The sequence below is a fragment of the Acidovorax sp. WCS2018Noco2-16 genome, assembly GCF_031843945.1.
Taxonomy (GTDB): domain Bacteria; phylum Pseudomonadota; class Gammaproteobacteria; order Burkholderiales; family Burkholderiaceae_C; genus Paracidovorax.
Genome location: NZ_JAVTJJ010000001.1, coordinates 113,940 through 170,447, shown reverse-complemented (window position 1 = coordinate 170,447; position 56,508 = coordinate 113,940). Strand labels below are relative to the sequence as shown.

Sequence of the window (56,508 nt, the reverse complement as noted above, 5' to 3'; positions counted from 1 at the left end):
CGCCAGCGCCATCGGCAACCTGCAGCTGGGCGAGCTGGCCAACAACGTCGCCAACGGCGTGGACACGTACACGCTGATGCAGCCGCTGGGCGTGTGCGCGGGCATCACGCCGTTCAACTTCCCGGCCATGATTCCGCTGTGGATGTTCCCCATGGCCATCGCCACGGGCAACACCTTCGTGCTGAAGCCGTCCGAGCAGGATCCCATGGTGACCATGCGCCTTTGCGAACTGGCGCTGGAAGCCGGTGTGCCCCCGGGCGTGCTGAACGTGGTGCACGGCGGCGAAGACGCGGTGAACGCCATCTGCGACCACCCGGACATCAAGGCGATCAGCTTCGTCGGCTCCACCAAGGTGGGCACGCACGTGTACAACCGCGCCAGCCTGAACGGCAAGCGCGTGCAATGCATGATGGGCGCGAAGAACCACGCCATCGTCATGCCCGACGCGAATAAAGAGCAGACGCTCAACGCCCTGGCCGGAGCCGCCTTCGGCGCTGCGGGCCAGCGCTGCATGGCGCTGTCGGTGGTGGTGCTGGTGGGCGAAGCGCAGCAATGGATTCCCGATCTGGTCGCCAAGGCCAAGACGCTCAAGGTGAGCGGCGGTGCGGAAAAAGGCACCGACGTGGGCCCGCTGGTGTCGTGCGCTGCCAAGGACCGGGTGGAGAGTCTGATCGAGCGTGGCATTGCCGACGGCGCCAAGCTGGAACTGGACGGCCGCAAGCCGCAAGTGGCCGGCTATGAGACCGGCAACTTCGTCGGACCCACGGTGTTCAGCGGCGTCAAGCCCGGCATGACGATCTATGACCAGGAAGTCTTCGGCCCCGTGCTGTGCCTGGGTGCTGCGGCGGACATCGACGAAGCGATTGCCTTCATCAACGACAACCCGAACGGCAACGGCACCGCCATCTTCACGCAGTCGGGCGCAGCGGCACGCAAGTTCCAGGAAGAGATCGACGTGGGCCAGGTGGGCATCAACGTGCCGATTCCAGTGCCCGTGCCGCTGTTCTCGTTCTCGGGCTCGCGCGCTTCCAAGCTGGGCGACCTGGGGCCGTACGGCAAGCAGGTCGTGCTGTTCTACACGCAGACCAAGACGGTCACTGCGCGGTGGTTCGATGACAGCACGATTTCGCACGGCGTCAATACCACCATTAGTTTGAAGTAAGGCTGGGGCGCTGTGCCCAGGCTTCGACAAGCTCAGCCCGAACGGGTGTGTGGGTGCGAACCTGGGGTTGAGACGCCAGCTGCGCGCGCATCTGCACTGCTCCACCATGCGCCTGCGCGCGCGTCTGCACTGTTTGACCATGGCACGCACCCTCACCGTTCGGCCTGAGCCTGTCGAAGGCCCTCCAAGCCGCTGGCTGGCGGTGTTAAAACAAGCCATGCAATGCAATCGAACATGGATGGAAGTGGCAGGTTGGAATGCAGCAGCCGTGCTGGCGGGCACGGTAATGCTCCTCTGCCCCCCAGCCCACGCCCAGGCCGGCGCTGCCTGCCACGCGGGCGGCACGGTGGCTGAGACCAACGCCTGCGCAGTGCAGGACTTTCAGGCGGCCGACACCGACATCAGCGTGCTTTATGGCGACATGATGCGCGCGCTGTCGGCCCACGAGCGCCCGCAGCTGCGCCAGGAGCAGTCGGCCTGGCAGCGCGAGCGCATCACGCGCTGCAAGCAGGCGCAACGTGCAGCAGAAGCCGCACCCGAATGGCCCCGCCTGTACCACGCCTGCCTGCTGGCCGAAACCCAGGCGCGACGCGCGGGCCTGATGCGCTGGCTGCGGGTGGACGGCAACCCGGCCGACAAGCCCTGATCCGCACCGACGAGCTGCACAAGAACAACGAACGACGCAGGAGACACCATGGACTTTGAGCTGACCGAGGAGCAACGCGCCTTTGCCGACACCGCCCGCGAATTCGCCCGCGCCGAGCTGGCGCCGCACGCCGCCGAGTGGGACGCGCAGAGCACCTTCCCGCGCGATGCCATCGGCAAGGCGGGCGAGCTGGGTTTCTGCGGCCTCTACGCGCCCGAGAACGCGGGCGGCCTCGCCCTGCCCCGGCTCGACGCCACGCTGGTGTTTGAAGAAATGGCGGCCATCGACCCTTCCACCACCGCTTTCATCACCATCCACAACATGGCGACCTGGATGCTGGGCACCTGGGCCACCGATGCGGTGCGGGGCCACTGGGGCCCGCTGCTGACCAGCGGCGATAAGCTGGCGAGCTACTGCCTGACCGAGCCCGGCGCGGGCTCCGACGCCGCATCGCTCAAGACCCGCGCAGAGCTCGTGGGTGGCGAATACGTCATCAACGGCGCCAAGGCCTTCATCAGCGGCGCGGGCGCCACCGACGTGCTGGTGCTGATGGCGCGCACCGGCGACGCGCAATCGGGCGCTGCCGGCATCAGCGCCTTCGCCGTGCCTGCCGATGCGCCGGGCATCCAGTACGGCAAGAAGGAAGAAAAGATGGGCTGGAACAGCCAGCCCACGCGCACCATCAGCTTTGACAACGTGCGCATTCCGGCCGACCACCTGCTGGGCCGCGAGGGCGAAGGTTTCAAGATCGCGATGAAGGGCCTGGACGGCGGGCGCATCAACATCGCCACCTGCTCGGTGGGCGCGGCGCAGGGCGCGCTGAACGCGGCGCAGCAATACATGCAGGACCGCAAGCAGTTCGGCAAACCCATCGCCAGCTTTCAGGCGCTGCAGTTCAAGCTGGCCGACATGGCGACCGAGCTGGTCGCCGCGCGGCAGATGGTGCGGCTGGCTGCCAGCAAGCTGGACGCCGGTGCGCGCGATGCCTCCACTTATTGCGCCATGGCCAAGCGCTTTGCCACCGATGCGGGCTTTACCGTCATCAACGAGGCGCTGCAGCTGCACGGCGGCTACGGATACATCCGCGAATACCCGCTGGAGCGCCTGCTGCGCGACGCGCGCGTGCACCAGATTCTGGAAGGCACGAACGAGATCATGCGGGTCATCATTGCGCGGCGCATGCTGGAAGGCGACGCGCCTGAGGCCATCCGCTGATGCTGCTCACTATTCTTTTGATAGCTGCTAACGCTTGATGATCAAGCGCTAGCGGCAAATTTGACCTAAAAATCATGAACGCTCCGCTGCACACCACCGTTCTGGCCGTCCACCGCGACAGCGAGCACCGGTTTTCCAAAGAGCCCGTGCCATCGATCGTGCTGGAAGCGGGCCTGGGTGTTGTCGGCGACGCGCATTACGGCCGCACCGTGCAGCACCGCTCGCGCATCAAAGCCAACCCGGACCAGCCCAATCTGCGGCAGGTGCACCTCATCTCCGCTTCGCTGCTGGACCATCTGCTGGACTTGGGCTTCGTCGTCGCAGCTGGCGAACTGGGCGAGAACATCACCCTGCAATCCGCGCCCCGACTGCATTGGGATGACCTGTTCGCGCTGCCACTGGGCACGCAACTGCACTTTGCGCAGGGCGCCGTGGTGGAACTCACCGGCCTGCGCAATCCGTGCAGCCAGATCGACCGGTTTCAGCGCGGCCTGCTGGCCGCGACGCTGGACAAGGACGCGGCCGGCAAGCTGGTGCGCAAGACTGGCGTGATGGCCATCGTGGTGGCCGGCGGCCCCATCGGTGGCGGCGATGCCGTGCAGGTGCGCCTGCCCGCGCTGCCGCACCGCGCCATGGAGTGCGTGTAGAGATGCCCGCACGCCCGATGGCCGACGAAACGCTGCGCCTGATCGGCGCCGTGGGTGACGCGCTGGCGCACCGCAACGACGTGGAGGAACGCACCATGTTCGGCTACCACTGCTTTTTTGTGGGCGGCAAGCTGTGCATCGGCGTCAAGGGCGACGAACTCCTGGTGCGCCTGCCGCCCGAGCGCCACGCGGAGTTTCAAGAAATGCAGAGCACGCGAGAGCTGTCGCCGGGCGGCCGCATGCTGGGCTACTTCTGTGTGGAACCGGATGGCTATGCCACGCGTGCGCAATGGGCTTTCTGGATCGATGAAGCCCTGGCCTACAACCCGCGCGCCAAGGCGTCACCGCGCCGCAAGCGGGCCAAGGCGTCTGCAACCACGCCATCGCCAGGCAGCGGCAGGTCGACAGCCAAGAAGGCCGCTGAACCCAAGCGCCACAGCATTTTCGAAGCGGACGAATGAATCAGCCAAAAATAGCAGTCTTATTGGCCTCCAGCGCTTGACCATCAAGCGCCAGCAGCTATCAAAACAATATCAATTCATCAACAACCAACGGAGACAAACCATGAAAATCGCATTCATCGGCCTGGGCAACATGGGCGGCCCCATGGCGCTGAATCTGCACAAGGCCGGCCACGACGTGGGCGCGTTCGACCTGTCCCAACCCGCGCGCGACAAGCTGGCGGCAGATGGCGTGCGCATTGCGGCAGACGCCGCCAGTTGCGTGACCGGCGCCGAAGTCGTCGTCAGCATGCTGCCGGCCAGCCAGCATGTCGAGGCGCTCTTTCTGGGCAATGACAAGCAACCCGGACTGCTGCCGTTGCTGGCCGCTGGCACGCTGGTGATCGACTGCTCCACCATTGCTGCGGCCACGTCGCGCAAGGTGGCAGATGCCGCCAAGGCCCGGGGCATCGCCTTCATCGATGCGCCGGTGTCGGGCGGCACCGGCGGCGCCATCGCCGGCACGCTGACCTTCATGGTGGGTGCCGATGCGGCCGACCTGGAGCGGGCCCGCCCGCTGCTGGAAAAGATGGGCGCCAACATCTTCCACGCCGGCGACGTGGGCGCGGGCCAGACGGCCAAGATCTGCAACAACATGCTGCTGGGCATCCTCATGGCAGGCACCAGCGAGGCGATTGCGCTGGGCGTGGCCAACGGGCTCGACCCCAAGGTGCTCAGCGAGATCATGCGGCGGAGTTCGGGCGGCAACTGGGCGCTGGAAAAGTACAACCCGTGGCCCGGCGTGATGGAAACCGCGCCCGCCAGCAAGGGCTACGCGGGCGGCTTCGGCACCGACCTGATGCTCAAGGACTTGGGCCTGGCGCAGGAAAACGCCACGGCCGTGAAAGCCGCCACGCCGCTGGGCGGGCTGGCGCGATCGATCTACGCGGCGCACAGCATCGCGGGGCATGGGGCGGAGGACTTCTCCAGCGTGGTGAAGATGCTGCAGAAAAAGGGCTGACCTTGTGACGCCTGCGGGCGCAGAGCCAGGAAGCGCTGTTGTGCCTGCTCCTTCAGCGGCGGACCTTGTGCAAGGCCGCTATCGAAACCAGAGCTGGTAGCGCTTGATTTACTTGGCTTTCAATACGAATTGCATAGAAATCGCCCGTTAGTCAAGCGCTAGCAGCTACTAATTTCATAGTGCATGCGCCCCCGTTCTGATCAACGTGGGTGCAGCAACATGCGGTCTTTCTTTATTTCCACGTCGAAGTGGCGCAAAAAATTCTGGCCCAGCAGCGCGTCCCCCTCGTCCTCGCCCGTGTAGCCCGTGCCCACGCGCAGGCCTGACACGGCCAGCGAACGCACTGTCACCGAATCGGCCGTCCTCACCCAACCCTCGCGCGTGCCGTTGGCCGTCCGAAAGGTGGTGCGCTCGCCGCCGGAGAGGCCCGCCTTGCGGGCCAGCGCATCGGTCACGCTGACCAGGCTGGCGCCGGTGTCCACCAAAAACATGACTGGCTGGCCGTTGATGCTACCGGCCACCCGAAAGTGGCCGTCGCGATGACGAGGAATGACCAGCGACCCGTCGGACTGCACCTTGGCCGCGCTCGGCCGCTGCACCTGCTGCATCGCCAGGTACAGCAGGCCCATCACCACCAGCCAGAACGCCAAAATGCCCAGCGTGCCCGTGCGCGCAAATCGGCGCGTGCGCTGGGCGCCGGCTTCTTGTGCGTCTTCGATATCGGCATGGGACGTTGCAGGTTTGCTCCAGCGTTCGGGGAGTTTGCTCATGGTGCGCAGATGGCCTCGTGTTCGGATGGCGAGCGCCAAGTATGGCCGAGCCGCCGCGCGGAGCCGGTACGCCCCTGGCTTGGTTTCGGCCGCATATCCGCAAATGCCCAATTACCATCCACGCAATGCCCTCGCCTTCACTGATCCCACCCTCACTGCCGCTGGCCGCGCCGAAATCGCTGGCCGATCTGTTCTGGTCCTTCACCTGGCTGGCGCTGCAGGGCTTCGGCGGCGTGCTGGCCGTGGTGCAGCGCGAGCTGGTGGACAAAAAGCGCTGGATGACCAACGACGAGTTCATCGAGGACTGGGCCGTCGCGCAGATCCTGCCCGGCCCGAACGTGGTCAACCTGGCCATCATGGTCGGCGACCGGCACTTTGGGCTGCGCGGCGCGCTGGTGGCCGTTGCCGGCATGCTGGCGCTGCCGCTTGTACTGGTGTTGGCGCTGGCCATGGTGTATGCCAGCTTCTCGTCGCTGCCGGCTGTCGCCGGCGCGCTGCGCGGCATGGGCGCGGTGGCGGCCGGGTTGGTAGCGGCCGTGGGCTGCAAGCTGGCGGCGCCGCTGGTGCGCCATCCGCTGGGGCCGTGGCTGTGCGGCGCGCTGGCGCTGGCCACCTTCATCGCCATGGTGATGCTGCGCGTGCCGCTTCTGTGGATCTTGCTGGTGATCGGCGGCACGGCCTGCTTGCTGACCTGGCGCCGGCTGGAGGGCGCCCGGCCATGACGCCCCTCGTGCTTGACCTGCAGGCGGCCGACTGGCTGCATCTCTTTGGCTACTACCTGTCGCTGTCGCTGCTGGCGGTGGGCGGCGCCATTGCCGCCGCGCCCGAGATGCACCGCTACCTCATCGGCCAGCAGGGTTGGCTGACCGACGCGCAGTTCAGCGCATCCGTCGCACTCGCGCAATCGGCGCCGGGCCCCAACGTGCTGTTCGTCGCCTTGCTGGGCTGGAACATCGGCCTGAACGCCGGCGGCAGCGGCGCGGCCGGCTGGGCGATGGGCGCCTTGGGCGTGCTGCTGTGCATGGTCGGCATCATGCTGCCCAGCAGCCTGCTGGCCTGGGTGGCCACCCGCTGGGCGCACCGCAACCGCGAGCGCCGCTCGGTGCGCGCCTTCAAGCAGGGCATGGCGCCGGTGGTCATCGGCCTGCTGCTGGCCACCGCCTGGGTGCTGGGCAGCGCGCACGGCACCCCTGCGACCGACTGGCGGCTGTGGTGCGTGACGGCGCTGACGACGGTGCTGGTGTGGCGCACCAAGGTGCATTTGCTGTGGCTGCTGGGCGCCGGCGCGGTGCTGGGCGCGCTGGGCTGGGTGTGAAGAATCATCCCAGGCACGCTGCAGCATTGCCGCAGCGCACCATGGGGCCATCGGGGCGCGGGCAAGAATGGGCGTGCCGCAGTAGCAAGCTGGTTTGCTCGCCCCGCCACGCGCACCGTTTCGTTCGTCCACTTTTCAAGGAACTGATCCGATGACCACCCCTACCCTTCGCTCACTCGGCCGGTCCGGCCTGCAGGTGTCGCCGCTGTGCTTTGGCGGCAACGTGTTCGGCTGGACGGTGGACGAGGCCACCTCGTTCTCGTTGCTGGACGCCTGGGTCCATGCCGGCTTCAACTTCGTCGACACGGCCGACGTGTATTCGCGCTGGGTGCCGGGCCACACCGGCGGTGAATCGGAAACGGTGATCGGTAAATGGCTCAAGGCCACCGGCAAACGCGACCGCATCGTGCTGGCCACCAAGGTCGGCAAAGACATGGGCAATGGCAAGGTCGGCTTGAAGCCCGCGTACATCCGCCAAGCGGTGGAAGACTCGCTGCGGCGCCTGCAGACCGACGTGATCGACCTGTACCAGTCGCATGACGACGACACCGGCACGCCGCTGGAAGACACGCTGGGCGCCTATGCCGACCTGATCCAGGCCGGCAAGGTGCGCGCCATCGGTGCGTCCAACTACAGCGCGGCGCGCCTGGCCGAAGCGCTGGACACCAGCGCCCGCATGGGCCTGCCGCGCTATGAAAGCCTGCAGCCGCTGTACAACCTGATCGACCGTGCGGTGTTTGAAGAGTCGCTGCGGCCGCTGTGCGTGGAACACGGCGTGGGCGTCATCAACTTCTATGCACTGGCCGCCGGGTTCTTGACCGGGAAATACCGCAGCCAGGAAGACGCGAGCAAGAGCACGCGCGGGCCGAACACCGTCGGCAAATATTTGAATGACCGCGGCCTGCGCATCCTGGCGGAACTCGACGAAGTGGCCGAGCGCTACGAGGCCACGCCCGGCCAGGTGGCCCTGGCCTGGCAGATCGCGCAGCCGGGCATCACGGCGCCCATCGCCAGTGCCACGTCGCTGGAGCAGCTGGAGCAATTGGTGCGCGGGGCGCAGCTCAAGCTGGATGCGGACGCGCTGGAATCACTGAGCCAGGCCAGCGCCGAAGACCAGGCCGTCGACGCCTGAAGCGGAAACGAACTGCGTCAGCCGCGCTGGCGCAGCGCTTCGTACAGGCACACGCCGCTGGCGACTGACACGTTCAGGCTTTCCACGGCACCCTTCATGGGGATGGATACCAGCTCGTCGCAGTTCTTGCGAGTGAGTTGGCGCATGCCGTCGCCCTCGGCGCCCAGCACCAGCGCCACGGGGCCTTTCAAGTCCACCTGATAGATCGTCTTGGGCGCGTCGTCGCTGGTGCCGATGCACCAGATGTTGCGCTCCTTCAATTCGCCCAGCGTGCGCGACAGGTTGGTGACCATGAAGTACGGCATGGTCTCCGCCGCGCCGCTGGCCACTTTGGCCACCGTGGCGTTGATGCCGACGGCATGGTCCTTCGGCGCGATGACCGCATGCGCGCCCGCACCATCGGCCACGCGCAGGCAGGCGCCCAGGTTGTGCGGGTCGGTCACGCCGTCCAGCACCAGCAGCAGCGGCTTTTCAATGCCGGCGGCTTCCAGGTCTTCCAGCAGTTCGTCGAGCGAGGTGGCCTGCTTGAGCGTTTCGACGCGCGCAGCCACGCCCTGGTGGCCGTGGCTGCCGGCCAGCTTGGCGATGCGGTCGCTGTCGGCTTCGATCAGGCGGGCGCCGGCCTCGCGGGCACGGTCGAGAAACTGGCGCATGCGCGCGTCGCGGCGCGTGGCTTCGTAGTAGATCTCGATGATGGATTGGGGCGCGGTCTTCAGGCGCACGCCGACGGCGTGAAAGCCGAAGAGAACTTTGGGGCTGGACATGCGGGGATTATCCGCGCGCTGGCTTCCCCCTCGTTTCGCTATATTTTCAATAGCTATCAGCGCTTACGTATCAAGCGCTAGAGGCCAAAAACACTTGAACTCAACCTTCTGCCAGCCGACCCGCATCGATGGTGATGCGCCGCTCGCACTGATCGGCGATGGCCCGGTCGTGCGTGACCAGCACCAGCGTCGTGCCCAGCTCGCGGTTCAGCTCGAACATCAGCCGCATGATGGTGTCGCCGGTGGCGAAGTCCAGGCTGCCGGTGGGCTCGTCGGCCAGCAGCACGGCGGGCTGCACGACGAAGGCGCGGGCCAGCGCCACACGCTGCTGCTCGCCGCCCGACAACACGCGCGGGTAGTGCGACAGGCGCTGGCCCAGGCCGACCCGGGCGAGCATCTCGGCCGCCAGCTTGCGCGCGTCGCGCCGGTCCGCCAGCTCCAGCGGCAGCATCACGTTCTCCAGCGCGGTCAGGTTGCCCATCAGCTGAAAGCTCTGGAACACGAAGCCGACCTTGCGGGCGCGCAGCGCGGCACGCTCGTCCTCGTCCATGGCGAACAGGTCTTGCCCATCGAGCCGCACGGTGCCGCTGGTGGGTGTATCGAGGCCCGCGATGATGGACAGCAGCGTGCTTTTGCCTGAACCCGACGCGCCGACGATGGCGGCGGTTTCCCTGGGCGCCAGGCGGAAATCGATATCCCGCAGAATGTCGAGCGTACCCGTCGAATCCGTCACGGACTTGACCACGTGCTCGACCGCGATGATGGGCGTGCCGGGCACGGACGGAGCGACGGGCGTGGAAGAAGGTTCGGACATGAAAGGGTTTCGGCAGTGATTCGAAAGAAAAGTCGGCGCAACTTTATCGCGGCAGCAACACTGATCGCGGCGGGGGGGCTTTGCGCCCTGCCCGCCTGGGCGCAGACGGCTAACGCGGGTGCGCCTGTGATCCTGGTCGTGGGCGATTCGCTCAGCGCCGAATACGGCCTGGCGCGGGGTGCCGGCTGGGTTGCGCTGCTGGAAAAGAAACTGGCGGAAGAAAAGATCGCGGCGCGGGTGGTGAACGCCAGCGTCAGCGGCGACACGACCTCGGGCGGCCGCTCGCGCCTGCCGGCGCTGCTGGCGCAGCACAAGCCGACACACGTCGTGATCGAGTTGGGCGGCAACGACGCGCTGCGCGGTCTGCCATTGAAGGGAACGGAAGACAACCTGGCCTGGATGGCGCAGGCGGCGCAAAAGGCCGGTGCGAAGGTGCTGCTGGTGGGAATGCAGGTGCCGCCCAATTACGGCGGTGACTATGGTCGCAAATTCAGCGGGGTGTTCCCGGCGGTGGCCAAGGCGCAGAAGACGGCGCTGGTGCCGTTTCTGCTGAGCGGCGTGGCCGATGCGAAGGACCCCACATCGCTCTTTCAGGCGGACCGCATCCACCCACGGGCAGAAGCACACCCGATCATGCTGGCCAATGTGTGGCCGGAGCTGAAAAAGCTGCTGCGTTGAGGGCAGCAGCCACAGGCCCAGCGGCCTGTGAAAAGAGCTTACTGGCCAGCGGCCGGCGTATTGCCAGCATCGGCACCAGCCGCGTCGCCTGGTTGGGCGCTGCCTTGCTGGTGAGGGTCGCTGGAGTACGGCTCGTCAGGCTTGCGGTGTGTTTTGGCCTGCTGCTTTTCCTCTTTTTTCTTCTTTTTGGCGAGTTCACGCTGGCGTTTTTCGTATCCGTAGTTGGGTGTGGCCAAGATGGCTCCTCTTTCTATAAGTGATGGACCAATGTACCAGTTTGGGGCATGGGCCCATCAAAGAGGCCCAAACGCCCGTTGCAGGGCTTGTGCCAGATCGCCGCGCAGGTCTTCCACGGCTTCCAGCCCGATGGAAAAGCGAACCACGGTGCCTGGTTTCAAATGTGGGGCCGGCCGCTCGCGCATGGTGCGCAACTCGTAAGGCACCACCAGGCTCATCGGTCCGCCCCAGCTGTAGCCGAGCTTAAAGAACCGCAAGCTATCGCAGAAGACGTCCACCGCGTCCTGGGAATGACGCTCGTCGATCACCACGCTGAAGAGGCCCGCAGCCAGACCATCGCCGTCCCTTCCACCTTGCTTCAGACCGCACACCGCCTGCCAGTGTGCGTGGCCGGGCGAATCGGCCAGCGCAGGGTGCAGCACCTGCGCCACGGCAGGCTGCTCGCCCATCCAGCGGGCCAGCGTGCGTGCGGCCTGGTCGTGCGCCGCATAGCGCAGCGCCATGCTGGGCAGTGAGCGCAGCACCGATTCAACATCGTTGGCGCCCACGCCCAGGCCCAGCCGCATGTGGGCGAGCTTGATGCGCAGGTGCAGCGCCTGGTCGCAGGTGGTAATGCTGCCCATGAGCACGTCGCCGCCACCGCTGGGGTATTTGGTCAATGCGTGCACGGAGATGTCCACGCCGAGCGTGCCGTCGCCGAGCAGGTCGAAGGGCGCGAAGGCCAGGCCGGCGCCCCAAGTGTTGTCGAGCGCTGAGGTCACACCCCGCGTGCGGCAGATGCGGACCTGCTCGGCCAGGTCGGGAAATTCCATCGTGACCGAGCCTGGAGCCTCCAGCCAAACCAGCCGCGTGGCGGGAGTAATGCGCGCGGCCAGGTCGGCGGGGTCGAGCGGGTCGTAGATGACATGGCGAATGCCGTACTGGCGCAGCTCTGCTTCGGCCAGCGCCTTGCTGGGGCCATAGGCGTTGTCGGGAATCAACACCTCATCGCCTGAGCGCAGCAGGGCCAGCGACACGTTGGCGATGGCTGCCAGCCCGCTGGGCACCAGAAGGCACTGCCCTGCGCCCTCCAGCGTGGCCAGTCGCTCTTCCAGCTGGTACGTGGTGGGCGTGCCGTGCAGGCCGTAGGTATAGCTGGTCTTGTCCTTCCATTCGCGCGCGCGCATGGCGGCTACGTTAGGGAATATGACGGTGGAAGCCTTGTACACAGGCGGCTGCGGAGCAACAAAGCCTGCAGGCGCTTGGTAGGCGTGGTGCACCAGGCGGGTGGTCAAAGCGTCTGCCACTTCCGTAGCGGCCGATGACGTATCAGACGAATAAGCGTTCATGCAGCGATGGTAATCGCCGCATGAACGCTCTAAACCCAATGGGTTGACTGCCCTCTATTAACGGGCAGCCGGAAAAGGTGTCAACCCGTAGTGATGGTCAGCTGGTTGACCACAGCATTCACACCTTGCACGTCGCGAGCGATCTTCTCAGCGCGATCACGTGCTGGGGCCGTTTTGACGGGTCCATTCAACGTGACGATGCCGTTGCGAGTGTCGACGTCGATCTTCACTGCGCTCAACTCTTCGTCCTTGGCCAGCCCTGCCGACACCTTGGCGGTAATGCCTGCGTCGTCCATGACTGCCGCCGCATTGGCTGCGGCCGTGCGTGTGGCGGCGCCCGCGTCGTTGGCCGCGATTTCCATTTTCTTTTGCGCATCGGCTGCCACTTGTTCCGTCTTGGCGACTGCGGCGTCCAGCTTTTGGCCGGCGGTCTGGTCGCCGCTGTTGCGGTCGCAGGCAACCAAGCCTAACGTCATCGCCACGGCGCAAGCCAAGCCCCCCATGCGCAGCGTGGGACGGATCGAATTTTGGTTTGTGTTCATAAGGGTCTCCTTGCACATCGAGATGGTGTTGCCTGAATTTAGATGGGAGCGCTCCTGCGACAGGTGGGAGCGCGCCGAAGCTGCCGTAGGACAAGGTTGTGGGTCGTTTGGCCCGCCGCACAGCCGAATTCACGGCGAGGTGCGAGACTGCGCGCGCGGAACGACAATCGCTGCATGACTTCTTTTCGCGCAATGGTGCTGCACCGATGGTTTCCGTTTCTTGCCTGGCCCAGACCTGACCGTAACCTGCTGCGCGGCGACTTTTGGGCCGGCATGACGGTAGGCCTGATGCTGGTGCCGCAGGGCGTGGCCTACGCAGCTCTGGCCGGCATGCCACTGGTGACAGGCATCTACGCGTCACTGTTGCCCGCGCTCGTCGCGGTGCTGTGGAGCTCGTCCACGCGTTTGGGCGTGGGCCCGACCGCACTGACCAGCCTGCTGATCGGCGCTTCGCTCACCGGCATGGCGGAGCCTGGCAGTGCGCATTGGGTGGCGCTGGCAGCGTGGATGGCCATGCTGTCCGGCCTGGTGCAGGTGGTGCTAGGGGCAGCCCGGTTCGGCTGGCTGCTGAATCTGGTCACTTCGCCTGTGCTCAACGGGTTCACCCAGGCTGCGGCGTTGTTGATCCTCGCATCGCAGCTGCCCGCCCTGCTGGGCTTGCGCACCAGCTGGCATGCGGTGGCGGTGAACCCGTCGGTACACCATTTCGATCCGGCCGCACTCGCGTTCGGGCTGGGCAGCCTGGCGCTGCTGATTGCCGCTCGGCGCTGGCGGTCGAGCTTTCCGGCAGCCATCGTGGTTGTGGCAGCAGCGGCAGCTGCCAGTTGGGCCATGGGATATGCGGATGCACATGGCGCCGTGGTCGGCCACCTGCCAGCCGGTTTGCCATCGCCCTACTGGCCCGAATGGCTGTCGTGGGACGAGTTCGGTGGCCTGCTGCTGCCGGTGCTGGTCGTCACGCTGGTGAGCTTTCTGGAAACGGCCTCCAGCGCCAAGGTGGAACACAGCAAGGGCGGCACGCGCTGGAACGAGAACCAGGATCTGATCGCCCACGGCATGGCCAAGATCAGCTCGGGCCTGTGCGGCAGCTTTGCCACCAGCGCGTCGTTTTCCCGCTCGGCCATCAACCTGTATGCGGGCGCCAAAAGCGGCTGGGCCACGCTGTTCGCGTTGCTGCTGGTGCTGGCCGTTTTGCTGTGGCTCACGCCCGGCCTCTACCACGTGCCGCAGTCGGTCCTGGCGGCGGTTGTCGTCACCGCGGTGACCGGACTCATCAAACCGGTGGGCATGTGGCGGCTGGCGCGTGTATCAAAGGTGGAGGCCGCCATCGGCGGCATCACCTTCGCACTGACGCTGGCGACCGCGCCGCGCATGTACTGGGGTGTGCTGGCAGGCATGTTCATGAGCCTGGCGTACTTTCTATATCAGCGGCTGCATCCGCGCATCATCGAAGTCGGCATGCACCCCGACGGCAGCCTGCGCGACAGGCACCTGTGGCAGCTGCCCGCACTGGCGCCGAATCTGCTGGCGCTGCGCATGGATGCGGAACTGGACTTCGCCTCCGCGGCCGCCCTGGAGCGCCGCGTGGCTGAGCACCTGGCGCAGCATTCCGACGTGCGGCATGTCTGTCTTTTTGCGCTGCCGATCAACCGGGTAGACGTGACAGGCGCTGAAACCTTCGCCCGGCTCAAGCTGCTGGTCGAGGCGCGAGGCGGCATGCTGCACGTGAGCGGCCTGAAACTGCCGGCCGAACAGGTCTTGCGCCGCGCTGGCCTGCTGGATCCGGCCCCGCATCTGGCCATGTACCGCACCGACGCCGAAGCCATGGCGGCGTTGCAACGATCGGCCCTCGCCTGAGCATTGGAAAGCGCCCAGCCGCAGGCAGCACTGCTACACTCGAATAAGACTTGTTTGTTGCATTTTGTGACTGAATCTGCGCCTCCCCACACCATTCATCTGCGTGACCTGCGCCTCTCGACAGCACACGCTCTGGTGGCGCAGTCGATGGGCTCGGAAGCCGCGCTGCATTCGGACTCACCCCTGCGGTATCTGCAGACGCTCATCGACGGGCTGTGCGAGCTGTCGCTGAAGGATCCGCTGACCGGGTTGGCCAATCGCCGTCACTTTCGCGCCGTGCTGGAGCGCGAGATCGACCGCGTCACCCGTTCGGGCGAGGCTGCGCTTTTGCTGATGCTGGACATCGACAACTTCAAGCGCGTGAACGACACCTACGGCCACTTGGCAGGCGACATCGTTTTGCAGTCGGTCGCCCGCACGCTCGATGCGTCAGTGCGGCCCATGGACACCCTTGCGCGATATGGCGGTGAAGAATTTGCGGTGGTGCTGCCCGCCTGCCAGGCCGGCTTCGGCCGTGTGGTGGCCGAACGAATCCGCCGAGCGGTCGAGTCGACGCCCATTCGCATTTCACCGACCGTGGAGCTGCGTGTGACGATCAGCATCGGCGGCGCTTTCGCGCTGCAGTGGATTCGCAGCACCACACTGCTGTGGACAGAGCGCGCAGACAGCCAACTCTACAAGGCCAAAATGGCCGGACGCAACCGCGTCAGTATCGAAGACCAACCCGATAGCACCGTGACCGCCGAAGAAAAGAGCCTGTTGTTCGGGCCGCTATACACTGCCTCTGGCTGGGGCGACCTGCCCCCACCACTGGATTCCTCCAATGGCAGCGCCTACTGAAAGCCCTGAGATGACCGACGCGCTGTCCCCCCCCAACAATGCCCCAGCGGGCGTTCCCCCCGCGCCCACGCCCACGCCCGGCAAGCCTTCTGGCGCACGCATCATTGCCATCACCAGTGGCAAGGGCGGCGTGGGGAAAACCTTTGTGTCCGCCAATCTGGCTGCTGCCCTCACCCGCCGGGGCCAGCGCGTGCTGGTGCTCGATGCCGACCTGGGGCTGGCCAATCTGGACGTGGTGCTGAACCTGCACCCCAAGATCACGCTGCACGACGTATTCACCGGCAAGGCGCATCTGGAAGACGCCGTGATCGAGGCGCCGGGCGGTTTCTCCGTCGTGCTGGCAGGCTCCGGCATGGTCGAGTATTCACGCCTGACGCCTGAAGTGCGCAACCAGTTCATGAGCGTGATCCAGACGCTGGCACCGCGCTACGACGTGATCCTGCTGGACACCGGTGCGGGCATTTCCGACGTGGTGCTGTTTTCGATCTCGCTGGCCTCAGAGGTGCTGATCGTCGCTACCCCCGAGCCCACGTCGCTGACCGATGCCTACGCCGCCATCAAGGTGATGGCCACGCAGCAAAAGCGCCAGCACGTGCGCATCGTGGTCAACCAGGCCGCGCGCCCTGGTGACGGCCGTGCCATCACCACGCAATTGCAACAGGTGCTGGACCGCTTCGTCAGCACCGAATCGGGCCGACCGATGCGGCTGATGCACATGGGCGACATTCCTGCAGACACCTCGGTGCGGGACGCCGTGATGCGCCGCCAGTTGCTTTTGATGCAAATGCCTGGCTGCCCTGCGGCACTGGCCATTGCGCAATTGGCCAACAAGATCGAATCCACGCTGCTGGTGCCCGCCGCCTGATCGGCGCTGGCGCCTGCATTGCCTGCCCATGCGCCGGCCAGGCAATGTGCTGATGTACCCGAGGGCCACGCGCCCCTTTCTTTTTGTCTCGCCGTGACCCACGTTCTCAATATCTCCAGCTATCTGTTCGTGCCCCTGCCCGATGCCGAGGCACTGCGGGTCACGCTGCACGAACGAGCGGTGGCGCTGGATCTGAAGGGCACGATCTTGCTGGCGGAAGAAGGCATCAACCTTTTTCTGGCGGGCTCTGCCAACGGCGTGCGCAGCTTCGTTGCCGCGTTGAAGCAGGACGAACGCTTCGCCGCGCTGGAGCCCAAGGAAAGCTGGTCTGAGACGCAGCCGTTTCGCAAAATGCTGGTCAAGGTCAAGCGAGAGATCATCCGCATGGACCACCCTGCCATCCGCCCCGCCGGCGGACGGGCGCCTGCCGTGGACGCAGCCACGCTACGCCGCTGGCTGACCGATGGCCATGACGACGAAGGCCGCCCGGTGGTGACGCTGGACACGCGCAACGCCTTTGAGGTGGACCACGGCACGTTCGAGCACGCCGTCGACTGGCGCATCGACAAGTTCACCGAATTCCCGCCCGCGCTGCGTGCCCACAAGAACGAGTTGGCCGGCAAGACCGTGGTGAGCTTCTGCACCGGCGGTATCCGCTGCGAAAAGGCAGCAATCCTCATGCGGGAGGAAGGCCTGGAGCACGTGTATCAGCTCGAAGGCGGCATTCTCAAATACTTCGAGCTGACGGACGGTGCGCACTACCAGGGCGGCTGCTTCGTGTTCGATGAGCGCCGGGTGCTGGCGCCCGACCTGTCTGCGCACCCAGAGCGCGATGCTATAAAAAAATGAGCTACTTGCGCTTTATACATAAGCGCTAGCGGCCATTTTGACTTGAAATCTCCACGGCATCGCTTCTGTTGGCTCAACGGCTCTTCAAGGTTTGAACCGCCGCTCTGGCAGCGGAATCCATTCGGTTTCACCCGGCACGCGGCCCATGACCTGCTGCTCCCAATCCTGCGCCGCCTGCACGATGCGGTCCTTGCGGCTGGACACGAAGTTCCACCACAGATGGCGCGGCCCGTCGAGCGCGTCGCCGCCGATCACCATGCAGCGCACCGGCTGGTCGGTGGCGCTCAGCACCGTGGCCCTGTTCACGTCCAGCGTCGCGAGCGTCTGCCGGATCAGACGCTCTTCGCCCAGCAGCACGTCCGCGTCCACGGGGTATATCGCCATCTGCTGTGCGAGTGGCGGCAGCTCCAGAACCGCGCCGGGCTGCAGTTGCACATCGAGGTACAGAGCGGGCGCCAGCGTGGCGACAGGAGACCGCACGCCAAAGGCCTCGCCCACGAGCACGCGCACGGTGCAGCCACCCTCTGACCAGTGCGGAATCTCCGATGCGGGCGTGTGCACGAAAGACGGTTCTGTCTCTTCATGCTCTACCGGCAAAGCGGCCCACAGCTGAATGCCATGGTTGACGTAGCTGCTGTCCGTCAATGCCTCGGGCCGACGCTCGGAATGCACGATGCCTCGGCCCGCCGACATCCAGTTGATGGCGCCGGGCTCGATGGTCTGTTGAAAACCCAGGCTGTCGCGGTGCTCGATGGCACCGTCGAACAGATAGGTCACCGTTGCCAAGCCGATATGCGGGTGCGCACGCACGTCGTACTCATCGCCTGGTTCCACCGTGACCGGGCCGAAGTGGTCGAAGAACACGAACGGCCCGACCGAGCGCAGTTGCAGCGCGGGCAGCAGCCGGCGCACGGTGAATCCGCCCCCTAGGTCCTTTTCGTGGCCGGTCAGGCGCAAGCGGTTGTCGGGGAAGGGGAGCGTGCTCATAAGTGTTGCCTCAACCGCCGAAGCGAGCCGCGATCGCCGCCACGCGCTGCCCGAACAGGCGGGCCGTATCCAGGTCGCCCTGCGGAATCTCGGCCGCGCTGGCGTCCGACGGTGATTGCACCAGCAAGCCCACCGAGCCGCCCAGATTGTTTGCGTCGTTGCGGGTGGCGGCCTTGCTGTTGGCAGGCAGCTGGCCCAGGCTGATCCAGAGGCCGCCGTGCTGCGATGCCAGCGTCTGCAGGTAGGCCAGCGTCAGCACCTTGTCCCCGCTGAAGCTGGCGCTGTTGCTGAATCCGGCGAACAGCTTGTCTTGCCAGCCACGGCTGAACCACACCTTCGATGACGCGTCGGCGAACTTCTTGAACTGCCAGCTGGGGCCGCCCATGTAGGTCGGCGTGCCCAGAATGATCGCGTCTGCCACGGCCAGCTCCTCCCAGCCGCCTTCGGGCAGATTGCCCTCCGCATCGATGGCCAACAACGTGGCACCGGCACCTTCGGCCACATGCTGTGCCACGCGCTGGGTATGGCCGTAGCCGGAGTGGAAGACGACGACGATCTGTGCCATGAGGTGCTCTTTCAGCGGAAAAGGGATTATCAAGAGGTGGCAGGAAATGGGTGCCAATACGGCACCCACTGTAGCGCCGCACCGTGCGGCGCGTGCTGCGCAGCGTATCCCGGGTGCGACCGTCCAGGCGCTCAGCCCGCTTGAATGCAACATTCAAACAGTTTGAACTAGCATTGTCTGAACATGCAAAAAGCCCGTGATGTTCTAACGCCTGACCACCTGGCAATGCTTCAGGTGATTGCCGACACAGGCAGCTTTGCCGCCGCTGCGCGGCACCTGGGCTTGGTGCCCAGCGCCCTCACCTACCGCGTGCGGCAGATAGAAGACGCGCTGGATGTCCTGCTGTTTGATCGCAGCGCCCGGCAAGCCCGCCCCACCGAGGCCGGCGCGGAGCTGCTGCGCGAAGGCGCGCGGCTGTTGAGGGACGTAGATGCTGTCGCCCACCGCGTACGCCGCGTGGGCACGGGCTGGGAGCCTCAGCTCACGCTGTCGGTCGATGGGGTCATTTCATCGAACACCATGATGGATCTGGCAGAGGCGTTCTATGCCCAGTCACCCCCCACCCGGCTGAAGCTGCACGATGGCATTTTGGCGGGCACGCTGGAGGCGCTCGTTTCAGGCCGCGCCGACCTGGCCGTGGGCGTGGCGGTGAACCCGGGCACCGTGCCGGGGCTGCAGCAGGAATTGCTGGGCGAGATGCTTTTTCAGTTCGTTGTGGCGCCGCACCACCCGCTCGCGAAGGCCGAAGAGCCGATCAGCGACATGGTGCTGCGCGCTCACCGGGTCGTCGCGGTGGCTGATTCCGCCAGACAAGACGGCGTGACCATGGGCATTCTGGGCGGGCAGGAAGTCATGACGGTCGACACCATCGACGCCAAGATCAAGGCGCAGTTGCGGGGCCTGGGCGGGGGCTTTCTGCCCGAGCCGATAGCCCGACCATATGTTGCCGCCGGGCGGCTGGTCGTGCGAGCCGTTGCACGTCCGGCACGTACGGTGTCGATGCACTACGCCTGGCGCGGCCCAGGCCATTCGGCGGCCGGCCGCGCGCTGCAATGGTGGCTGGATCAGCTGCGCAAACCCGCCACGCGCAAGGCTCTCATGGAAAACCATCACCACCCGTAACGAACACTGCCAGCGCGTTGGCGGCGTGTAGAGTGGCACGCATGTCATGCCGGGCGAACGCGCTTGCGGCATGCGGCGTCATCGCCTGAGAGCGTATTTAGTTTTTTCGTTGAAAGGGCCTGCCATGCGTTCTACCGTTCCCCGATCCCAGCGTCGCCTTCGAAGCGACAACACACCCGGCGCCGCCAGCACGGCGTCCGCAGCGGCGTCGCCCACATCCGCCAGGAAGCGGTTCGCCGTCATCGGCGCTGGCATGGCTGGCGTGGCCTGCGCGCGCACGCTGGTGCAGGCCGGTCACGACGTGGTGGTGTTTGAAAAGTCTTCTCGCGCGGGTGGCCGCACCACGACGCTCGATTCGGCCTATGGCGGCTTTGACTCCGGCGCGCAGTATTTCACCGTGCGCGATGCACGCTTTCGCCTGGCGCTGGACACCGTGCCCGGCCTGTGCCGGCCTTGGAGCGCCAACACCGTGCGCGTGCTGGACGCCGCTGGCCGCATTGCAGCCGCCGCGTTGCCGCCCGGCGAAGCACACTGGGTGGCGGCACCGGCGATGGAATCGCTGGTCAGCACCTGGGCCAAGCCCTTGCAGCAAGATGGCAGGCTGCTGACCGGCACGCAGGTCATGCGCGTCGAGGCCGACCCGCTGCTGCCGGGCGGCTGGCAACTGCGCACTGGCGCGCTGGACGGGTCCGTGCATGTGCACGCCGGCTTCGACGCAGTGTTGCTGAGCCAACCCTCCGTACCCGCCCAGACCCTGCTGCAACATTCTGGGATTGATCTGCCGCTGGTGGACGCGTTGACGCCCGTCACCATCGCCCCGTGCTGGACCTTGATGCTGGCCTTCGCCCAGGCGGTGCGGCCCGGGCTGACCACCCTCGGCCCGCAGTGGAACGCCGCGCGCAGTACACACCACCGCATCTCTTGGCTGGCGCGCGAATCGTCCAAGCCCGGCCGTTCGCAAATTGAGCGCTGGACGGTGCAGGCCAGCCCTGAATGGTCCACCGAGCACCTGGAAGACGACGCCGCCCGGGTACTGGCCAAGCTGCTCAAGGGCTTTGCCGAGGTGACCGGCATTCGGGCCGAACCGACCTTTGCCGAGGTGCGCCGTTGGCGCTATGCGCAGACCATCAAGCCGCTGGGCAAGAGCCATCTCTGGAATGCCCAGGCCGGCATTGGCGTGTGCGGCGACTGGTGCCTGGGCCATCGTCTGGAAGACGCTTTCGTCTCCGGGCTGGAACTGGCGCTGCAAGCGGCCTGATGTAAGCGCGTTCTCCGAAGTCGCACCTTCCGTTTTGCGCGGGCCCTTTCCGTTGCCACCCTCTTCGCAGCCCTACGTAGGCCGCTTTGCGCCCTCGCCCACGGGCCCGCTGCACGCGGGCTCGCTGGTCGCTGCGCTGGCCAGTTGGCTGGACGCTCGCGCCGCACCACGCGGGCGATGGCTGGTGCGCATCGAAGACGTGGACACGCCGCGCTGCGTCGACGGCGCCGCGCAGACCATCCTGTCCCAACTGGCCGCCTGCGGCTTGCTGCCCGATGAGCCACCCACGTGGCAATCGGCGCGTTCAGGGCTTTATCAGTCGGCGCTGGACAGGCTGGTCGGGCAGCAACACGCCTATCCCTGCGCATGTTCCCGCCGCGACATCGAAACCGCGCTGCAAGCCGCCGGCCCCGCACGTGCGCGGCACAGCGAATTGCCCTACCCCGGCACCTGCCGCCACGGGCTGGGCGGACGAGCGGCGCGCTCCTGGCGGTTTGCCGCGACCAAATATCAGCAAAAACAGCCTCTAGCGCTTATCCATCAAGCGCATCCAGCTATATATTTAATAGCAAACAGCGGTGTCCACTGGACGGATCGGCGGCTGGGCGCGCAATCGCAAGACGTGGCAGGCCATGTCGGCGACTTCGTATTGAAGCGGGCCGATGGCCTGTGGGCCTATCAATTGGCCGTGGTGGTGGACGATGCGGATCAGGGCGTCACGCACGTGGTGCGCGGTGAGGATTTAGCTGACAACACGCCGCGCCAGATGCTGCTGCAGGCTGCGCTGGGTTTGACGGCCCCCAGCTACCTGCATACACCGCTGGTGCGCCGGGCCGATGGAGAGAAGTTGTCCAAGCAGCATGGCGCGCCGCCCATCGACACGGATCAGCCCCTGCAGGCGCTGGCCGCCGCCGCCCAGGCGCTGGGCTTGCCGCGCGTGCAAACAACAGACCCTGGCGCCAACGTCGAACATGCCCTTGCACTGTGGGTATCGGCGTGGCGGCGAATCTACAATCTCGCACCGTGACAGAAACCCCCCAATCCCCTTCCGCAGCCGCTTCTGCGCCCGAGTCGCCAGAGCCGATCACCCCATCGCCCGTTGCATCGCCCGACAAGGGCGAGAGTGCCGTTGCCAACGGTGGTGCACCGGCCGGCGTGGCTTATCCCAAGACCATCAAGAGCTTCGTGCGACGTGCCGGCCGCACCACCACGGGCCAGGCCAAGGCATTCGAAGATCTGGGCCCCCGGTTCCTGCTGGGCTACGCGCCGCAGCCGCTGGATGCTGCTGCTGCCTTTAGCCGCCAGGCACCGCTGGTTTTGGAGATCGGCTTCGGCATGGGCGAGGCCACCGCGCACATCGCGCGCGTGCGGCCCGCCGACAACTTCCTGTGCTGCGAAGTGCACGAACCCGGCGTGGGCGCGCTGCTCAAGCGCATCGGCGAACACGGCATCGAGAACATCCGCATCCTGCAGCACGACGCGGTCGAGGTGATCGACCACATGCTGGCGCCCGGCTCGCTGGACGGCATCCACATCTTCTTTCCAGACCCCTGGCACAAGACGAAGCACAACAAGCGCCGCCTGATCCAGCCGCCGCTGGTGGCCAAGCTGGCTGCGCGTCTGAAACCCGGTGGTTATCTGCACTGTGCAACCGACTGGCAACCCTATGCAGAGCAGATGCTGCAGGTGCTGTCGGCCGAGCCGGTGCTGGCCAATACCGCCGACGGCTTCGCACCGCAGCCTGACTATCGCCCGCTCACCAAGTTCGAAAACCGCGGCTTGCGGCTCGGCCATGGCGTGTGGGACGTGGTGTTCCACCGCACCGGTTGAGGCACCGCCCCTTTTCATCTCAGGACACTAGCTGCCCCATGAAGCCCATCCTTGAAAATCTGGTCGAGATGACAGGTCACCGCGATCATCTTCGCCTGGAGATTTCGGTACTTTCGACGCTGCAGAAGCTGCCTACCGTCAAGGAGGTCAGGGCTCTCGAGTTGTTTCAGTCCGACGGCGTCATGCACGTGCGGCCTCGCACCTGGGTCGATCAAGGGCAGTTGGTTTCAGCACGGGTACAGGTGGCCCAGGCCGACCCGAAGCGCCAGCCGGTGGCGCAATTTCCGCCGCTCAACGAGTGCATTGAAAGCCGTGCGGCCAGCGCGCTGCATTCGCCGCAAAAAGGCATCTACACCTTGTGGCTGCCGGTATGGATGCACGAAGAAGTGCATACCTGCCTGGAGATCACGCAGTCCAGGCCTTTTTCCGCGCACAAGCTTGAGGTGATCAAGAGCGTCTTCCACGTCTATCAGAACTACCAGAGCCTGCTGGACTACAGCGAGCGCGACGCGCTGACGGGCCTCTTCAACCGCAAGACGTTTGACGAGCAGTTCTCTCGCCAGGTGGCGTCGCCCGTCTCGGGCTCCACCGAACTCACTACCGAAGACGCAGAGGGCAACGCCGTCGACGCCGGGGCGGAGCCGATGGAGCAATGGCTGGCGGTGGTGGACATCGACCATTTCAAGCAGGTCAACGACCGCTTCGGACACCTGTACGGCGATGAGGTGCTGATCCTGATCGCCAACATCCTGCGCAGCTCGTTCCGTGGGCAGGACCGCATCTTCCGCTTCGGCGGCGAAGAATTCGTGGTGCTGCTGCGCTCGACCACGCTGTCGACCGCGCACAAAGTGTTCAACCGCTTCCGTACGGCCGTGCGGGAATACCACTTCCCGCAGGTGGGCCAGGTGACGGTGAGCGTGGGGTTCGCCAGCACCGCGCGCGGCGCGCCAGTGGAAATCCTCGGCCAGGCCGACCAGGCGCTTTACTACGCCAAGGAACACGGCCGCAACCAGGTGTGCTTTTATGACGAGCTGGTGGAGCAAGGCCATCTGCACGCCAAGGTGTCCAACGACGACGTGGAACTGTTCTGACCCAGCCCTGCACTGCTGCGTCAAACGAAAAGGCCCGCATCAGCGGGCCTTGTTGTTGGTGGTGCCGGCAGCAGGTCAGAGCCGCTCGGTGACCCAGGCCTGCACCGATGCCAGGGCCGCAGGCAGCGCCGCGGCGTTGGTGCCACCTGCCATGGCCATGTCTGCCTTGCCGCCGCCCTTGCCACCGACCTGGCTGGCCACGAAGTTGACCAGCTCGCCGGCCTTCACGCGGGCCATCGCATCCGCCGTCACGCCGGCAGCCAGCTGCACCTTGTCGCCATCGACAGCCGCCAGCACGATCACGGCGCTCTTGAGCTTGTCCTTGAGCTTGTCCATGGTGTCGCGCAGCGTTTTCGCGTCGGCGCCTTCCAGGCGTGCGGCCAGCAGCTTCACGCCGTTGATGTCGGTCGCCTGCAGCAGCAGCTCGTCGCCCTGGCTCGATGCCAGCTTGCCCTTGAGGGCGGCGATTTCCTTTTCCAGCGAGCGCACTTGCTCCAGCGTCTGGCCGATGCGGCCCGTGAGGTCGGCCGTGGGCGCCTTCAGCGCGCCAGCGGCCTTGTTCACGGTGTCTTCCAGGTTCTGCAGATAAGCCAGCGCGTGTTCGCCGGTGACCGCTTCCATGCGGCGCACGCCGGCTGCCACGCCGCCTTCTGCCACGACCTTGAAGAGCCCGATGTCGCCGGTGCGCTGCACATGGGTGCCGCCGCACAGTTCGCGGCTGGTGCCGATGTCGAGCACGCGCACGGTTTCGCCGTACTTTTCGCCGAACAGCATCATCGCGCCCGTTTTCTGGGCTGATTCGATGTCCATGACGCGCGCGCCGGTCGCCGTGTTGGCCAGGATCTCGGCGTTCACGCGGCGTTCGATCTCGCGCACCTGGGCGTCGGTGACTGGAGCACCGTGCGCGAAGTCGAAGCGCGTGCGCTCAGGCGTCACCAGGCTGCCCTTTTGCTGCACGTGGTCGCCCAGCACCTCGCGCAGGGCCTTGTGCATCAAGTGGGTGGCCGAATGGTTGCGCACGGTGGATGCGCGCAGCTGCGTGTTCACCTCGGCCTGCACCGTGTCGCCCACGCGCAGCATGCCTGTTTCGAGCGTGCCGTGGTGGCCGAACACGTCGGCCTTGATCTTGATGGTGTCGCCCACCGCGAAGTGCGCCGTTCCTTGGCCGGTGATGACGCCCACGTCACCCACCTGGCCGCCGCTTTCGGCATAGAAAGGCGTCGCGTCGAGCACGACCACGCCGTCACCGCCAGCCTCGATGGCTTGCACGCTGGCGCCGTTCACGTACAGGGCGACGACCTTGGCCGTTTCCTTGAGTTGCTCGTAGCCCGTGAAGCGGTTGCCGTCGCCCGCGTATTCCAGCGCGCGGTCCATCTTGAATTTGCCGGCGGCGCGGGCCTGGGCCTTCTGTCGCTCCATGGCGGCCCTGAAGCCCGCCTCGTCCACCGACACACCGCGCTCGCGGCACACGTCGGCCGACAGATCGAGCGGAAAGCCGTAGGTGTCATGCAGCTTGAAAGCCACATCGCCCGGCAGCACCGTGGCGCCGCCGGCCAAGGCCGTGTCCAAAATCTCCATGCCATTGGCCAGCGTCTCGAAGAAACGCTCTTCCTCGGCCTTGAGCACGTCAGTGATGCGCTGTTCCAGCTCGACCAGGCGCGGGTACGCGTCGCCCATCTGCTGCGCCAGGTCTTTCACCAGCTTGTGGAAGAACGGCGTCTTCTGGCCCAGCTTGTAGCCGTGGCGGATGGCCCGGCGCACGATGCGTCGCTGCACGTAGCCGCGGCCTTCGTTGCTGGGCAGCACGCCGTCGCTGATGAGGAACGAGGTGGCGCGGATGTGATCGGCGATGACTTTCAGCGACGGGTGCGTCAGGTCGGTGATGTGCGTCTCGCGCGCAGCGGCCTTGATCAGCGCATCGAAAATGTCGATTTCGTAGTTGCTGTGCACATGCTGCAGGATGGCCGCCAGGCGCTCCAGGCCCATGCCGGTATCGACGCACGGCGCGGGCAATGGCGTGACACTGCCGTCTTCCTTCATGTCGAACTGCATGAACACGTTGTTCCAGATCTCGATGAAGCGGTCGCCGTCTTCGTCAGGGCTGCCTGGAGGGCCGCCGGCGATGTGCGGGCCGTGGTCGTAGAAGATTTCCGAACAAGGACCGCAAGGACCGGTGTCGGCCATCATCCAGAAGTTGTCGGACTTGTAGCGGCCGCCCTTGTTGTCGCCGATGCGGATCACGCGCTCGGGCGGCAGGCCGATGACCTTCGTCCAGATGTCGTAGGCCTCGTCGTCTTCCTGGTAGACGGTGGCCAGCAGGCGCTCGGGCGGCAGGCCGTAGACCTTCGTCAGCAGCTCCCACGCCCACTGCAGCGACTCGCGCTTGAAGTAGTCGCCGAAGCTCCAGTTGCCCAGCATCTCGAAGAACGTGTGGTGGCGCGCGGTGTAGCCCACGTTTTCCAGGTCGTTGTGCTTGCCGCCGGCGCGCAGGCAGGCCTGTACCGACGTGGCGCGGTTGTACGGGCGCTTGTCGGTGCCCAGGAACACGTCCTTGAACTGGACCATGCCCGAATTGGTGAACATCAGCGTGGGGTCGTTGCCCGGCACGAGCGACGACGAAGGCACGACCGTATGGCCGCGCTCGGCGAAGAAATCGAGGAACTTGGCGCGGATTTCAGAGACTTTCATCCGGGTCTTTCTGTGCGGCCGGCGGCGCTGGAACTCGAGCGCTTGCGCAGGCGGCGTCTATGGTATGGGTGGGGAGGGCGAAAACCTTCGATTATCTCACCGTTCCCCAGCGGCAACACCCCCTCAGCCGGCACCCATGCTGGTCGTCCAGGCTTGCAAGAAACGCTGGCGCTTGAGCGGATCCAGATACACCAGCAGCCCCAAACCCGGCGCCAGCAGACGCCAGGAACTGGTGGCCGTGCCCGCCAGGCCTTGCGCGCTGCCAAAGCCCCCGCCGCCCGCGTCACCCCCTGTGCCGGCGCCGGTGCCTGCCGCCACCGCCTGCCGTATCGGAATGAGCCGCGTGTCGCGCGCCAGCACGGCCTGGCCGCCTCGCGACAGCAGGTAGTCGAGGAAAGGTCGAGCCAGCTCCGGGTGCGGCGCCGTGGCCGGAATGACCGCGGCGCGTGTGGTGAGCAGCGTGTAGTCCTGCGGCACCAGCATGCGCAGTGGCGAGCCGGCTGCGATGCGCGCCTGCACGTAAGACGCAGGCACGTTGTAGACCAGTGCGAGATCGCCCCGCTCCAGCTCGTCCAGCAGCGGCTCGATGTGGTCGCCCAGGCGCACGCGGTTGGCGCCCAGCGCTGCCAACAGGACGCCGGCCGTGCTGTCGTGGCGCGCGTCCTGCGTGGCCAGCAGATAGCCCAGGCCGCTGCGGCTGGCGTCATAGGTGCCCACGCGCCCGGCCAGCGGGCGGCCTGCGTAGCGCAGCAGCGCCAGCAGCTGGCCCCTCGTGCGCGGCGCACGCTCGGGCGCCAGCAGGCGCGGGTGATAGACCATCACCACCGCATCCGCGCCCAGGCTGAACACCTCATGCCGCCAGTGCGCGCCGGCCGGCAGGCTGCGTGCCAGCGCGGACGGGTGCGCCAGCACGTGGCCGTCGTTGGCCAGCTGGGTCTGCAAGTCCAGGCTGCTGCTGATGAGCAGGTCGGGCCCGCCCTCGCCCGGCGCCAGCGGAGGTGCGGCGCCGCGCAGCCGCCCCTGCGCGCGGGCCAGCGCCTGCGCGTGGATGTCCAGGCTCTGCCGGTCGGCGCAGCGCACAGCCACGCCAGGGTGCAGGCGCTGAAAGTCGCGGATGGCCGGGGCGAACAGCGCCGTTTCGGTCGCGCAGTCGATGCTGAGCAGTGACTCTTGCGAGCCCGCTGCCGGAAACAGCGTGATGGTCGCGCCATCGCCCTGCACTGCGGTCGTGCCCTGCATGGCGCTGGCAGCGGTGCCGGGCATCGGGGTCGCCGCCCCAGCGGCATCGACCAGTGCCAGCGCGCCCATTGCCCGCAGGAAATCCCGTCTTGGCCACAGCGGCAACCGGCTCATGATGCGTTCTCCCGTGTATGGGGCCTCGCGGGCTGCGGGGCAGCGGGCAAGGTGAGCGTGATGCACCAGCCACCTTCCGCCCGATTGGCAGCGGCGATCTGCCCGCCGTGGCTGGCGACCACCCGCTGCACGATAGCCAAGCCCAGGCCAGCACCACCTGCCGCCGCGCCCGGCCCGCGTGCGAAGCGCTCGAACAGGCGGCCCTGGTCGGCCGCCTGCACGCCCGGGCCGTGGTCGGCCACCTCGACCTGCCACGCATGCATAGTGGGATCGGCAGCGGCCCGCACGGTCACCTCGACTGCGCTGCCGCCGCCGTGTTTCAGCGCGTTGTCGACCAGATTCTTGAACGCCTCGCGCAGCATCAGCGCGTCGCCCCGTACCCAGGCCTGGGCCGCGGCATGGCTGGAGTTTCGAGTGTTTTTGGCGTCTAGCGCTTTTGGATAAAGCGCGAGCAGCTCACCTTTTGATAGCAAATCGGTTTGCCACCACAGCCGCACCACCGGCTGCGGCTCGGCGCGCGGCACCACATCGCGCAGCGCCTCGTGCACCAGCGCCAGCACATCGACGGGTGAGAAGCGTTGCAGATGCCCCTGGTGCGTCACGCTGGCGTCGCTGAGCAACTGGTTCAGCAGCCGGCGCAGGCGCAGGGCGTTGCGCTCCACCGCCTGCAGGCTCTGGCGCTGGGCGCGCGGGTCGTCGTCGTCCAGCCCCTCCTGCGCCTGGGCGATGAGCGCGGCCAGCGGCGTGCGCATCTGGTGCGCGGCCTCGGCGATGAAGATGCGCAGGGCATCCAGGTTGAATGACAGCCGGCCCATGAAGCCGTCGAGTGCGCGCACCACCTGGGCCAGTTCGCGCGGCACGGGGCTGGCGATGGGTCGCAGGTCGGACGCGTCGCGCTGCATCAGCTCCTGCTGCAGCCGCGCCAGCGGCCGCAGCGCGCGGTCCACGCCCAGCCACAGCAGCAGAAAGACCCCCAGCATCAGCGCGCCGATGGCGGCCGTAGCGCGCCAGACGATGTCGGCGGCGAGCGCGTCGCGCGCCTGGCGGGTCTGGCCGACCTGCACCCAGAAACGGCCGGAGCCGTCACCGCCGGCAATGGCGCGCGGCACGACGGCGAAGCGCACCGGCTCGCCCCGGTAGCGGGCGTCGAAGAACAGCGGCTGCGCGCTGGCACCAGCCGAACCTGGCGGAGCTGGCAGATCGCCATAGCCGGTGATGGTGTCGCCCTGCGGCCCGGTGATGCGGTAGTAGGCCCGGTCTTCGGGCGCCGCGGCCAGCAGGTCCAGCGCGGCATAGGGCAAGTCGACCTGCCAGCGCCCTTCGACGACGGCCACGCTATCGGCCATCGACAGCGCCGAGGCGCGCAGCAGGTGGTCGTAGGACCGGTCGGCCGCCCGCAGCCCGTAGCTGCGCGCCGCAAAGAACAGCACCACCGTGGCCAGCACAAACAGCACGGTGATCGACACCAGCAGCGTGCGGCGCACCGCCGGCAACGTGCGCGCCGGTGCGGCGGCTTCAGTGGCCGCCATCGGCTGAATCGGACGCGTCGGAGGCAGCGGGCGATGGCGCATCGGCCACCACATCCGCGCGGTAGCCCACGCTGCGCACGGTGGTGATCTGCAACTGGCTGCCCGCCAGCTTGCGGCGCAGGCGGCCCACGTAGACCTCGATGGCGTTCAGGCCCACGTCCTCGTCGAAGTGAAACAGGCGCCCTGCAATGTCTTCCTTGCTGACGGCCCGGCCCAGCCGGCCGATCAGGATCTCCAGCAGGCTGAATTCGCGGTGCGGCAAGTCCAGGTCCTGCCCGTGCAGGCTGACCCGGCGCGCCGCGCTGTCGATGGCCAGCCCGCCCACCTGCCACAGGCCCGTCGCCTGGCCCTGCGGGCGGCGCAGCAGCGCGCGGCAGCGGGCGTCCAGTTCGCGAAAGTCGAAGGGCTTGTCCAGGTAATCGTCCGCGCCTTCGTCCAGCGCGTTGACGCGGTCTTCGATGTCGGAGCGGGCCGTGAGCATCAGCACCGGCGTTTTGTTGCCTTGACGGCGCAGTTGCGCCAGCAGCGTCAGGCCGTCCATGCCGGGCAGGCCGATATCGAGCAGCAGCAGGTCAAACTGCGCATAGCCCAGCACCTCGAAGGCCGCGCGGCCGTTGGCCTGCCAGTCCACTGCATGGCCCTGGCGGCGCAGCCGGCGCACCACGGCCTCGGCCAGGTCAGGGTCGTCTTCGACCAGCAGGATGCGCATGTCAGCCACCCTCTCCCGCGTGCGCCACCGCATCGCAGGCCGCGAAGGCTGCAGGCAGTACGGAAGAAAAGAGTGGCTTTGGCATGGCGGGAAGGCGCGGAGTATCGCTGCAAACGCGAAAAGCCCCAGGGCCGAACCCCGGGTTTACCCGATCAGCACATCCACTTATGGCATGCGCCACGACAGGTGCACGACAGGGTCGCTGCCTAAGGTTCACCCCCACCGGCACGCGCCTTGGACGCCCGCGCCTTGCCGATCACCGCATTCGATAACGGAGACAAGATGAATTCCACCCGGAGAACCCCTCCATGCTGCTGACCCTGCTCGGCTTCGGCATGGTGCTGACCTTCATGACGCTGATCATGACCCGGCGCCTGTCGCCGCTGGTCGCGCTGATCACCATCCCCATCCTCTTCGCGCTGATGGGCGGCTTTGCGCCCACCATGGGCAACATGATGCTGGAGGGCATCCGCAAGATCGCGCCAACGGGCGTGATGCTGATGTTCGCCATCCTGTACTTCGGCGTGATGATCCACGCGGGCCTGTTCGACCCGGTGGTCGGCGTCATCCTGAAACTGGTCAAGGGCGACCCTCTCAAGATCGTGGTGGGCTCGGCAGTGCTGGCGCTGCTGATCTCTTTGGACGGCGACGGCTCGACCACCTACATGATCACCATCGCGTCGATGCTGCCGCTGTACAAGCGGCTGAAGATGAACCCGCTGAGCCTGACCTGCGTGGCCATTCTGGCCAGCGGCGTGATGAACCTGACGCCCTGGGGCGGGCCCACGGCGCGCGCCGCCAGCGCACTGCACGTGGATCCGGGCGAGGTCTTCATTCCGATGGTGCCGGCCATGGGCATCGCCATCGTCAGCCTGCTGGCCGTGGCGTTCTACCTGGGCCTGCGCGAACGCCACCGGCTGGGCCGCGTCAGCCTGCCCGGCGCGGCGTCGCTGCATGCAGAACACCAGGCAGCCCAGCGCGCCGATGAGGAAAGCACCGGCGAACACCTGCCCACCATGGCCGGCAGCGACAGCGCCGACATGCGCCGCCCGCGCCTGCTGTGGGTGAACCTGGCACTGACCATCGCGCTGATGGTGACGCTGGTGCTGGGCCTGCTGCCGCTGCCCGTGCTGTTCATGATCGGCTTTGCCATCGCGCTGGTCATCAACTACCCCGACATGGCTCACCAGCGCCAGCTGATGGCCGAATATTCTGGCAACGCCCTGGCCGTGGTGGCGCTGATCTTCGCGGCCGGCATCTTCACCGGCATTCTGTCGGGCACCGGCATGGTCGAGGCCATGTCACGCGGGCTGCTGTCGGCCATTCCGCCCAGCATGGGGCCCTATCTGCCCACCATCACCGCGCTGCTGAGCATGCCGCTGACGTTCTTCATGTCGAACGACGCGTTCTACTTCGGCGTGCTGCCCATCCTGAACGAGGCCGCGCAGGCCTACGGCATCAGCGCGGTGGAGATGGCCCGCGCGTCGCTGATCGGGCAGCCGGTGCATCTGCTGAGCCCACTGGTGCCGTCCACCTACCTGCTGGTCGGCCTGGCCGGGGTGGACTTCGGCGACCACCAGCGCTTCACGCTGAAATGGGCCGTGCTGGTGTGTTTGACGCTGATGGGCGCCAGCCTGGCGCTGGGGCTTTTCCCGCTGGTGGGCCACGCACTGGCGGGCGGGTGAACCCGGGTGGCGAGTCGGGCGTGCGTGGGTATAAACCCCGCATGCCGACGCCACCAATCCCGTTCCAAGCCCTTAGCGGCACCCGCGTCCTCAGCCTGGCGCTGAACCTGCCCGGCCCCGCCGCCCTGCTACGCTGCCGGCGCATGGGCGCCGCCTGCACCAAGCTGGAACCACGCGCCCCATCGGGCCACGCCAGCGGGGACCCGATGGCAACGTACAGCCCAGGCGCGTATGCCGATCTGCACGACGGCATTCGCGTGCTGCAGGCGAACTTGAAAACCGATGCCGGCCAGGCGGTGCTGCAAGACGAACTCGCCCAGGCCGATGTGCTGATCACTTCATTTCGCCCCTCTGCGCTGCACAAGCTGGGTCTGGGCTGGCCCGCGCTGGCCGCGCGCTATCCAAGGCTGTCGCTGGTGCGCATCGTCGGCGCGCCGGACGAACGGGCGGAAGAGCCGGGCCATGACCTGACCTACCTGGCGCAGGCCGACCTCATCGCCGGCTGCACGCTGCCCCCCACGCTCTATGCCGACATGGCCGGCGCGCTCATCGCCACAGAGGCCGTGCTGCAGGCGCAGCTGGCCCGCGCAGCGTCGGGCCAGGGCGTCTGCATCGACGTGGCACTGGAAGACGCCGCCCAGTGGCTGGGCTTGCCGCGCGGCTGGGCCTTGAGCAGCGCAGCGGGCGACGTGGGCGGCGGGCACGCTGGCTACGGCGTGTATCCCTGCGCCGACGGCCGCGTGGCGGTGGCGGCGCTGGAGCCGCACTTCGCCGCCCGCTTTTTTAGCGCGGCGGGCCTGGCGACAGACAGCGACGCGCGTCTGCCGGCCACGCGATCGGCGGTAGCCCGCTTCTTGCAAGGCCAGACGCGCTCCAGCCTGGATGCGTTGGCGGTGTCGCAGGACATTCCCCTGCACACGCTGGCGCCCGGTTGATTGGGCAGGGCCGAGGTACCACGCCGCGAAATGCTACTATTTTTATAGCTACAAGCGCTTTATCAACGGGCGCTAGAGGCACTTTTGGCTTAAAACGCTGTCGCAGGCGGCCGGCACCGTCCGACACCCGCCAGGCAAGCCCTGGCGTTCAATCCCTACCGACACCCACCAAGGAACGCCATGAAGCCCTTCGCCCTCACGCCTGACATGACCTCCGCCGCCGGCACCTTCTACCCGACCGGCTACGTCTTTGCGCTGTTCCCTGACGAAGCCGCCGCCCGTTCGGCGGCGGATGCCATGCAGACGCAGGGCCGCGACGACATCGCGCATGCCACGCCAGACGCCATCCTGCAACACGTGGTGCGCACGCTGGAGGACGCTGACGAACCGCTGCCGTCCGTCGGTGCAGAAGGCGTTATCGTGCGCCGCATTGCAGACATGTCCAGCAACGGCAGCCATGCGCTCTTCTTCGCGGCGGACGACGACGACTCACCCGACTCGCTGGCCGACGCGCTGGAGCCGCTGGGAGCGCAAGCGGCCTTCTACTACCGCACCTTGATCATCGAAGAGCTGATTTCTACGCCCGTGCCCTGACCCGCTCTGCGAACAGCCCGACCCTGGCTCGCGCTACTCGGGTCTGACACCTCGGCGGCCAGCGATATCCACGCTATAGTCATTTCCATGCTCTGGACTGAAGCACTCCCTGCCCACTGCCTTTGCGCCCCGCGGCGAGGCGCGCAGGGGTGTCCAGGCACACAGGCCGTCAGCCGTCGGTAGGACACCATCCATGAGCGTGCCGCTGCAGCCACCGCGATTTCGTCGGCTGCCATACATGCTCCGATTTTCTTGGCCCCTGATCGCCATGGTGGTGTTACAGGCGGCGCTTGCAGCCTCCAGCATCTGGGTCGTCTCCGTTTTGCGCGCCTACGTGCAAGGTGAAAGCCAGTGGAGCAAGGCGCAAAAGGACGCGGTTCTCCATCTCAGCCATTACGCCGACACTGGCGAAGCGCGTTTCTTAGCGCGGTTTGAAGAAGCCATCGCCGTCCCCCTGGCAGATCGGCAGGCACGGCAACTGGTGGGAATGAGCCCCCCCGACCTGAAAGGCGCCCAAGCTGCAGCGTTGCGTGGCGGCAACCACCGGGACGATGTCGGGGGCCTGATCTTCTTGCTGTACCACTTCCACGACTCACTGCTGCTGCGCGAGCCTATCGCCCTGTGGGAGATGGGCGACCAGTACATCCAGGAGCTGCTGCAGTTGGCGGCGGTCATACGAGACGCCGTGGCCGTTGGCCAGCCAGACGCTGCAACGCGCCATGGCTGGCAGAGCCGAATTCAGCAAATTGACGAAGGCGCCACGCCGGCCACGGTGGGCTTCAGCCGTGCGCTGGGCGAATCCTCACGGCGCATCACAGATTTTCTGCTGGCCGTGAATGCGCTCACCGCAGGCGTGCTGGTGCTGCTGACCCTGCTGCACACCCTCAACCTCGTCACACAGCGCCGCCGCGTGGAAGACACCTTGCACGGCGAGCGCGAACAGGCCCGCGCCACTTTGGCGGCCATTGGCGATGGCGTGGTAACCACCACCGTGGACGGACGCATCGTCTACCTGAATCCTGCGGCAGAAGCCATTCTGGAGCGCCCGCTGCACAGCCTGGCCCATCAGCAACTGACCGATCTGCTGCAGTTCGCAGGCGGTGATGATGAGGGCGATGACGGCAGTCCGATTGCGCCGCGCCTGCTGCAACGCGCGCTGCACGCGGGCGGCCTGTTGCACGAATCACCCACGCTGCAACTGCGCCGCCCCGACGGCAGCACCCTGCCCGTTACGGTGGTGGGCTCGCCGCTGTATGACCAGGGTGCGGTGTCGGGCGCTGTGCTGGTGCTGCACGACATGCGGCGCGAGCAGGAGTATCTGGAGCAGCTTTCCTGGCAGGCGACCCACGATGCGCTCACCGGCCTGGTCAACCGCCGCGAATTCGAGCGCAGGCTGGCCGCCCTGCTCGCCCGCCCCCAAGACGAGGGCCACGCCGAGGCCGCCGGTAGCCTGCTATATGTGGATCTGGACCAGTTCAAACTGATCAACGACACCTGCGGCCACCCCGCAGGCGACGCCATGCTGCGGGCCGTGTGCCAATTGCTGCAAGGCGGACTGCGTGAGGGCGACACCCTGGCGCGGCTCGGAGGTGACGAGTTCGGCGTGCTGCTGGAAAGCTGCCCGCCTGCCACCGCCTGGCAGATTGCCAGCGAGCTGCGGCAAAGCGCACAGGCCCTGCAACTGCCCTGGGATGACCGAGTGCTGCGCACGGGCCTGAGCATCGGGCTGGTGCATCTGACGCCCGACCTGGACACGCTGCAGGAAGTGCTGCGCGTGGCCGATATGGCTTGCTATGGCGCCAAGGAACGTGGCCGCAACACCGTGTACGTGCACCAGCCACACGACGCTGCCCTGACGCGCAGCGCGAGCGACATGGACTGGATCCAGCGCATTCGCAACGCGCTGGAGCATGGGCTTTTCAGCCTGCATGCGCAGGAGATCGTGCCGCTGCAGCGCCGCGTCCCGCACACCGGCAAGCATGTAGAGCTACTGCTGCGCTTGGACGACGGATCGCAGGCGTCAGCCACGCCCGGCCAATTCATTCCGGCGGCCGAGCGCTTCGGACTCATGCCCGCCATCGACCGCTGGGTGGTTCGGCGCGCCTTGGCGGAACTGGCGCGCAGGCGCGAGGCAGGTGATACCCCAGTCATCAGCTTGTGCGCCATCAACCTGTCGGGCACCAGCGTGGGTGAAGAGAGTCTGCTCGGCTTTCTGCGCGAGCAGATCGCGCTGCACGGCGTGCCGCCCGACCTGCTGTGCTTCGAGATCACCGAAACCGCCGCCATAGCCCACATGCCCAATGCGATCCGGCTGATCCGCGAGCTCAAGCAGCAGGGCTGCCGGTTCTCGCTGGACGATTTCGGCGCGGGCATGTCGTCCTTCACCTACCTGCGGCAACTGCCCGTGGACTACCTGAAGATCGACGGCGGACTGGTGCGCGACATCATCGAAGACCCGGCCAACCGGGCGATGGTGGAGATGATCAACCACATCGGGCACGTGATGGGCAAGGAAACAATTGCCGAATTCGCCGAAAGCGCGGCCATTGTGCAGGCCTTGCGCAACATGGGCATAGACCACGGCCAGGGCTATGCGATCGGCCGTCCCTGCCTTTTCACCCCGGCCCTTCCGCCCGCCAGGCACATGCTGCCGGGGGAAGGACAAAAGCTGCCGTCAGCGCCCCTTGCGCAGCGGTTTGCCACCGACGGGCTTGCTGCCAGCGGCGGGCTTGGCGCCGGCTAGCCCCGCGCGCGGAGGCAGTCCCGTGTGCTGCGTCAGCATGCGGCCCTGCACGGGCTGCTGCACCGTCTTTCGGGTGGGCGATGCGGTGCTGTTGCTGCGGCGCGCACTCTGATAGCTGCCATCCGTCATCGGCTGGAAGGTCGGAATCAGGTGGTGCTTGCCATTGCCGATCAGGTCGGCCCGGCCCATGGTCTTGAGCGCATCGCGCAGCAGTGGCCAGTTGTTGGGGTCGTGGTAGCGCAAGAAGGCCTTGTGCAGCCGGCGGCGCTTTTCACCCCGCACGATGTCCACACCTTCGCTGTCGCGGCCGATCTTGCGCAGCGGATTCTTGCCCGAGTGGTACATGGCAGTCGCCGTCGCCATGGGGCTGGGGTAGAACGTCTGCACCTGGTCGGCGCGGAAGCCGTTCTTCTTGAGCCAGATCGCGAGGTTCATCATGTCCTCGTCACTGGTGCCCGGGTGCGCGGCGATGAAGTACGGGATCAAGAACTGCTTCTTGCCGGCCTCTTCGCTGAACTGCTCGAACATCTGCTTGAACTTGTCATAGCTGCCGATGCCCGGCTTCATCATCTTGGTGAGGGGGCCCTGCTCGGTGTGTTCGGGGGCGATCTTGAGGTAGCCGCCCACGTGGTGCTGCACCAGTTCCTTCACGTACTCAGGGCTCTTCACCGCCAGGTCGTAGCGCAGGCCCGAGCCGATCAAAATCTTCTTGATGCCCTTGAGCGCGCGGCCGCGACGGTAGATTTTGATGAGCGGATCGTGGTCGGTGCCCAGGTTCGAGCAGATGCCCGGGTACACACAGCTGGGCTTGCGGCAGGCCGCTTCGATCTCGGGGCTCTTGCAGCCCAGCCGGTACATGTTGGCCGTGGGGCCGCCCAGGTCGGAAATGGTGCCGGTGAAGCCGCTCACCTTGTCGCGAATGTCTTCGATCTCCTGAATGATCGAATCTTCGGAGCGGCTCTGGATGATGCGGCCCTCGTGCTCGGTGATCGAGCAGAAGGTGCAGCCGCCAAAGCAGCCGCGCATGATGTTCACGGAAAAGCGAATCATCTCCCACGCGGGGATCTTGGTGGAATGGTCGTGGCTGCCGTTCTCGTCTGCGTAGCTCGGGTGCGGGCCGCGCGCGTAGGTCAGGTCGAACACGTGGTCCATCTCCGCCGTGGTCAGCGGGATGGGCGGCGGGTTGATCCACACGTCGCGCGCCGTGGCGCCCTCACCGTGCGCCTGCACCAGGGCGCGGGCGTTGCCGGGGTTGGTCTCCAGGTGCAACACGCGGTTGGCGTGGGCATACAGCACCGGATCGCTCTTGACCTGCTCGTAGCTGGGCAGCCGGATCACGCTCTTGTCGCGCGGCGGAACCTTGATTTTGGAGCGCAAGGCTGGGTTGGCGACGAACTGGATGGGCTGGATCGCAGGGTTGGAGGCTTTTTGGCCTCCAGCGCTTGCTGCACCGGCGTTGGCAGCTATTGATTCAGGAGCATCGTCCTTGCTGCATGTGGTGCCTTGCGAGGCGGCCTGCTCGCTGGTCGTCATGTACGGGTTGACGTGCGACTCGACCCGGCCCGGCTCGTCCACCGAGCTGGAATCGATCTCGAACCAGCCCTGGCCCGATTCGTCGCCCGGCCGGCGCACGAAGGCGGTGCCGCGCACGTCGGTGATCTGCTCGACCGGCTCACGCGCCGCGAGGCGGTGGGCGACTTCGACCAAGGCACGTTCGGCGTTGCCATAAAGCAACAGGTCACACTTGGCATCCACCACGATGGAGCGGCGCACCTTGTCGCTCCAATAGTCGTAATGGGCAATACGGCGCAGGCTGCCTTCGATGCCGCCCAGAATGATGGGCACGTCCTTGAACGCCTCGCGGCAGCGCTGGCTGTAGACGATGGCGGCGCGGTCGGGGCGCTTGCCGCCGATGTCGCCCGGCGTGTAGGCGTCGTCGCTGCGGATCTTCCGGTCAGCGGTGTACCGGTTGATCATGGAATCCATGTTGCCCGCCGTCACGCCCCAGAACAGGTTGGGCTTGCCCAGCACCTTGAACGGATCGGCGCTCTGCCAGTCGGGCTGCGCAATGATGCCCACGCGAAAGCCCTGTGCCTCCAGCGTGCGGCCGATCACCGCCATGCCGAAGCTGGGGTGGTCCACATACGCGTCGCCCGTGACCAGGATCACATCGCAGCTGTCCCAGCCCAGCTGCTGCATTTCCTCGCGGCTCATGGGCAGAAACGGGGCCGTGCCGAACCGCTTCGCCCAATACGGGCGATAGCTGGTGAGCGGCTTGGCGGCGCGCGCAAAAAAGGAAACGTCGACAGGGGCGTTCATCAATGGGTATGTGGGGGGAGGGCCGTGGATTTTAGGTGTTTCGGGCCCGCTGCGCTGGAACAGCGCCGGCCCGCCCCGCGCGCAACGCGGTTTTAATTCCACCTCGTAGAACGATAGGCTTTGTCCTCTATTAGTGATAACCACATGGCTCTTGCCTTTGGCCAGTAATCCAAAGATAGTCCGCTTACGTATTGAGACAAGTCGTTGCTCTTCGTCAAATTTATTACCTCACGCCCCAGGACATGCCATGCAGCCTCCAACCATGAAAGTCAAAACCCAGCTCACCCTCGCTTTCGGTGCATTGGTGGTCGTCGTTCTCATCGTCTCCGGGCTGTCGCTCAAGTCGCTGGGTGAAGCAGATCGCACGTTCACGGGCTATGTCAGCGGCATCGACAAGCAGACGAACCTGGTCGACAGCATGCGCAACGCCGTCAATCGCCGGGCAGTGGCTGTGCGTAACCAGGTACTGGCGACGATGCCGGAAGAGTCGGCCAAGGAGCGGGAGCTGGTTCTCAAGGCTGACGCGGATGTGCAGACGCACATGGAAGACCTGAAGAAGCTGATTGCGGCAGACACCGCCGCGCCTGCTTCCACCCTCGCCCTGATCGCCGACATGCAGCGCATTGAATCGATCTATGGACCTGTTGCGCGCAGCATCGTGCAACTGGCGACGTCGGGCCAGCACGAAGCTGCCGTGACGAAGATCAATGCCGAATGCCGCCCCCTGCTAGCGCAATTGACCGGCAAGGTGTCCGAGTTCGTAGTTGATGCAGGCGTCCGCGCCGAGCAGATGCAGCGGGAGGCAAATGACCGCTTCGACCACCAGCGCAACGTGATGATCGCTGCCTGCCTGGCCGCGCTGGCCATGGCCATTGCTGCGGGTCTGGTGATTGCACGGCGTCTCACGCGTGCTCTGGGCGCCGAGCCGGCAGAGCTGGGCATGGCCGCCCAGCGTGTGGCCGCTGGAGACCTCAGCCCGCTGAATTTGAGCCAGGCCATCTCGCCCAACAGCGTGCTGGCGTCTCTTGCCGCCATGCAAGGCAGCCTGGCGGACATCGTGACCAAGGTGCGCGGATCGTCCGACTCCATCGCCACCGGCTCGTCGGAAATCGCCTCAGGCAGCACCGACCTCAGCTACCGCACCGAGCAGCAGGCCAGCGCGCTGCAGGAAACCGCGGCCACCATGGATGAGCTCAGCGCCACCGTGCGCCACAACGCCGAAAGTGCCAAGCAGGCCAATCAGTTGGCCCAAGGAGCATCCACGGTGGCGCTGCAAGGCGGCGAAGTCGTCGGCCAGGTGGTGACGACGATGCGTACCATCAACGAGAGCTCGCGCCGCATTGCAGACATCATCGGCGTGATCGACTCCATTGCTTTCCAGACCAACATCCTGGCGCTCAACGCTGCCGTGGAAGCAGCCCGCGCGGGCGACCAGGGCCGCGGATTTGCCGTGGTGGCCAGCGAGGTGCGCAATCTGGCCCAGCGCAGTGCCCAAGCCGCGCGTGAGATCAAGACGCTCATCACCGACAGCGTGACGCAAGTAGAAGAAGGCTCAGCGCTGGTGGACCGCGCCGGCTCCACGATGGACGAAGTAGTCAAGTCGATCAAGCGCGTGACCGAAATCGTTGGCGAGATCAGCGCGGCCAGCAGTGAGCAAAGCAATGGCGTGGCGCAAGTGGGCCAGGCCGTACAGCAGATGGATCAGGCCACGCAGCAGAACGCCGCCCTGGTGGAAGAAAGCGCCGCTGCCGCGCAAAGCCTGCAGCAGCAGGCAAGAGACTTGGTGCAGTCGGTGTCGCTCTTCAAACTACAGCCGGACTATGCCGCGCTGGGCCACGCAGCGCCATCGCTGCGCCTGGCGTCGACTCCGGCGTAAGCTCACCACTCACCGATGGCACGCACCCGCTGGTCCAGGTCAGCCGGCGGGTCGTCATAAGCCGACACCAGCGTCGGCGCCGCGCCACTCGCAGCCCGGTCTTCCTGAACCACCCCGAAGCGCGCAGCACTCGACTCAGCCCCTACGAAAGAAGAGGTGGAGAACAAATTGTTCAGCGCGAGGGGCAGGTTGAGGGAGAACATGGCAAGCTTCCTTGATGCGGGACGGTGTACGTGGCGGCTGCGGATGAGCGTAGAAGCAAAGCCCCACCAGGCCATGTAGGCCGCAACCGCGTGGGTGCGTCTGTAGTTCAATGAAGACACATCAACGAAGCGGCCGCCTGCGAAAGTGCGAGAGCCGCTTGTGCTTTTAGGGCTGCGCTTTCAGCGAGAGCCTGCAGCTATTTGGCCATCGTCAGCGTGCCTTTCATGATGGCCGAGTGGCCGGGGAACGAGCAGAAGTACGCATAGGACTCGCCCGCCTTCAAACCGCTGGTGGCAAACGTCACCGAATCGGCCTCGCCGCCGCCGATGACCTTGGTGTGTGCGATGACACGGGTGTCGCCGTCTTTCACGTACTGCTTGGTGGCGCCAGCGGCCATGCCATCCGTGGCGGCAGCTTGCAGATCGGCCGCCTTGGTCAAGACCCAGTTGTGGCCCATGGCGGTTTTGGGCAGCTTGCCTGCATGCTTGAGCTTGACGGTGAATTGCTTGCAGCTGGCCGGCACAGCGATGCTGGCCTTGTTGAACTGCATTGCGTCGTTGCCTTCGATCTCGGTTGCGCAGTCGGCCGCCCAGGCGGGTGCTGCCACCGCGCACACTGCCACCAGCGCCAGGGATTTCCAGATCTTTGCCATGTCGTCATCGCCTTTCAGAATGAGGGTCGGAGCCTTCGTGAACGAATCGTAGACACCCGCTGTTTTTCACAGGTTGACGTGCATCAAGTCGCGCCGTGATGGCGCCTCACTTCCGGCCCGCTGCTGCGCATCTACACTTCGCGCCCCATGCCACAGACCCTGAGCGCCCCCGCCCACAGCGAAATCGTCATCAAGAAAAGCCGTTTCATCGGTTGCGTGCAGCCCATGGCCGACCGGGCATCGGCGCAGGCAGCGGTCGACGCGCTCTGGAAGCAGCACCCCGGCGCGGCGCATGTCTGCTGGGCGCTGCTGGCGGGCGGGCAGTCAGCAGCCGTAGATGACGGCGAGCCCGGCGGCACTGCTGGCAGGCCCATGCTGGACGTGTTGCGCCATCAGGATCTGGAAGGCGTGCTGGCCACCGTCGTGCGCTATTTCGGCGGGGTGAAGCTGGGCGCGGGTGGCCTGGTGCGGGCCTACACCGACACCATTGCACAGGCGCTGCTGGTTGCCGACAAGGTGCTGCTGCAGCGCATGGCGACGCTGGAATGCGAGGTGCCCTATGCGCTGGAGGGCCTGCTGCGGCGCGAGATCGACGCGGCCGGGGCCGAGCTTTTGCAGGTCACGCATGCCTCGCAAGTCGTGCTGCGGATGCGCTTGCCGCAGACCCTGGCCGAAGCATTCAGCCAGCGCATCAACGACGGGGCCCAAGGCCGCGTCGGCTGGCATGCAGTGGCGGACTGACGCTACTCCCAGCCCGCAACAGGGCCTTGCCACCTACACGCGGGCCCACAGGTGGCGGCGACACTCGTTCACCCTCCATTTTTTCTTTCAGCAGGACTGCGTTCATGAGCCAACCCCTCGACGTCATCATCATCGGTGCCGGATCTGCCGGTCTGGCAGCCCTGCGTGAAGTGCGCAAGCGCACCGAGCGCTATCTCATCGTCAACGACGGGCCGTGGGGCACCACCTGCGCGCGGGTGGGCTGCATGCCTTCGAAGATGCTGCTGGAAGCCGGCAACGCCTTTCATGCGCGGCACAAGCTGACGCCGCTGGGCATCCACGGCGGCGACGGCCTGTCGGTCGACCTGCCGGCCGTGCTGGAACGCGTGCGCGCCCTGCGCGATGATTTCGTCGAGGCCACGCTGGAGTCGACCGACGCCGGCGAGCGCGGAATATCCGGCCGCGCCAGGCTGCTGGACGCGCACCGCGTCGACGTGGGCGGCACAGTCTACGAAGCCAGGAACATCATCGTTGCCACCGGCTCGCGCCCTGTGGTGCCCGAGCCCTGGCTGGCCTTCGGCGACCGCATCCTGACCACCGACACTCTGTTCGAGCAAGCCACGCTGGGCCCGCGCATCGCCGTGATCGGCCTCGGCCCGGTGGGCTGCGAAATGACGCAGGCGCTGGCTCGCCTTGGCCTGGAAGTGACAGCCTTCAGCAAGCAGCCCTCGGTGGCCGGCCTGTCGGATCCCGTCATCAACGACACGCTGGTCAAGCTGATGAAGGACGAGACCATCATCAACATCGGCGGTGACGTGGAGCTGCGCGAGGTGCCAGGCGGCATCGAGGTGACCAATGGCAGCGCCACCGTGGTCGTCGATCAGGTGCTGGCCGCGCTGGGCCGCAAGCCCAATGTCGAGCACTTGGGACTGGACACCCTCGGACTCGATCTGGACGACAAGGGCTTGCCGCCCATCGAGCCGCGTTCGCTGCAGGTGGGCGACTTGCGCATATTCATCGCTGGCGACGCGGACGGCGACCGGCCCTTGCTGCACGAGGCGGCCGACGAGGGCCACATCGCCGGGCTCAATGCCTTTGCGGATGAGCCGCGCCGATTCAAGCGCCGTACACGCCTGGCCATCTCTTTCACCCAGCCCAACGCCGCCGTGGTGGGCCGCCGCCATGCGGCGCTGGTCGAGAGCGGCGATGACAGCTTCATCACCGGCAGCGTGAACTTCGACAACCAGGGCCGGGCGCGCGTGGCGCAACGCAACCACGGACGGCTGAGCGTGTACGCCGACAAGGCCACCGGCCGCCTGCTGGGCGCCGAGATGTGCGCACCGGACGGCGAGCACCTGGCCCACCTGCTGGCGCTGGCCATCGAGCGTGAATTGACGGTGGCCGAACTGCTGGGCATGCCCTTCTACCATCCGGTGCTGGAAGAAGGCCTGCGCACTGCGTTGCGCGACGCGGCGTCGCACCTGCCCCGCATGTCCGACTCGGACCTGGGCGCCTGCGCCGCGTTTGGCACCAGCGCGCTGGATTGACCGGGGCCGCCGGTAGCGAGGCAAAGGTGCTCAACTTGGCCGTGCATCTGCCGATAACGTGGCATCCCTCGTGATCTCAGGAGCCATTCCATGGACGTCTCTCTCAGCAATTCCATCGTCAACACTGCCACTGCCCTGGCCAGCCGGCAGACGTCGGACGCCGTGAATGTGGCGGTGCTGAAAAAGGCCATCGACATTCAGGCAGCCGGCGCCGCCACACTGCTGCAATCGGTGCAACCGGCGGCGCAGCCGGCTCTGGCCTCCTCCGGATCGCTGGGCACCCAGGTCAATACGTTTGCCTGAAGCGCTCCAAGCGATTGCTATATTATTTATAGCTACTAGCGCTTGATGGATAAGCGCTAGAGGCCAATTTGGCTTGAATTCTCGGCGCAGTTACCGCAGCCGCGCGGGCGACAGGCCCGCCACCTCCACACCTTCGCGCTGCAGCGACGCGTCGAGCGGCTCGCCCAACAGCAACTGGCGCGCCAGTAGCGACGCGCCCGCCGCGCTCTGAATGCCATAGCCGCCCTGCGCGGCCAGCCAGAAGAAGCCCGGCACATGGTTGTCCCAGCCGATCACCATGTCACCGTCGGCCACGAACGAGCGCAGGCCAGCCCAGGTGTGCGACGGGCGGCGGATCTGGAAGGTGGTCATCTGCTCGATGTGATAAATGCCGGTGGCCACGTCCAGCTCTTCGGGCACCACGTCGTGCGGATGGGTCGGGTCGGCATTGGCGGGCGAGCCCAGCAGCTGCCCCGCGTCAGGCTTGAAATAGCAGCTTTCATCCACCGCCACCACGGCCGGCCACGCGCTGCTGTCCATGCCCGGCGGCGCACTGAACGTGAAGGCCGTACGGCGGCGCGGTTCCAGGCCAATGGGGCGCACGCCCGCCTGCACAGCGACCACATCGGCCCAGGCGCCGGCCGCGTTGACCAGCGTTCGGGCCTGCAGCACCTCGCCGGTGGCCAGCGTCACGCGCCAGCTGCCCTCCTCACCCGATGCGCCAAGCTCCCGCACCAGCGCCGTCACCTCCGCGCCGGTGCGCACCTGGCCGCCGCGCTGGCGCAGGCCGCGCAAGTAACCCTGGTGCAGCGCATGCACGTCGATGTCGGCCGCGTCCGGCTCGGCCATGCCGGCAACTGCGGTCTCCGGGCGCAGGCATGGCACCAAAGCCAGCAGCTCGGCCTGTTCAATGCGGCGCACATGGGGCGAGCGGGCACGCGCCTCGGCCAGCGCTTCGTCAAGCAAAGGCAACTGGTCTGGCCCGGCCACGTACACCACGCCGCGCGGGCTCAGGATCGGATCGGTGCCGAATTCGGACGGCGGCGCGTCATAGAAGGCGCGGCTGGCCCGCGTCAGCGCGCGGATGTTGGGCGTGCCGTAGGTTTCCATGTACAGCGCGGCGGATCGGCCGGTGGTGTGATAGCCCGGCTGCGATTCACGCTCGAGCACCAGCACGCGCGCTGCGCCTTCACTGGCACTGTTAACGGCACTGACCGCCAGTTGCCAGCCCACGGAGGCACCGGCAATGCCGGCACCGATGACGATGAAATCGAAAGACTGCATGCAACGGCCCCTGGTTCACACAGCAGATACGGTGCCGGTGGAGACACGGCCGTCCGCGCGAGGCACGCCGCGCGCGTCCTGCGCATCGGGCGCTTCGGTGACGATGGAGGTCAGCGCAGGCTGGGCCGGCGCCAGTGCCGCCAGGTCGGGCCGGGGCCGCTGCAGGCCCTCGATGCCGGCAAACGCCTGCTCCAGCGACTGGCCCACGCCCAGCGTGCGCACGTCGCCGCGGAATGGCCCGACTACCTGCAAGCCGAAGGGCATGCCGGCCTGGTCCCGCCCACACGGCAGGCTGAGCGCTGGGTGCGTTGTCAGCGTGGTCACATAGGTCAGGCCCAGCCAGCGGTAGTAGTTGGCCTGCACCTCGCCGTTGATGTGACTGGCGAACAGCTCAGTCCAGGCAAATGGCGAGACCGGTGTCGTGGGCGCCAGGATCACGTCGAACTCTTCGAACGCTTTTTGGAAGCGCGCCAGGATGCGCGTCTGCTCGGCCTGCGCCCAGGCGCTGTCGATCAGCGACATGGCCGCGCCCATCTCGTAATTGGCGCGCGTGTTGGGCCCCAGGCTGGCCGGGTCGCGCTCGTACGCGTCGCGCGTGCTGGCGACGAAGGCCTCGGCGCGCAGCACGTCGAAACAGCGGTGTACGTCGCCCAGGTCGAACTCGATGGCGTCACAGCTTTTGAACAGGTGCCGCATGGCGCCGATCTTCTGGCGGAATACGCGGCGAATGCCTTCGTCCACCGCGCAGGCGCCGAAGTCTTCGGTGTAGCCCACGCGCAGGCCGGCCAAGTCCACCGGCTCGGGCGCCAGGAAGCCCAACGGGTCGAGCGGGTAGCTCAGCGGGTCGCCCGCCGACATGCCGGCCGTGGCGGCCAGTTGCAGGCAGGCCTCGGCCACGGTGCGGCCCATGGGGCCGACGACCGAAATCGGTGTCCAGCCCAGCAGTTTGCGAGAGCTCGGCACTACGCCAGGCGACGGCCTGAAACCCACCACGCCGCAGATCGACGCCGGTATGCGCAGCGACCCGCCCGTGTCCGAGCCCGTGCACACCGGCAGCATGTCGCAGGCCAGCGCCGCAGCCGAGCCGCCCGAGGAGCCGCCCGCATTCAGGTTCGGGTTGAACGGGTTGCCCGTGGCGCCCCACACCGTGTTGCGCGAATTGGCGCCGGCGCCCATTTCCGGAATGTTGGTCTTTCCCGTGACGATGGCACCGGCCGCGCGCAGGCGCGCCACCAGCACGTTGTCTTGCGCCGGAACGTTCTCGCGATAGATCTGCGAGCCGTAGGTGGTCAGCAGGCCGGCCGTGGCTTCCAGGTCTTTCACGCCCATCGGCAGGCCGTGCAGCAGGCCAAGGGGCTCGCCGGCCAGCACGGCCTTTTCGGCCGCGCGCGCTTCGGTGCGGGCACGGTCGTAGCAGGTGGCGGTGACGGCGTTGACGAACGGGTTTACCGCCTCGATGCGGTCGATGCAGGCGTCCAGCAATTCGACGGGCGAGATCTCGCGCGTGGCGATGCGTTGGCGCAGTTCGTTGGCGGACAGCTCCACCAGGCGGGAATCAGAGGTCATGGTGTTTCAGCAACAAAAAAGGATGGCAGCGGCCAGCGTATCCGATGGCGCGGGCGATCAATCGGCCTGAATGCCGGCTCGCTGGGCGATGGCACGCATCAGCGGCAGTTCTTTTTCGACCAGCGCACTGACTTCCTTGGCCGACGCATACGCCGGCTCGAAGCCATTGGCCAGCAGCTTGTCGCGTGTATCAGGGTCTGCCACGACCTTGGCCAGCGCTTGCTCCAGCTTGGTCTTCACGGCAGGCGGCAAGCCGGCGGGGGCGACCAGGGCGAGCCAGGTGTCCATCTCCACGCCAGGGAACCCGCTCTCGGCCAGTGTGGGCACCTGCGGCAGCAGGGCCGAACGGTGCGCGGAGGTGACGGCGATCGCGCGGATCTTGCCGTCTTTCAGCTGCGGCACGGCGGCGGAAACGGTATCGACCGTGAACGGAATCTGCCCGCCCATCAGATCGACCATGGCCGGCGCACTGCCCTTGTACGGCACGTGCTGGATCTTCAGGCCAGCTGCATTGAAGAACATTTCGCCCGCAAACTGCGAGGTGGTGCCGGTGCCGTAGGAGCCGTATGAATATTTGTCCGGCGCAGCTTTTACCGTGCTGATGAACTGCTTCACATCCCGCACTGGCACGTCCTTGTTCGCCAGCAGGATCAAGCCGGTACGCCCTGCGATGCCGATAGGCTCGAAGCTCTTGACCGGGTCGTACGGCAGTCGCGCGCGGATGGCCGGGTTGACGGTGAAGGTGGTGCCCGAACTCATCAGCAGCGTGTAGCCGTCCGGCGCGGCCTTGGCCACGTAGCTCGCTCCAATCACCGTGCCCGCGCCAGCGCGGTTGTCGATCACCACGCTCTGGCCCAGCGTGTCTCCCAGCTTCTTGCCGATGAGCCGGCCCAGCACGTCGGTGGCGCCGCCCGGCGGGAAGGGAATGACCAGCGTGATGGGCTTGTTCGGATAGCTCTCTTGCGCGCTGGCAAGCACCGGCGCGAAGGCCGTGGTGGCAGCAGCAGCGGCGCACCACAGGGCAGACAACATCTTGGGTCGGATCATGGCGGCATCTCCGGAAAAGGCAGGGTTGACGAAAACGGAACAGTGAAAAGGTATGGACTGAATCAGCGGGCAGCGGCTGCAAGGCTGGCACGGCCTCGATCGGCGAAGCGTTCATATTCCTGCGGCGGAACGAAAAGTCCTCCGGTCGTCCAGACCAGGTGCGTGCTCTGCGCAAGGGTTCTGTCCAGGCCAAATTCCTGCAGCCAGGCACGGCCTGCGGCAGTGCCGGTCAGCAGGCCCGGGCCGCTGAAGCCTGCGGCGGCCGAGGGCTCAATGCGCTCGCCGGTCGCATCCAGCACCTGCACAAGGTGTTCAAACAAGGTGGCGTCGCGCACGGTAAAGCAGCCCGAAATCACCGGCCGCATCAACGCTGCAGCCAGCAGCGACGCGCGCGGCACGGCCAGGCCGTCGGCCTCGGTGGCGTTGGTCAGGCCATGGTCGTACACGGAAGGGTGCGCGCCGTCGCCCGCCAGCATCTGCACCAGAAAACAAGGCGACTGCACGGGCTCCGCAAAGAAGCAATGCACGTGTGGCCCCAGCAATTGACGCAGGCCGAACGCGATGCCTGCGGGAGCGCCTCCCACGCCGCATGGCAGGTAAACGAAGAGCGGGTGCTCTGCATCGACCGCAATGCCGGCCTGCTGCAATTGCTGCTGCAAGTGCGGCGCCGCCGCGCTGTAGCCCAGCAACAGCGACAGCGAGCGCTCGTCATCGACGAAGTGGCAGAACGGGTCGGCCTCGGCCTGAGCGCGGCCGGCGGCCACCGCGCGCTCGTAGTCGCCCGCGTGTTCCACAACCTGCACGCCGCGCTGGCGCAGCCGCTCTTTCTTCCATTCCTTGGCGTCGGCCGACATGTGCACCGCGGCCTGAAACCCCAGCGCGGACGCCGCCACGCCAATGCTCAACCCCAGGTTGCCGGTGGAGCCCACCGCCACCTGGTAGCGCCCGAACACCGCGCGCGCCTGCGGCGTGGACAGCGCGCGGTAGGCGTCGGCGTCGGCACCCGGCGCGATCAGGCCGTGTTCCAACGCCAGCCGCTCGGCAAATTCCAGCACCTCGTGCAGACCGCCCCGCGCCTTGATGGATCCGGCCACGGGCAGGCGGTGGTCTGCCTTGATCCACAACGCGCCCACCTCGGGCGGCAGGCCCAGCACCGGCTGCAGGGCGGCGGCGGGCAGCAGCGGCGACTCGATCACGCCGTTGCCTTCGAGCTCAGGAAACAGGTCAGCCAGCAGTGCAGCAAACCGCGCGAAGCGGGCCACGGCGGCATTCGTATCATCCAGGCTAATGGCGATGTCACCAGCGACCAGTGCGGCGGGCAAGGCCGGCACACGGTGCGGGTTGACCCACAGCCACGGCTCTGCCCGCCGCAGCGCGCCCGGTGTGTCTGAAAGCACTGTGTCGGCCAATGTGGAAGAAGAGAAAGGTGTCGTCTGCATGGCGCCCATTCTTCGCCTTGCCGCGCACCCCGCACAACGCATTTATATTGACGCTCGCATCAGCGAAACTAATGAAGCCACCGCTATGGATCTGCGTCTTTCTCCTTCCCTGCTCGCCTGGTTGCGCAGCTTCGACGCTGCCGCACGCCATGGCAGCTTTACCCGCGCGGCGGCCGAGCTGTGCATTACCCAGGGCGCGGTGAGCCAACAGGTCAAGCAGCTGGAGCAGTGGCTGGGCCGCCCGCTTTTCCTGCGCACACCCCGTGCATTGGTGTCCACGCCCGAGGGCAAATGGCTTGCCGTGGTGCTGCGCGAAAGCTTCGATGCCATTGAAAGCACGTTGGCGCAGATGCGCCAGCCAGCCGAGGCCGCCACCGCCACGCTCAGCTGTTCGCCGTCTTTTGCGATGAGCTGGCTCACGCCGCGGCTGGGGGACTTTTTCCGCAAGCACCCGCACACCGGGCTGCGGGTATTTGGTGAATTTCACACGCTGGACCGCACCCGCATGATGCAAGGCGGAATCGAGGCAGCGGTGCGGTTCGATCTGGGTGGCTACCGTGACCTGAATGCCTCTGTTTTTCTGGATGAATGGCTCATTCCCGTGGCCAGCCCTGAATTTCTGACCCGCCATCCGGACATCGCCGCTGCTCAAGACCTGCACGGCGATTGGCTACTGCATGACAGCAGCCCCTGGGACGGCGCCGACCCTTATGAAGAATGGCAGCACTGGTACACCCAGCTCGGCGTGCCGCCGCCGCCCTGGGCGGGCGGCCAGCAATTCAACCTGTCGCAACTGGCCGTCAGTGCCGCCCTGGCCGGCCAAGGTATTGCCATGGGCCGCGCCGCGCTGGTGCTGCAGGACGTGAAGACGGGCCGGCTGGTACCGCTGCTGGACAGCAGCGTTCGGTCGCGGGCCGCCTATTGGTTCGTGTCACCGGCTCACCCCAACCCGGCGATGGAGCAGGTGCATGAGTGGCTGCAGGAAGAGGCGCAGCGCTTTCGTGTGGAGCGGGCACTGGCGCTGCCTGGAGTGGCGGGATAACGCAGGGCGTCATTACACTCCGCAACAATCTGGGCGCCCGCAGCGACGCCCCCGTTTTCTTCGCCCGCCTGCCGTTGGCGGCACCACACCTCCATCGCCGAGCATGAACCTCCTTCAGATCGCCACCGCTGACGCCGCAGCAGCCCACACTTTCATCCAGCGTTGGCAGAACATTACAGCCAGCGAGCTGGCCACCGCGCAGAGCTTTGTGATGGACTTGTGCGGCCTGTTGGGGGTGGAGCGACCGCACCCTACGCCCGAGCAGGACTACATGTTCGAGCGCCCCGTCACCTTCTCACATGGGGACGGCAGCACCAGTGCGGGGCGCATCGATTGCTACCGGCGCGGTCATTTCGTGCTGGAGGCCAAAAAGCTCAAGGCCGGCGCGCATACCAAGGGCTTCGACGATGGCCTGCTGCGCGCACGCAGCCAAGGCGAGGCTTACGCCCGCGCCGTGCCGGCGCCGGAAGGCCGCCCGCCCTTTGTGCTGGTGGTGGACGTAGGCACGGTCATCGAGGTGTATGCCGAATTCAGCCGTACTGGCGGCACCTACACGCCCTACCCTGACCCGCGCAGCCACCGGCTGCAACTGGCCGACCTGATTCAACCCGCGGTGCGAGAACGCCTGCGCCGCATCTGGCGCGAGCCCGAAAGCCTAAACCCCGCCCGCATCAGCGCCCGGGTGACGCGCGAGGTGGCCACGCTGCTGGCGCGCCTGGCCAAGTCGCTGGAGCAGACCAGCAGACCAGCAGACCAGCAGACCAGCAGACCAGCAGACCAGCAGACCAGCAGACCAGATTATAAGCAAAATACGGCTGAAACGCAATGCCCATATGGGTTTATAGCTCCTAAAATAGTAGCCAATTACCTTACCCGTTGCTTGTTTTCCATGTTCGCGGAGGATGTCGGCCTCCTCCCCAAAGGCGCGTTTCTGGGCCTACTGCAAACCCACCGCGATGCGCCGGCCACGCTGCAGAAAATGCTGCGCATCTTGTGGAACGACATGGACCAAGGCGGCTTCAGCGCTGCACTGGCCAAAGACGTGCTGCATTTCAATGGCAAGCTCTTCAAGGGCGCAGCGCAAGACGGCTACAGCCTGCTGCTCACCACCGAGCAGATCGACCTGCTGATCGCAGCCGCCCAATGCAACTGGCGCGAGGTGGAGCCCGCTATCTTCGGCACTTTGCTCGAACGCGCGCTGGACCCCATCGAACGCCACGCACTGGGCGCGCACTACACACCGCGCGCCTATGTCGAGCGGCTGGTGCTGCCCACCGTGATCGAGCCACTGCGCGCGGACTGGGCCAATGCCCAGGCCGCCGCGCTGGTGCTGGCGCACGAGGCTGCCGCGCTGCAGGGCAAGGCCATGGAAGCCAAGCTGGCCGAAGCCCGCGCCGAGGTGAAGAAGTTTCACCACCAGCTCTGCACCACCCGCGTGCTCGACCCGGCCTGCGGCAGTGCCAATTTTTTGTACGTGACGCTCGAACACTTGAAGCGCCTGGAGGGAGAAGTCGTCAACCAGCTCGAAGCGCTGGGCCACACGCAGGGCCAGCTCGGCTTTGAAGGCGAGACCGTCACGCTGCAGCAGTTGCGCGGCATCGAGCTGAATGAACGCGCTGCGGCGTTGGCGGAACTGGTGCTGTGGATTGGCTACCTGCAGTGGCACATCCGCAGCCGGGGCAACGCTGCGGTGGCCGAGCCCGTGATTCACAACTACGGCAACATCGAATGCCGCGATGCGGTGCTGGCGTGGGACTCGCAGGAACTGGCTTACGACGCCAACGGCAAGCTGCTCAGCCGTTGGGACGGCACGACGTTCAAGACGCATCCGGTGACTGGCGAGCCGGTGCCGGATGAGTCCGCACAGGTGCCGCAGTGGCGGTATGTGGGGGCACGCAAGGCGGAGTGGCCGCAGGCGGATTTCATTGTGGGGAATCCGCCGTTTATTGGCGCCGCCAGCATGCGCGGCGCGCTGGGCGACGGCTATGTTCAGGCCCTGCGCGGCGCCTGGCCCGAAGTGCCCGAGAGCGCAGACTTTGTGATGTTTTGGTGGCACCACGCGGCAGGCCAAGTGGCGGCGGGCCACACGCGCCGCATGGGACTCATCACCACCAACAGCTTGCGGCAGACATTCAATCGGCGCGTTGTGCAGGCGGCGCTGGACAAGGGCTGCCATTTGCAAATGGCGATTCCCGACCATCCGTGGGTGGATGGGGCCAACGGCGCGGCCGTGCGTATTGCCATGACAGTGGCAGCGCCCGGGGCGGGTGAAGGGCAATTGCTCACTGTAACGGGGGAGCAACCCGGTGAACATGGGGAAGTAGCAGTGCAGCAGATTTCACGCTCGGGCCTGATACACGCCGACCTGAGCGTAGGCGCCAACGTGGCTGCAGCGCACACTTTGCGCGCGATGTCGGGCATATCGTCGCCCGGCATCAAACTGCACGGTGCGGGCTTCATCGTGACACCCCAGCAAGCTGCAGATTGGAAAAACCCGGATTTGGTACGCCACTACCGCAATGGACGCGACCTGACGGACAAGCCGCGCGGTGCAATGGTGATTGATGCGGTCGGCTTGACGGCAGAAGAATTGCGCACTCAACACCCAGGCGTGTACCAGTGGCTGCTCGAGCACGTTAGACCGGAGCGTGACGTCAAGGGAACTACCAAAGACGGCGCGGGGTACGCAAAACTATGGTGGTTGCATGGCAAACCGCGGCAGGAAATGCGCAAACAACTTGCTGGGCTGCCTCGCTACATTGCCACCGTCGAAACCACCAAGCACCGCACCTTCCAGTTTCTCGATGCCAGCATCCTGCCAGACAACATGCTAATTGCCATCGCCGTGAATGACGCTAAGGTTCTAGGCATCCTGTCCAGTCAGCTACACATCGAATGGGCTTTGGCAACGGGTGGAACACTCGAAGACCGCCCTCGCTACAACAAATCCCGCTGCTTCGAAACCTTCCCCTTCCCCGACGAAGACACCGGCCTGACCCCGCAGCTCCGCGATCGCATCGCCCAACTTGCCGAGCAGATCGACGCCCACCGCAAGCGCGTGCTGGCACCTGAAGCTGCCAACGTCGGCCTCACGCTCACCGGCATCTACAACGTGCTCAGCGCGCTGAGGCAAGGCAAGCCGCTGACAGCCAAAGAGAAAACCCACCACGCCCAAGGCCTGGTCTCCATCCTGCGCGAATTACACGACGAGCTGGACGCCGCCGTGCTGGACGCTTACGGCTTGAGCGCCGATGCAACCACCGATGACATCCTGTCGCACCTGGTGCAGCTCAACACCCAACGCGCCGGCGAAGAGGCCCGGGGCCATGTGCGCTGGCTTCGGCCCGACTTTCAGAATCCGCAAAATTCACCGCAAAAACAGGAGCACCTACCGCAGGCTATTCAAGCGCTGTATGCAGATATAGATAGTGAAAATTCGCTATCAAAACCAGAGCAAATCATAGTCACCCAGCAACGCTGGCCCGCTACCCTGCCGGAGCAGGTTCGCGCTGTGGCAGACGTGCTGACCAGCAGCCTCGCTCCGCTCACACTCGGCGACATCGAATCTCGCTTCAAAGGCCGTGGCCCCTGGAAGAAGGGCCTGCCGACCCTGCTCAGCACCTTGGAAGCATTGGGCCGCGCACAGACGGTGGTGGTGGACGGAGGCGATGCCTGGAGAGGTTGAACTCTTTATGCATCTAAAGAAAATGATCGTCAAAATATTCTTTACCTCAATAAAGCGTATAAAGACGATCATGTCCACTGATCTCATCCCCACCCTGGCCGCCACCCGCAAAGCCCAGCGAATCACCCAGGCCGACCTGGCCGACCGGGCCGGCCTTTCCCGTATGACCGTCCAACGCACCGAAGGCGGCGACCTGGACCCGCGCTTTTCCACCCTGGCAGAGATGGCCCGGGTGCTGGGTCTGGACATCATTGCCGTGCCCAGCGGCCTGCGGCCTGATCTGGAAACATTCATCCAGTCAGGCGGCAAATTCCTGGGCCAGCCCGCTGGCGTGGACGCGCCGCCGTCAGTGGTGGACGGCCTGCGCCAGACCGGCTGACGCCCATCACAGTAAAAACTGCCCGTGTCCACCGCCATTCGCTACCTGCGCCTGTATTTGCACCGTCCCGCGCTCGAAGGCGGCGGGCGGCGCGCCATCGGCTACCTGTCGCAGTACGGTGACATCCTGCGCGTGTCGTTCGACGAAAGCTACATCAACGACCCGCAGCGGCCCACGCTGTCCCTGGGCTACCGGGGCGATACCGAAGCGGCCACGCGGTTAATTCTGGCGTCGGCGCGCGATGCGCGGCTGGTGCGCACCGATGGGCGCTGGCCGGCCTATTTTCAGAACCTGCTGCCCGAAGGCCACAACCGCGAGCGGCTGGCGCGCGAGCGCGGCTGCAGCGCGGACGACGAGTTCGAACTGCTCGCCGCTGCCGGCCACGACCTGATGGGCGCGCTGGAGGTCGAGCCCGTGCCGCCGCAGGATGGCATTCCCGACGTAGTGCGGCACTGGCACACCACGCAGGGGCTGGATGTGCTGGAGCCCGGCTTCGTCGAATTTCCGGTGGAAGACGCGGCTTCGCTGCCCGGCGTAGTGACCAAGTTCAGCGCCGTGCAGGACGGCCGCCGCTACGTCGTCAAACGTAGGGGCGCCGCCGGCAGCGTGATCCTGAAGCTGCCCACCACCGCCCACCCCGACCTCGTCGCCAATGAATACGCCTGCTACCAGCTGTGCCTGGCGCTGGGTCTGGACTGCGCTCAGGCCAGCGTCATCACCCGTGCAGAAGCCGAACTGCCCGAAGCCGTGCCGTTCGACCACATTCTGGCCGTGCAGCGCTTTGACCATCGGCCCGACGGCTCGCGCGTGCACATGGAAGAGTTCAACCAGGTGCTGGGCTACACGCCGCGCCAAAAGTACGGCAAGGGCTTGCTGCAGGACTGGGCCACCATGCTGCGCGTGCTTGACCGCCTGAGCAGCCAGCCGGTGCAGGACGTGCGGGAATTCGTCACGCGCATGGTCGCCTTCATCTTGATGGGCAACACCGACGCGCACTTGAAGAACTGGGCGCTGATCTACCCTGACGGCCGCACGCCCCGGCTGGCGCCGGTCTACGACCCGGTCTGCGTGGCAGCGTTCTTTGGCGGCACGCCCGAAACGCAATACGCCGTGAACCGCGCCATCGACAAGACGCTGCTGGCTTTTGGCTGGGCCGATCTGGAGGCATTGCTGAAAGCCGCTGGGCTGATGCGCGCGGCGCGCTACGTGGCCTGGGCGCGCGAGGCGGCTGCCGTGGCGCAGGCGCAATGGCCGGCGTTGCTGCAGCACGCTCCGCCCGCCATGCGCACCACGGTGCTGCAGCGGCTGAACGGGCAGACCGCGCTCAGCCAGCCCACCCGCTGATTCACGCTGATTGACGCTGAGCCGGGTTGACTCAGCTTCGCGGGGCGACGTTGACCAACGTGGCCTGCATCAGCGCCACGACCTTGGCGGTGCCGTCGCTGGCATACGCGCGCACTTCACCCGTGCAGACGGTCAGCAGCTTGCCCGCACTGACCACGCGGCCGATGGCCTGGAAGCGCTGGCCGATGGCGGGCCGCAGCAGGTTGAGCTTGAATTCCGCCGTGACGATGTCGAAGCCCGCAGGCGCCTTGGTCAACGCCGCGTAGCCGCAGGCGCTGTCCACGATACTGGTGGTGGCGCCGGCGTGCAGGTAGCCGTGCTGCTGCGATAGCGCGGCGGAAAAAGGCAGGTCGATATGCACCTCGCCGTCTTCGACATGCGTGAGCCGTGCGCCCAGCGTGGCCATCAAGCCTTGCGCCGCGAAGTTGGCGGCGACGCGTTCGTGCAGTTCGTTCATGAGCAATCCGTTAGGTCAGCCGCCTATCGTGCCATGGGCGCGTCAACGACCAAAAGGTGCGATCAACGCGGCGCCGCGCTCACCCGCCACACCACGTTGCCCACGTCGTCCGCCACCAGCACGCCGCCCTTGGCGTCCAGCGCCACACCCACCGGGCGGCCCCAGGCATCGCCGCCGGGGCTGACGAAGCCGCTCAGCACTTCCACCGGCGTGCCCTGCGGCTGGCCGCCCACGAAGGGCACGAACACCACGTTGTAGCCGCTGCGGGGCTTGCGGTTCCACGAGCCGTGCTGGCCAATGAAGGCGCCGCTGGCCAGTGCCGATGGCAAGGCGGTGTGCACCTGCGGATCGGAGAACGCCAAGCCCAGCGGCGCGACGTGCGCGCCCAGCGCGTAGCTGGGCACGATGGCCTGGGCAACCAGGTCGGGGCGCGGCGGCTGCACGCGCTCGTCCA

General features: G+C 66.2%; 52 protein-coding genes (2 of these 52 running past the window's edge). 31 read left to right on the top strand and 21 right to left on the bottom strand.

The window, feature by feature from the left end; all coding sequences use genetic code 11:
- From RQI28_RS00775 to mmsB, 6 genes are all read left to right on the top strand, one after another.
- A protein-coding gene (locus RQI28_RS00775; RefSeq protein ID WP_311220697.1) for a CoA-acylating methylmalonate-semialdehyde dehydrogenase crosses the window boundary here: on the top strand, positions 1-1,162 show its 3' portion. The gene continues 362 nt to the left of window position 1, outside the view; 1,162 of the gene's 1,524 nt are visible here — the last part of the coding sequence; its start codon lies off the left edge, out of view; it ends in the stop codon at positions 1,160-1,162.
- A gap of 217 nt (positions 1,163-1,379) precedes the next feature.
- Positions 1,380-1,808: a lysozyme inhibitor LprI family protein gene (locus tag RQI28_RS00770; protein WP_404976859.1), complete on the top strand. Its 429-nt coding sequence runs from the start codon at positions 1,380-1,382 to the stop codon at positions 1,806-1,808.
- A 48-nt stretch (positions 1,809-1,856) separates the two neighbouring features.
- The gene (locus RQI28_RS00765) at positions 1,857-3,023 is read left to right on the top strand and encodes an acyl-CoA dehydrogenase family protein (RefSeq protein ID WP_311220695.1); all 1,167 of its coding nucleotides are present in this window, start codon (positions 1,857-1,859) and stop codon (positions 3,021-3,023) included.
- Positions 3,024-3,097: 74 nt separating this feature from the next.
- The gene (locus RQI28_RS00760; RefSeq protein ID WP_311220694.1) at positions 3,098-3,670 is read left to right on the top strand and encodes an MOSC domain-containing protein; all 573 of its coding nucleotides are present in this window, start codon (positions 3,098-3,100) and stop codon (positions 3,668-3,670) included.
- A 2-nt stretch (positions 3,671-3,672) separates the two neighbouring features.
- Positions 3,673-4,131 (top strand): TfoX/Sxy family protein, encoded by a 459-nt coding sequence (locus RQI28_RS00755; RefSeq protein ID WP_311220693.1) that lies wholly within the window; start codon positions 3,673-3,675, stop codon positions 4,129-4,131.
- Positions 4,132-4,234: 103 nt separating this feature from the next.
- Positions 4,235-5,131 carry a 3-hydroxyisobutyrate dehydrogenase gene (gene mmsB / locus RQI28_RS00750; RefSeq protein WP_311220692.1) on the top strand — a complete coding sequence of 299 codons (897 nt, stop codon included), beginning with the start codon at positions 4,235-4,237 and terminating at the stop codon, positions 5,129-5,131.
- A 200-nt stretch (positions 5,132-5,331) separates the two neighbouring features.
- On the opposite strand, the gene RQI28_RS00745 is transcribed toward mmsB, so the two are convergent.
- The gene (locus RQI28_RS00745) at positions 5,332-5,901 is read right to left on the bottom strand and encodes a retropepsin-like aspartic protease (protein WP_311220691.1); all 570 of its coding nucleotides are present in this window, start codon (positions 5,899-5,901) and stop codon (positions 5,332-5,334) included.
- A 125-nt stretch (positions 5,902-6,026) separates the two neighbouring features.
- Between RQI28_RS00745 and RQI28_RS00740 the strand changes: the two genes are divergently transcribed.
- The 3 genes from RQI28_RS00740 to RQI28_RS00730 all read left to right on the top strand — a co-directional run bounded on the left by RQI28_RS00740 (position 6,027) and on the right by RQI28_RS00730 (position 8,348).
- On the top strand, positions 6,027-6,623 hold the full coding sequence (locus RQI28_RS00740; protein ID WP_311220690.1) for a chromate transporter: 597 nt from the start codon (positions 6,027-6,029) through the stop codon (positions 6,621-6,623).
- A complete protein-coding gene (locus tag RQI28_RS00735; RefSeq protein ID WP_311220689.1) occupies positions 6,620-7,216 on the top strand; it encodes a chromate transporter in 597 nt (198 codons plus the stop codon). Before RQI28_RS00740 ends, RQI28_RS00735 begins: the two co-directional genes overlap by 4 nt.
- A 151-nt stretch (positions 7,217-7,367) precedes the next feature.
- Positions 7,368-8,348: an aldo/keto reductase gene (locus RQI28_RS00730; protein WP_311220688.1), complete on the top strand. Its 981-nt coding sequence runs from the start codon at positions 7,368-7,370 to the stop codon at positions 8,346-8,348.
- Positions 8,349-8,365: 17 nt separating this feature from the next.
- Here RQI28_RS00730 and rlmB read toward each other — a convergent pair whose 3' ends face one another.
- Together rlmB and RQI28_RS00720 are read right to left on the bottom strand one after the other, a co-directional pair.
- The gene (gene rlmB, locus RQI28_RS00725) at positions 8,366-9,112 is read right to left on the bottom strand and encodes a 23S rRNA (guanosine(2251)-2'-O)-methyltransferase RlmB (RefSeq protein WP_311220687.1); all 747 of its coding nucleotides are present in this window, start codon (positions 9,110-9,112) and stop codon (positions 8,366-8,368) included.
- Between the two features lie 100 nt (positions 9,113-9,212).
- Positions 9,213-9,926, bottom strand: coding sequence for an ABC transporter ATP-binding protein (locus RQI28_RS00720; protein WP_311220686.1), 714 nt, complete (start codon positions 9,924-9,926; stop codon positions 9,213-9,215).
- A 15-nt stretch (positions 9,927-9,941) separates the two neighbouring features.
- On the opposite strand from RQI28_RS00720, the gene RQI28_RS00715 reads away from it, so the two are divergent.
- Complete coding sequence (locus tag RQI28_RS00715; protein ID WP_404976850.1) at positions 9,942-10,604, top strand: arylesterase; 663 nt, start codon at positions 9,942-9,944, stop codon at positions 10,602-10,604.
- 38 nt (positions 10,605-10,642) lie between these two features.
- Here RQI28_RS00715 and RQI28_RS00710 read toward each other — a convergent pair whose 3' ends face one another.
- The 3 genes from RQI28_RS00710 to RQI28_RS00700 form a co-directional block, all read right to left on the bottom strand.
- Positions 10,643-10,840 carry a hypothetical protein gene (locus RQI28_RS00710; protein WP_311220685.1) on the bottom strand — a complete coding sequence of 66 codons (198 nt, stop codon included), beginning with the start codon at positions 10,838-10,840 and terminating at the stop codon, positions 10,643-10,645.
- A 57-nt stretch (positions 10,841-10,897) separates the two neighbouring features.
- Entirely contained in the window at positions 10,898-12,169 is a 1,272-nt protein-coding gene (locus RQI28_RS00705) for a PLP-dependent transferase (protein ID WP_311220684.1), read from the bottom strand.
- Between the two features lie 80 nt (positions 12,170-12,249).
- Positions 12,250-12,711, bottom strand: a complete 462-nt coding sequence (locus RQI28_RS00700) for a BON domain-containing protein (RefSeq protein WP_311220683.1) — start codon at positions 12,709-12,711, stop codon at positions 12,250-12,252.
- A gap of 174 nt (positions 12,712-12,885) precedes the next feature.
- Between RQI28_RS00700 and RQI28_RS00695 the strand changes: the two genes are divergently transcribed.
- The 4 genes from RQI28_RS00695 (at position 12,886) to RQI28_RS00680 (ending at position 17,122) form a co-directional block, all read left to right on the top strand.
- Positions 12,886-14,568 carry a SulP family inorganic anion transporter gene (locus RQI28_RS00695; protein WP_311220682.1) on the top strand — a complete coding sequence of 561 codons (1,683 nt, stop codon included), beginning with the start codon at positions 12,886-12,888 and terminating at the stop codon, positions 14,566-14,568.
- Between the two features lie 147 nt (positions 14,569-14,715).
- A complete protein-coding gene (locus RQI28_RS00690) occupies positions 14,716-15,408 on the top strand; it encodes a GGDEF domain-containing protein (RefSeq protein ID WP_404976860.1) in 693 nt (230 codons plus the stop codon).
- 10 nt (positions 15,409-15,418) lie between these two features.
- A complete protein-coding gene (locus RQI28_RS00685) occupies positions 15,419-16,273 on the top strand; it encodes a MinD/ParA family protein (RefSeq protein WP_311221525.1) in 855 nt (284 codons plus the stop codon).
- A gap of 93 nt (positions 16,274-16,366) precedes the next feature.
- A complete protein-coding gene (locus tag RQI28_RS00680) occupies positions 16,367-17,122 on the top strand; it encodes a sulfurtransferase (RefSeq protein WP_311220681.1) in 756 nt (251 codons plus the stop codon).
- Between the two features lie 84 nt (positions 17,123-17,206).
- Here RQI28_RS00680 and RQI28_RS00675 read toward each other — a convergent pair whose 3' ends face one another.
- Both RQI28_RS00675 and RQI28_RS00670 read right to left on the bottom strand, forming a co-directional pair.
- The gene (locus RQI28_RS00675) at positions 17,207-18,109 is read right to left on the bottom strand and encodes a pirin family protein (RefSeq protein ID WP_311220680.1); all 903 of its coding nucleotides are present in this window, start codon (positions 18,107-18,109) and stop codon (positions 17,207-17,209) included.
- A 10-nt stretch (positions 18,110-18,119) separates the two neighbouring features.
- Complete coding sequence (locus tag RQI28_RS00670) at positions 18,120-18,674, bottom strand: flavodoxin family protein (RefSeq protein ID WP_311220679.1); 555 nt, start codon at positions 18,672-18,674, stop codon at positions 18,120-18,122.
- A 183-nt stretch (positions 18,675-18,857) separates the two neighbouring features.
- Here RQI28_RS00670 and RQI28_RS00665 point away from each other — a divergent pair, with 183 nt between their 5' ends.
- From RQI28_RS00665 to RQI28_RS00645, 5 genes are all read left to right on the top strand, one after another.
- Positions 18,858-19,796 (top strand): LysR family transcriptional regulator, encoded by a 939-nt coding sequence (locus RQI28_RS00665; RefSeq protein WP_311220678.1) that lies wholly within the window; start codon positions 18,858-18,860, stop codon positions 19,794-19,796.
- Between the two features lie 124 nt (positions 19,797-19,920).
- Entirely contained in the window at positions 19,921-21,054 is a 1,134-nt protein-coding gene (locus tag RQI28_RS00660; RefSeq protein WP_311220677.1) for an FAD-dependent oxidoreductase, read from the top strand.
- Between the two features lie 52 nt (positions 21,055-21,106).
- On the top strand, positions 21,107-22,081 hold the full coding sequence (gene gluQRS / locus RQI28_RS00655) for a tRNA glutamyl-Q(34) synthetase GluQRS (protein WP_311220676.1): 975 nt from the start codon (positions 21,107-21,109) through the stop codon (positions 22,079-22,081).
- 56 nt (positions 22,082-22,137) lie between these two features.
- A complete protein-coding gene (gene trmB, locus RQI28_RS00650; protein WP_404976861.1) occupies positions 22,138-22,884 on the top strand; it encodes a tRNA (guanosine(46)-N7)-methyltransferase TrmB in 747 nt (248 codons plus the stop codon).
- Positions 22,885-22,922: 38 nt separating this feature from the next.
- Positions 22,923-23,975 (top strand): GGDEF domain-containing protein, encoded by a 1,053-nt coding sequence (locus RQI28_RS00645; protein ID WP_311220674.1) that lies wholly within the window; start codon positions 22,923-22,925, stop codon positions 23,973-23,975.
- A gap of 75 nt (positions 23,976-24,050) precedes the next feature.
- On the opposite strand, the gene alaS is transcribed toward RQI28_RS00645, so the two are convergent.
- From alaS to RQI28_RS00625, 4 genes are all read right to left on the bottom strand, one after another.
- Positions 24,051-26,663, bottom strand: coding sequence for an alanine--tRNA ligase (alaS, locus tag RQI28_RS00640; protein WP_311220673.1), 2,613 nt, complete (start codon positions 26,661-26,663; stop codon positions 24,051-24,053).
- A 123-nt stretch (positions 26,664-26,786) separates the two neighbouring features.
- Complete coding sequence (locus RQI28_RS00635; protein ID WP_311220672.1) at positions 26,787-28,016, bottom strand: ABC transporter substrate-binding protein; 1,230 nt, start codon at positions 28,014-28,016, stop codon at positions 26,787-26,789.
- Positions 28,013-29,545: a sensor histidine kinase gene (locus tag RQI28_RS00630; RefSeq protein WP_311220671.1), complete on the bottom strand. Its 1,533-nt coding sequence runs from the start codon at positions 29,543-29,545 to the stop codon at positions 28,013-28,015. The genes RQI28_RS00635 and RQI28_RS00630 overlap by 4 nt, the downstream gene beginning before the upstream one ends.
- On the bottom strand, positions 29,532-30,254 hold the full coding sequence (locus RQI28_RS00625; protein WP_311220670.1) for a response regulator transcription factor: 723 nt from the start codon (positions 30,252-30,254) through the stop codon (positions 29,532-29,534). The genes RQI28_RS00630 and RQI28_RS00625 overlap by 14 nt, the downstream gene beginning before the upstream one ends.
- Positions 30,255-30,562: 308 nt before the next feature.
- Between RQI28_RS00625 and RQI28_RS00620 the strand changes: the two genes are divergently transcribed.
- The 4 genes from RQI28_RS00620 to RQI28_RS00605 all read left to right on the top strand — a co-directional run bounded on the left by RQI28_RS00620 (position 30,563) and on the right by RQI28_RS00605 (position 36,211).
- Positions 30,563-31,939, top strand: a complete 1,377-nt coding sequence (locus tag RQI28_RS00620; RefSeq protein ID WP_311220669.1) for a CitMHS family transporter — start codon at positions 30,563-30,565, stop codon at positions 31,937-31,939.
- 41 nt (positions 31,940-31,980) lie between these two features.
- A complete protein-coding gene (locus RQI28_RS00615; protein ID WP_311220668.1) occupies positions 31,981-32,874 on the top strand; it encodes a CoA transferase in 894 nt (297 codons plus the stop codon).
- Between the two features lie 180 nt (positions 32,875-33,054).
- The gene (locus RQI28_RS00610; protein ID WP_311220667.1) at positions 33,055-33,468 is read left to right on the top strand and encodes a hypothetical protein; all 414 of its coding nucleotides are present in this window, start codon (positions 33,055-33,057) and stop codon (positions 33,466-33,468) included.
- 238 nt (positions 33,469-33,706) lie between these two features.
- Positions 33,707-36,211 carry an EAL domain-containing protein gene (locus RQI28_RS00605; protein ID WP_311220666.1) on the top strand — a complete coding sequence of 835 codons (2,505 nt, stop codon included), beginning with the start codon at positions 33,707-33,709 and terminating at the stop codon, positions 36,209-36,211.
- Here the strand turns inward: RQI28_RS00605 and RQI28_RS00600 are convergent.
- Positions 36,143-38,530, bottom strand: a complete 2,388-nt coding sequence (locus RQI28_RS00600; protein ID WP_311220665.1) for a YgiQ family radical SAM protein — start codon at positions 38,528-38,530, stop codon at positions 36,143-36,145. The genes RQI28_RS00605 and RQI28_RS00600 overlap by 69 nt on opposite strands.
- Positions 38,531-38,777: 247 nt before the next feature.
- Here RQI28_RS00600 and RQI28_RS00595 point away from each other — a divergent pair, with 247 nt between their 5' ends.
- Positions 38,778-40,406, top strand: a complete 1,629-nt coding sequence (locus RQI28_RS00595; protein ID WP_311231092.1) for a methyl-accepting chemotaxis protein — start codon at positions 38,778-38,780, stop codon at positions 40,404-40,406.
- Between the two features lie 2 nt (positions 40,407-40,408).
- Here the strand turns inward: RQI28_RS00595 and RQI28_RS00590 are convergent, their stop codons facing one another.
- Both RQI28_RS00590 and azu read right to left on the bottom strand, forming a co-directional pair.
- Positions 40,409-40,609, bottom strand: a complete 201-nt coding sequence (locus RQI28_RS00590) for a hypothetical protein (RefSeq protein ID WP_311220663.1) — start codon at positions 40,607-40,609, stop codon at positions 40,409-40,411.
- 197 nt (positions 40,610-40,806) lie between these two features.
- Positions 40,807-41,262, bottom strand: a complete 456-nt coding sequence (gene azu / locus RQI28_RS00585) for an azurin (RefSeq protein WP_311220662.1) — start codon at positions 41,260-41,262, stop codon at positions 40,807-40,809.
- Between the two features lie 147 nt (positions 41,263-41,409).
- Here azu and RQI28_RS00580 point away from each other — a divergent pair, with 147 nt between their 5' ends.
- From RQI28_RS00580 to RQI28_RS00570, 3 genes are all read left to right on the top strand, one after another.
- On the top strand, positions 41,410-42,003 hold the full coding sequence (locus tag RQI28_RS00580; RefSeq protein ID WP_311220661.1) for a YigZ family protein: 594 nt from the start codon (positions 41,410-41,412) through the stop codon (positions 42,001-42,003).
- Between the two features lie 104 nt (positions 42,004-42,107).
- Positions 42,108-43,529 (top strand): dihydrolipoyl dehydrogenase, encoded by a 1,422-nt coding sequence (locus RQI28_RS00575; protein WP_311220660.1) that lies wholly within the window; start codon positions 42,108-42,110, stop codon positions 43,527-43,529.
- Positions 43,530-43,619: 90 nt separating this feature from the next.
- Positions 43,620-43,832, top strand: coding sequence for a YjfB family protein (locus tag RQI28_RS00570; RefSeq protein WP_311220659.1), 213 nt, complete (start codon positions 43,620-43,622; stop codon positions 43,830-43,832).
- A 90-nt stretch (positions 43,833-43,922) separates the two neighbouring features.
- On the opposite strand, the gene RQI28_RS00565 is transcribed toward RQI28_RS00570, so the two are convergent.
- From RQI28_RS00565 to RQI28_RS00550, 4 genes are all read right to left on the bottom strand, one after another.
- Entirely contained in the window at positions 43,923-45,095 is a 1,173-nt protein-coding gene (locus RQI28_RS00565) for an FAD-dependent oxidoreductase (RefSeq protein ID WP_311220658.1), read from the bottom strand.
- Between the two features lie 15 nt (positions 45,096-45,110).
- Positions 45,111-46,661: an amidase family protein gene (locus RQI28_RS00560; protein ID WP_311220657.1), complete on the bottom strand. Its 1,551-nt coding sequence runs from the start codon at positions 46,659-46,661 to the stop codon at positions 45,111-45,113.
- Between the two features lie 57 nt (positions 46,662-46,718).
- Entirely contained in the window at positions 46,719-47,708 is a 990-nt protein-coding gene (locus RQI28_RS00555) for a tripartite tricarboxylate transporter substrate binding protein (RefSeq protein ID WP_311220656.1), read from the bottom strand.
- Between the two features lie 62 nt (positions 47,709-47,770).
- Positions 47,771-49,147, bottom strand: a complete 1,377-nt coding sequence (locus RQI28_RS00550; protein ID WP_311220655.1) for a D-serine ammonia-lyase — start codon at positions 49,145-49,147, stop codon at positions 47,771-47,773.
- A gap of 85 nt (positions 49,148-49,232) precedes the next feature.
- On the opposite strand from RQI28_RS00550, the gene RQI28_RS00545 reads away from it, so the two are divergent.
- From RQI28_RS00545 to RQI28_RS00530, 4 genes are all read left to right on the top strand, one after another.
- Positions 49,233-50,189, top strand: a complete 957-nt coding sequence (locus RQI28_RS00545; protein WP_311220654.1) for a LysR family transcriptional regulator — start codon at positions 49,233-49,235, stop codon at positions 50,187-50,189.
- Positions 50,190-50,292: 103 nt separating this feature from the next.
- The gene (locus RQI28_RS00540) at positions 50,293-53,874 is read left to right on the top strand and encodes a DNA methyltransferase (protein WP_311230880.1); all 3,582 of its coding nucleotides are present in this window, start codon (positions 50,293-50,295) and stop codon (positions 53,872-53,874) included.
- Between the two features lie 70 nt (positions 53,875-53,944).
- Positions 53,945-54,253 carry a helix-turn-helix transcriptional regulator gene (locus RQI28_RS00535; RefSeq protein ID WP_311220651.1) on the top strand — a complete coding sequence of 103 codons (309 nt, stop codon included), beginning with the start codon at positions 53,945-53,947 and terminating at the stop codon, positions 54,251-54,253.
- Positions 54,254-54,277: 24 nt separating this feature from the next.
- Positions 54,278-55,597: a HipA domain-containing protein gene (locus tag RQI28_RS00530; RefSeq protein WP_311220650.1), complete on the top strand. Its 1,320-nt coding sequence runs from the start codon at positions 54,278-54,280 to the stop codon at positions 55,595-55,597.
- Between the two features lie 31 nt (positions 55,598-55,628).
- Here RQI28_RS00530 and RQI28_RS00525 read toward each other — a convergent pair whose 3' ends face one another.
- Both RQI28_RS00525 and RQI28_RS00520 read right to left on the bottom strand, forming a co-directional pair.
- Entirely contained in the window at positions 55,629-56,054 is a 426-nt protein-coding gene (locus RQI28_RS00525) for a PaaI family thioesterase (RefSeq protein ID WP_311220649.1), read from the bottom strand.
- Positions 56,055-56,116: 62 nt separating this feature from the next.
- Positions 56,117-56,508, bottom strand: the 3' end of a protein-coding gene (locus RQI28_RS00520; RefSeq protein ID WP_311220648.1) for a sorbosone dehydrogenase family protein. The gene runs 994 nt beyond the window's last position; the window shows 392 of its 1,386 coding nt (coding positions 995-1,386); its start codon lies beyond the right edge, outside the window — the gene reads right to left on this strand; the stop codon is at positions 56,117-56,119.

Coding starts and splice junctions, on each gene's coding strand:
- RQI28_RS00770 (WP_404976859.1), top strand. CDS start 1,380: ATGCAATGCAATCGAACATGGATGGAAGTGGCAGGTTGGAATGCAGCA.
- RQI28_RS00765 (WP_311220695.1), top strand. CDS start 1,857: ATGGACTTTGAGCTGACCGAGGAGCAACGCGCCTTTGCCGACACCGCC.
- RQI28_RS00760 (WP_311220694.1), top strand. CDS start 3,098: ATGAACGCTCCGCTGCACACCACCGTTCTGGCCGTCCACCGCGACAGC.
- RQI28_RS00755 (WP_311220693.1), top strand. CDS start 3,673: ATGCCCGCACGCCCGATGGCCGACGAAACGCTGCGCCTGATCGGCGCC.
- mmsB (WP_311220692.1), top strand. CDS start 4,235: ATGAAAATCGCATTCATCGGCCTGGGCAACATGGGCGGCCCCATGGCG.
- RQI28_RS00745 (WP_311220691.1), bottom strand. CDS start 5,901: ATGAGCAAACTCCCCGAACGCTGGAGCAAACCTGCAACGTCCCATGCC.
- RQI28_RS00740 (WP_311220690.1), top strand. CDS start 6,027: ATGCCCTCGCCTTCACTGATCCCACCCTCACTGCCGCTGGCCGCGCCG.
- RQI28_RS00735 (WP_311220689.1), top strand. CDS start 6,620: ATGACGCCCCTCGTGCTTGACCTGCAGGCGGCCGACTGGCTGCATCTC.
- RQI28_RS00730 (WP_311220688.1), top strand. CDS start 7,368: ATGACCACCCCTACCCTTCGCTCACTCGGCCGGTCCGGCCTGCAGGTG.
- rlmB (WP_311220687.1), bottom strand. CDS start 9,112: ATGTCCAGCCCCAAAGTTCTCTTCGGCTTTCACGCCGTCGGCGTGCGC.
- RQI28_RS00720 (WP_311220686.1), bottom strand. CDS start 9,926: ATGTCCGAACCTTCTTCCACGCCCGTCGCTCCGTCCGTGCCCGGCACG.
- RQI28_RS00705 (WP_311220684.1), bottom strand. CDS start 12,169: ATGAACGCTTATTCGTCTGATACGTCATCGGCCGCTACGGAAGTGGCA.
- RQI28_RS00700 (WP_311220683.1), bottom strand. CDS start 12,711: ATGAACACAAACCAAAATTCGATCCGTCCCACGCTGCGCATGGGGGGC.
- RQI28_RS00695 (WP_311220682.1), top strand. CDS start 12,886: ATGACTTCTTTTCGCGCAATGGTGCTGCACCGATGGTTTCCGTTTCTT.
- RQI28_RS00690 (WP_404976860.1), top strand. CDS start 14,716: ATGGGCTCGGAAGCCGCGCTGCATTCGGACTCACCCCTGCGGTATCTG.
- RQI28_RS00685 (WP_311221525.1), top strand. CDS start 15,419: ATGACCGACGCGCTGTCCCCCCCCAACAATGCCCCAGCGGGCGTTCCC.
- RQI28_RS00675 (WP_311220680.1), bottom strand. CDS start 18,109: ATGAGCACGCTCCCCTTCCCCGACAACCGCTTGCGCCTGACCGGCCAC.
- RQI28_RS00670 (WP_311220679.1), bottom strand. CDS start 18,674: ATGGCACAGATCGTCGTCGTCTTCCACTCCGGCTACGGCCATACCCAG.
- RQI28_RS00665 (WP_311220678.1), top strand. CDS start 18,858: ATGCAAAAAGCCCGTGATGTTCTAACGCCTGACCACCTGGCAATGCTT.
- RQI28_RS00660 (WP_311220677.1), top strand. CDS start 19,921: ATGCGTTCTACCGTTCCCCGATCCCAGCGTCGCCTTCGAAGCGACAAC.
- RQI28_RS00645 (WP_311220674.1), top strand. CDS start 22,923: ATGAAGCCCATCCTTGAAAATCTGGTCGAGATGACAGGTCACCGCGAT.
- alaS (WP_311220673.1), bottom strand. CDS start 26,663: ATGAAAGTCTCTGAAATCCGCGCCAAGTTCCTCGATTTCTTCGCCGAG.
- RQI28_RS00635 (WP_311220672.1), bottom strand. CDS start 28,016: ATGAGCCGGTTGCCGCTGTGGCCAAGACGGGATTTCCTGCGGGCAATG.
- RQI28_RS00630 (WP_311220671.1), bottom strand. CDS start 29,545: ATGGCGGCCACTGAAGCCGCCGCACCGGCGCGCACGTTGCCGGCGGTG.
- RQI28_RS00625 (WP_311220670.1), bottom strand. CDS start 30,254: ATGCGCATCCTGCTGGTCGAAGACGACCCTGACCTGGCCGAGGCCGTG.
- RQI28_RS00620 (WP_311220669.1), top strand. CDS start 30,563: ATGCTGCTGACCCTGCTCGGCTTCGGCATGGTGCTGACCTTCATGACG.
- RQI28_RS00615 (WP_311220668.1), top strand. CDS start 31,981: ATGCCGACGCCACCAATCCCGTTCCAAGCCCTTAGCGGCACCCGCGTC.
- RQI28_RS00610 (WP_311220667.1), top strand. CDS start 33,055: ATGAAGCCCTTCGCCCTCACGCCTGACATGACCTCCGCCGCCGGCACC.
- RQI28_RS00605 (WP_311220666.1), top strand. CDS start 33,707: ATGCTCCGATTTTCTTGGCCCCTGATCGCCATGGTGGTGTTACAGGCG.
- RQI28_RS00600 (WP_311220665.1), bottom strand. CDS start 38,530: ATGAACGCCCCTGTCGACGTTTCCTTTTTTGCGCGCGCCGCCAAGCCG.
- RQI28_RS00595 (WP_311231092.1), top strand. CDS start 38,778: ATGCAGCCTCCAACCATGAAAGTCAAAACCCAGCTCACCCTCGCTTTC.
- RQI28_RS00590 (WP_311220663.1), bottom strand. CDS start 40,609: ATGTTCTCCCTCAACCTGCCCCTCGCGCTGAACAATTTGTTCTCCACC.
- azu (WP_311220662.1), bottom strand. CDS start 41,262: ATGGCAAAGATCTGGAAATCCCTGGCGCTGGTGGCAGTGTGCGCGGTG.
- RQI28_RS00580 (WP_311220661.1), top strand. CDS start 41,410: ATGCCACAGACCCTGAGCGCCCCCGCCCACAGCGAAATCGTCATCAAG.
- RQI28_RS00575 (WP_311220660.1), top strand. CDS start 42,108: ATGAGCCAACCCCTCGACGTCATCATCATCGGTGCCGGATCTGCCGGT.
- RQI28_RS00570 (WP_311220659.1), top strand. CDS start 43,620: ATGGACGTCTCTCTCAGCAATTCCATCGTCAACACTGCCACTGCCCTG.
- RQI28_RS00565 (WP_311220658.1), bottom strand. CDS start 45,095: ATGCAGTCTTTCGATTTCATCGTCATCGGTGCCGGCATTGCCGGTGCC.
- RQI28_RS00560 (WP_311220657.1), bottom strand. CDS start 46,661: ATGACCTCTGATTCCCGCCTGGTGGAGCTGTCCGCCAACGAACTGCGC.
- RQI28_RS00555 (WP_311220656.1), bottom strand. CDS start 47,708: ATGATCCGACCCAAGATGTTGTCTGCCCTGTGGTGCGCCGCTGCTGCT.
- RQI28_RS00550 (WP_311220655.1), bottom strand. CDS start 49,147: ATGCAGACGACACCTTTCTCTTCTTCCACATTGGCCGACACAGTGCTT.
- RQI28_RS00545 (WP_311220654.1), top strand. CDS start 49,233: ATGGATCTGCGTCTTTCTCCTTCCCTGCTCGCCTGGTTGCGCAGCTTC.
- RQI28_RS00540 (WP_311230880.1), top strand. CDS start 50,293: ATGAACCTCCTTCAGATCGCCACCGCTGACGCCGCAGCAGCCCACACT.
- RQI28_RS00535 (WP_311220651.1), top strand. CDS start 53,945: ATGTCCACTGATCTCATCCCCACCCTGGCCGCCACCCGCAAAGCCCAG.
- RQI28_RS00525 (WP_311220649.1), bottom strand. CDS start 56,054: ATGAACGAACTGCACGAACGCGTCGCCGCCAACTTCGCGGCGCAAGGC.